We start from the raw sequence: 57671 nt of genomic DNA, 5'->3' as shown, positions 1-57671 counted from the left end.
GGATGCTTTGATCGTCGACGCCGACGCCGATCTGGACGCAGCGGTCGATGCGGCAGTGTGGGGCGGGCTGTCGAATGCCGGGCAGACCTGCCTCGCCGTGGAGCGCATCTATGTGCACGCCGATGTCCACGTCGAGTTCGTAGCGAAGCTGGTCGCGGTCGCGAGCGGAATCACCGCTGGCGGTGCCGATTCGAAGATCGGCCCGATCACGATGCCGAAGCAGATAGAGGTGATCCGCAGGCACATCGAGGACGCGATATCGAGGGGCGCCAAGGCGTTGCTGGGCGGGCTCGAAATGATCGACGGGCAGTTCGTGCAACCAACGATCTTGGTCGATGTTCCGGAGGACTCGTCCGCTGTCACCGAAGAGACGTTCGGTCCCACATTGACCGTCGCGAAGGTGCGCGACATGGACGAGGCGGTCGAGCGCGTCAACGCCAGTGAGTACGGACTCGGTGCCACCGTGTTCGCTCGGCGCAACGGCAGGCAGATCGCCGACCGCATCCGGTCGGGGGGTGCGTCGATCAATGCCTTTGTCGCGCACGCGACCATTCCGACGCTGCCGCTCGGCGGAGTCGGGAGCTCCGGATTCGGCCGCGTGCACGGACCGGACGGACTCAAAGAATTCACCTACGCGAAAGCGACGACACGCCAACGATTTCCGTCGCCGCTCGCACTCACGACCTTCACTCGTAGCGCCACGGTCGACGCCGTCGTCGACCGGCTCGTTTCGGTGCTACACGGAAGGACCCGCTGACTATGGCCATCGATACCGAACATCGGCATATCGCGATTGTCGGGGCCGGGTTTGCCGGAATCGGTCTGGCGATAAAGCTTCGCGAAGCGGGGTTCGACGATCTCGTGATTCTGGAACGTGCCGACGACCTCGGCGGCACGTGGCGAGCGAACACCTATCCCGGCTGCGCGTGCGACGTTCCATCGCACTTGTACAGCTACTCCTTCGCTCCGAATCCGGACTGGTCGCGCACCTACGGCCGGCAAGAAGAGATCCTGGAGTACATCCGTTCAGTGGCGGTAACGCACGATGTGGTGCGCCACATCCGCTACAACGCCGAGATGCTCGATGCCCGGTGGGACGATGCGGAATCACGCTGGCACGTCAGCACGGTGACCGGAGATTTTACTGCGGACTTCGTGATCTCCGCGACCGGGGTTTTCAGTGAGGCGAAGTATCCATCGTTGCTCGGGTTGGAGACGTTCCAGGGCAAGGCATTTCATTCGTTGCATTGGGATCATGGCCACGATCTGACGGGGGAACGGGTCGCGGTGATCGGCACGGGCGCCTCTGCGGTGCAATTCGTGCCGGAGATCCAGCCCAAGGTCGGTGCGCTCACCCTTTTCCAGCGATCGGCGCCGTGGATCGTGCCGCGAATGGACCGCAGGACGCTCGGACTGGAACGGGAACTGCTGCGCCGACTGCCGCTGGCAGGCACGGCAATTCGGGGTGGCTTCTATACGTTGATCGAAGGCTTCGGGTTGATCGGGTTCGTGGACAAACGGTTCCGTCACCCGTACGAGCTGCTCGGCAGGTGGCAGCTTCGCCGTCAGGTCCGCGATCGGCATCTGCGCAAGGTGCTGACTCCGGATTACATGATCGGCTGTAAACGCGCGATCTTCTCCGATGCGTATCTGCCTGCTCTCGATCGAGACAATGTCGAGGTCGTCACCGACGGCATCGCCGAAGTGCGCCCGCACTCGATCGTGACACGGGCCGGCGTCGAGATTCCGGTCGACACCATCATCTACGGCACCGGATTCGAGCCCGTCTCCGAGGCTTTCGGGCGATTCACCGGGCGTGGCGGCGTCACCATCGCCGAGCTGTACGAGCAGCGTCCGCAAAGCTATCTCGGCAGTGCTCTGTCGGGTTTCCCGAACTTCTTCTTCACTTTAGGGCCCTTCGGGGCGGCCGGAAACCAATCGGCGATCTACATGATCGAGTCGCAGATTGCCTACATCGTGGACGCGTTGAAGACAATGCGAGCCGAGGGCGCGCGCCGCGTCGAGGTACGGCCGGAAGCGCAGGAGGCGTTCCTCGACGAGATGCAGGAACGAAGCCGGTCGACGGTGTGGCTCACCGGCGGATGTCATAGCTACTACCAGACACCGGACGGGCACAATGCCGGCCTGTACCCGAACTGGAGTTTCGAATACCGCCGCCGCACAAGCCGATTCGACGCTGCTTCCTATGAGGTGAGTGCCTGATGGACATAGGACAGCTCAACCCGCTCCGCTGGATCGGCGGTTCCTCATACGAGGTGCGTGGCAAGGCGGTGCTGATCACCGGCGCCGGACAGGGAATCGGCCTGGAACTGGCAAAGATCCTCTACGCACGCGGGGCTTCGGTCGCGTTGATCGACATCGACGAAGGCGCCGCCCGCACCGCGGCGCATGCACTCGGAGATCGCGCCTGCGCGATCGTTGCCGACGTCGCAGATCGTGCGTCGATGGACAAGGCGACCGCAGAGGCAGTGGCCAGGTTCGGCCGCGTCGACGTAGTAGTCGCGAACGCGGGCGTGGTTCCGCGTCCGGCGACGTTGCGAACCATGGACGGCAACGATTTCGATCGCGTCATCGGCATCAATCTCACCGGTGTGTTCAATACGGTTCATCCGGCGCTCGACCACGTCGTCGCCGCGAAAGGTCATGTGGTCGTGGTCTCGTCGGCGGCCGCTTTCGCACCCGGTATGGGTGGTTCGCCGTACATGGTCAGCAAGGCGGGCGTCGAGCAACTCGGGCGTGCGCTGCGCGTCGAACTGGCCGCGGTGGGTGCTACGGCAGGCGTCGCCTACTTCGGCGTCGTCGAAACGGCCATGACACACGAGACCCTCGACCGAGACGAGCTGGGCCGCGCACTCGGCGACCTGCTGCCCTGGCCGCTCGATGTGCGAATCACCGCCGCCGAGGCCGCCGAGACCATTGCCGACGGCATCGCTCGGCGCGCCGCGCGGACCATCGCCCCCAGTGGCTGGGAGCCGTACGCCTTATTGCGTGGAGCGGTAAACGTGGTGCTGGACAACCGACTCGCCCGCGATGCCGGAGTGCGGGCACTGGTCCGCGAGGTCGAACAGCGCCACGGTCGGGACAGCCCGGTCTTGCGCGGAGCCAGGAAATAAGGAAGTGGAAATGTATCTCACGCAAGGCCTGCATAGTGCCGTTCAGCAGAACCCGGACGGCGTCATGCTCATCTACGGAGACCGGACCAAGACCTTTCGTGAGGTCGGCGATCGTGTCGCGCGACTGGCCGGTGCGCTGCGCACACTCGGTGTCGCAGCAGGGGATCGCGTGGCGATACTGGGCTTGAACTCCGACCGGTACGGCGAATACCTGCTCGCGGTTCCGTGGGCGAACGCCGTGCTGAACCCGGTGAACATCCGCTGGAGCGTCGCCGAGATCGTCTACTCGCTGGCGGACTCCCAAACCTCGGTACTGCTCATCGACGACGCGTTCGCGCCGATACTTCCGGCCCTGAAACAGGGCTACCCCGCGTTGAAGACAGTGATCCACTACGGTGACGGCCCGACCCCCGACGGTACCCTGTCCTACGAGGAACTCATCTCCACGAACGACCCGATCGAGGACGCCCGCCGCGGCGGCGATGAACTGGCCGGCCTGTACTACACCGGCGGCACCACCGGTTTCCCCAAAGGCGTGATGCTCAGCCACGCGAACCTGATCAGCTCGACGCTCGGTGCCATCGCGAGTGGATACCTGCCCAAGCCAGGTGCACGGTGGCTGCACGCGGCCCCGATGTTCCACCTCGCGGACCTGGCCGGCTGGACGGAGCAGGTCATCCTCGGTGGCACGCACATCATCATTCCATCGTTCGAGCCGGTCGCCGTGCTGACGGCGATCTCGGCCCACAAGGCGACCGACACGCTTCTGGTTCCGGTGATGATCCAGCTCGTTGTCGACCACCCAGCGCGCACCGAGCACGACCTGACCAGCATGGAGCATGTCCTCTACGGTGCCTCGCCCATCTCCGAGGCAGTACTGGAACGCGCGATGAAGGCATTCCCTGGCGCGGGCTTCACCCAGTGCTACGGCATGACCGAGCTCGCGCCGGTGGCGACCCTGCTCGGACCGGAGGACCACGAGAAGGGCATGCTGCGTTCGGCCGGACGCGCCGCACCACACGTGGAGGTCCGCATCGTCGATGATCTCGGCAACGAGGTGCCGCGGGGCACCGTCGGCGAGATCATCGCCAGCGGCGCGAACGTCATGCTCGGCTACTGGAACCGTCCCGACGACACGGCAGCGGCGATCCGCGACGGCTGGATGCATACCGGCGACGGCGGATACATGGACGAGAACGGCTACGTTTTCGTCGTCGACCGGATCAAGGACATGATCGTCAGCGGCGGCGAGAACGTGTACTCCGCCGAGGTGGAGAACGCGATCGCGACACACCCCGCGGTCGCGTCCTGCGCGGTGGTCGGTGTGCCCGACCCGGAATGGGGTGAGCGCGTCCATGCAGTCGTCATCTGCCAACCCGGCACCGAGGTCAGCTTCGACGAGATCCGTGATCACACAAAGACTCTCATCGCCGGTTACAAAGCCCCACGCAGTCTCGAGATCGTCACCGAGTTGCCGATCTCCGGTGCGGGCAAGATCCTCAAGCGCGAACTGCGCAAGAAGTATTGGGGCGAAGATGCCCGCCAAGTGAACTGACCTCGAGCACGCCGTCGACCGGCCCGCCTCAGCGAGACAGCAGCCGATCGGCGGCCGCTCATCCGGATCGGAAGCGGCGAGTGACGAGATCGTCGAGGTCGCGGGCTCGATCGCCCGGCCGTCGATGAGATCGACCACTAGAGTCCGGGAGTGATCATCATATGAGCGAGAATCACGGCCGCACGCCGCTGCGCTACGACCAGACGGGCCTACGAGGAAGGCTCGCCCGGGTCCTCGTCGAGGAGCCCACCGATGAGATCGATTGGCCCGCCGACCTACCGGCCGGGATCGATACTGTTGTGATTGTCGACGACGAACCAAATCCGCATCACACATTGCGGGTGCACCCGCCGGACGACCCGACGCGCATAGCTTTGGTCGTGTTCGACCAGTTGGCGCTCTGCGAGGACTGGAGACAGATGGACCAGCGACGGATCGAGCTCAACCGCCGGCACAGCCGGGAGATGGGTGTGCTGTTCAGTCGGTTCCTCGATGCCCATCCGGATGTCGAATCCGAAGTTGACGGAGCACAGATGACCGCAGCCCAAGAGGCCGTATGGACTGCCTACAGTGCTGAGCTGCTTGCTCGACATCAGGCCGAGCGATCTGCCCTTGCGGCTGAGATCGAAGCCGAGCAGCGACAGCGCGACGGCCGGTAGACGGAGTTTGTTATCGAAGGCTCGATCCCGTCGTATGCGAAGGACAACGCCCGCCCGAACAACGTGTGCGGCCGGTTCCGAGGATCGTCGAACCGAACAGCACACAAGCCGGCCAGCGACGTTGTCGACCTGCGAGGGGCGGAAATGCACTAGCGTGCCGCATACCGCGCGGTTCGAAGCGGCCGAGCGGAGCAGGTCACTTGTGGTCACGACGGCAGGCCCGAGGACATGGGTTCGTGCATCCTCCGCGTTACGGCACTTCGAGGTTCGTCATTTTCGGGTGACCGTGCACGGGTTGTGGGAACCTAGCCTGATGAACGTGCCGACGGAGGCGTCCAAACGATTCGCGGAATCGAATTCCGTTGCACCGGTGGATATCCAGGTAAGTGAATCGGAGGTTCTAGGCGCTGAGGCCGCCATTTTGGCGCGTTTGTGGGGCGCTTTGACCCGTGAGCCCATTCCGGGGATCGGTCGCCGTCATCAGGTTGGTGGGATGATGCGGGTGCGACTCGACGACGGACGGTGGCTTCGCGGGCCGGCGGGGGCGGCTGCACCGCACGCTAAGGGGGTCGCAGGTCTCGCGGTGTTCGTGGGGAGAGAACGTATCGTCCGCGCCTCTGACCTTCTGCGAGGGTTGCGATTACCGGTTCCACTGGACCGAATCGCGCGGTTGGCATCCGAATTGGAGAACAGTGCGGCCAACCTGGCGTCCGCGCGGGCGGTTTCGCGGGCGTCACCGCATTGCGGGGGCGCGCTGTCGTGGGTGTCTGCACGGCGTGCTGCCGATCCCAGGTTCGACGGCTCCGCGTATCTGGAACAGACCGTGGTGGAGGGCCATCCGACTCACCCGTGCTGTCGTAGCCGAAGCGGATTCTCTGCCTCGGAGGTACGTGCGTACGCCCCGGAGCACCGTCCGATCGTCGATCTGGTCGTGGTCGAAGTTCCCGCGCCGCGTTGGCATACGGTGGGTGAGTGGCCCCGCCACCTCCGTGCAGGCGATCGGATTCTGGTGCCCATGCACCCGTGGCAGGTCGCCCGGCTCGATCTCACCGGTTACGGGCTGCGTGCTCGTGCCGTCGGCATGCCCGCACGGCCGCTGATGTCGGTGCGGACGCTCGCGCCAATTGGCGGCGAGCTCCACGTCAAGACGGCGCTCACCGCCCAATTGACCAGTGCTATAAGGAATATTACCGCCGAGAACGTCCACAACGGGCCGACCCTGAGCCGGTGGTTGTCATGCCTGGATCTGCCCGGGATGGCAGTGCTCGCCGAGCCCGCCGCGGGCGCATTGCGATCGGATGCCGGACTCAGTGCGGATATCGCTGTGCTGTTGCGACGGCCGCCGCGCACCGGGCCGGGCGAGCTGGCTATCCCGGTCGGCGCGCTCGCGGCGGTCGATCCGCGCACCGGTATGCCGGTGCTGGCCGAAGCGCTCACCCTCGGATACGCCGACAACCCCACCGCGGCTGCACAATTTGTCACTACGGTGGCAGCCTTGGCCGCTCGTTGCCTCGGGGCGGTGCTCGCCCGCTACGGGATCGCGCTGGAAGCACACGGCCAGAACCTGCTGGTTGTACTTCGGGACGGACGGCCCGTGCGCCTTATCTACCGCGATCTCGGCGGCATCCGGGTCGATACGGCAGTGGCCGCCCGCAGCGGCGTACCCCGGACGCAGGGGTCCGTGCGATCTTCCGATCCGGACGAAACGCGTGCGACGTTGCTGTCAGCGTTCGTCAGCGGCACACTGGCCACACTCATCACAGCTTGCGAGGACTGCGGGTTCGCATCGGATCGGCTGTGGGCCGCAGCGGCCGAGGTTCTGCGCAACACCTGGCCCGCAGGCCCAGAACACCAGGCGCTTTTCGCCGACATGCTCCCGACGAAGGCGACCACAGCCATGCGACTGGCAGCGGACCCGGACGAATTCCTGTGGTGCAGCGTACGAAACCCGCTCGCGGATATATGAGCACTCTTCCATCTCGCGTCGTGCGGGAACTGCGCTCACTCGACCACCCGGTGTGTGCGTATGTCTATGACACCGCACGGCTGCGGCACCGGGTCGCCGAGATCCGTGCCGCCCTGCCTGCCGGTGCAGAGCTGTACTACGCCGTCAAGGCCAACAGCCACCCGGCCGTGCTCGAGTCGCTGGCGCCGGTGACCGACGGCATGGACATCGCTTCCGGGGGTGAAATTCGCAAGGCCGCTGCAGCGGGGGCCCATCGGCTGGTGTTCTCCGGTCCCGGAAAGACCGATGCCGAACTCGCCGCCGCGGTCGCGGCCGGGGCGACGATAAACGTCGAGAGCCGACTCGAACTGCTGCGCCTCGCCGAACGAACGAACCCGAACACCGGGGACCCGGTGCCGATCACGCTGCGCGTCAATCGCGCCGGCCCGCCACCACTCGGTACTCATCACATGACCGGCGCCCCTACGGCTTTCGGGATCGATGAGGAGTTGCTGCCGCAGGTGGTTGCCACCGTGCGGCAACTGCGCGGCATCCGACTCATCGGATTCCATCTGCATGCGGTCAGCAACAACCTCGACGCCGCAGCGCATGCGGAATTCGTCGCCGCGGCGCTGGATTGGTCGAACGTCACTGCCACCCGCCTCGGGATCGATCTGGGGGTGGTGAACGTCGGCGGCGGCATGGGTATCGACTATCCCGGCGGCGCCGACCTGGACCTGTCCGAGTTCGCCGCCCGGGTGCCACCGTTGCCACCCGGTATCCGTGTGCTGTTCGAGCTCGGACGCATGATCGCCGCCGATGCGGGATGGTATGCCGCCGAGGTACTCGACCTCAAACGCACCCACGGTCACTGGTACGCGATACTGCGTGGCGGAACACACCATTTCCGGCTCCCCGCAGCCTGGGGATACAGCCATCCGTTCACTGTGCTTCCGGTCCAGGAGTGGTCGTACCCATTCGCCAGGCCGGGTGTCATCGACGACATCATCACCGTCGCGGGCGAATTGTGCACGCCCAGAGACATTCTGGCTCGCGACGCCTACGTTCGCCGGCTGCGAGTGGGTGACATTCTCGTCTTCCCGCGCGCCGGCGCGTACGCCTGGGAGATCTCGCACCACGACTTCCTCAGCCATGATAAGCCGGACATGATCGTGTTCTAGGATCACGCCGCACCAGACGGCAGGCCAACCCGCAGCCTGCAGGATGGACTCACCATCTCGACCATCCACACATAGCCGATGAGCGTGCAGAACCTGTCTACTAAGTCGTTCGGAGTGGTTGTGGAGTTGGTCAGCCAACGGCTCGGGCGCTCACTGTAGGCCGCCGTCCACGTCGATGACTTGTCCGGTGATCCATCCTGCGTCGTCGGAGGCGAGGAATGCGACGACCGTGGCGATGTCGCGGGGCTGTCCGACACGGCCGAGCGCGGTGACGGAGACCAGTGCCGCACGTTCCGGCGGGGTGAGGTTGCCGGCCAACTGCGCGGTGTCGACGATTCCGGGCGCGATGGCGTTGACCGTGATCCGGCGTGGACCGAATTCGGCTGCTTGACAACGGGCTGCGGCCTCGATGGCGGCCTTGGTTGCGGCGTAGACCGAGCTGGTCGCGGCGATGCGCCTGGCTAGTCCGGAGGAAATGTAGACGATGCGGCCGCCGTCGCTCAGATGTTTCGACGCCGCGACAGTGGTGAGCAGCCCACCGCGGAGATTGATGTCGAGGTGCTCGGCAAGATAGTCCTCGTCGATATCTTCGGTGCGCCGTCGGCGATAGACCCCCGCGTTGTTGACCAGAATGTCGAGCTTGCCTCTGTGTGCCACCGCGCTGTCGACAAGATGTCGGCGCTGCTCGGCTTCCCGCAGATCGGCTTGGACGAGATGCGCGTGGCCGCCGTTGTTTTCGATCGACGCCGCGACCACTTCGGCCTCGGCCCGGAACTGTTCGTTCTGGTAGTTGAGGATTACRGTCGCGCCGTGGGCGGCCAATTCCACCGCGGTAGCCGCCCCGATACCACGCGAGGCGCCGGTCACGACCGCCGTCTTGTCATCGAGTTTCATCGTCGGCCTCCGGGGCGATATTGCGGTTGAACCGGAACATGTTGGTCGGGTCGTATTTCCAGCCGTTGATCACGAGGAACGAAAACTGGGCATCGCGTCCACGAAATGCTGTGGCATCGTCCGGTATTCGGCCGACAGCACCGCCGAGATGCTCCACGAAGACCTGTGTGAAGGGCGCACTGATGCTTCGGCAGTGTGCCAGGATCGCATCGGCGGCGGCGTCGCTGAACTCGGACAAATAATGAGCGCGCAGATGGTATCGGGCGCCGAGCGGAGTACTGGCGTCGTGCACCGCCTGAAGCTCGTCGATTCCCATCTCCCGGACCGAGTCGTGCGTCGGCTGCCCCAGAGCCTCCAAGGGAGTCAGAGCTGCTGCTGCTGTGGCCGCCGGGCCGTTGAAGCACAGGCCGATTCCGACGCTGTGTGTTCCATCCGGGCTGCCGTTGTAGTAGAAGTGTGTGACCAGTTCGTCAGCGGCGCCGGCGGTGATCCGCCGATACACGTCGAGCACATCGCGGGCCTTGGCCGCGGGATAGAGCTTGACTCCGGCGACAACCCGGCTCACCGGGTGCAGGCGCAGCGTCAGCGAGGTGATAGCTCCGAAATTCGCCCCTGCCCCACGCATGGCCCAGAAGAGGTCGGGATTGCTGCCCGCGTCGACGGTTCGCAGCTGCCCGTCGGCGGTGACCACTTCCAACGCCTGGATGTTGTCGCAGGCCGTTCCGAAACTACGCATCAGCCAACCGAGTCCGCCGTGTAGCGCGAACCCGGCGACTCCGACTGTAGCCACGGATGCGCCGGTGGTGGCCAGTCCGTGGCGGGCAGCCGCTGCGACCAGGCTGCCCCAGCGCACCCCTGCTTGGACTCGGGCGAGGCGTCGGATGGGATCGATCTCGATGCCATCCAACGCCAGGGTGGACGCGACCAACGCGCCATCGGGCATGGACCTGGCCGCGATGTCGTGGCCGGCTCCGGCAACGGCGAGCGGAATGTCTTCGCTCGCGGCGTGTTCGACGAGGCGCTGGATATCCGACACGTCGGCGCATCTGGCGATCAGGGCGGGGCGGCGGTCCAGCCCTTTCCATATCTGCCGAGCCTGGTCGTAGCCGGGATGCGCAGGCTCGATGATCTCCCCGCCAAAGGAGGCGGGGAGCTGTGCCGGACGGACTGTCATGGCAACTCCGAAGGTGTGGGGGAGCGGTGGTGCACCACGGCCACCCAGCGGTCGGGCTGATCGCGGCGCCAGAGAGTCGAGCAGTGCTGTGCGCCTTGTCGGTATGTCACCAGCAGCGTGTCATCGGCCGGTCTCAGCACGGAAAAGCCGGCCGGTCGATCAGGGCTGCAGGTCGGCTCGACAGCCTTCTGCCAGCTGTCTCGGGAATGGCAGCCGTCCTCGGTGACCAGAATTCCGTCGGACGCGACGAGCGGATGCAGGGCGCGGATGTCATTGCCGGCGAGCGCGTCCAGCAGCAGTCGCTCCCGATCGACGACCGTGTGGTCTGGAGCCTCGGCGCTGAGATCGGAAGTGACCCGGCGCATAAAGGCCGTCGCTCGCCGCGGAGTCGCCACGGAATTCCACATGGCTTTCGGAGCGTCGAAGTTGTCCAGGTACGCGTCGGCGAGGTCTTGGCTCTTCTCGGCCGCTCGAAGCAGGGCGACGACATGGTCCGGCGGCGGGCCGAGCGCGGATGCCGTCCACTCGGTGACATCCGCGGCCAGATTCCACAATGTCGATTCCCATGCGCGGCAAAAACGCTCGTCGAATACGGGGTCGGCGAGGATGGCTTGCCCGAGTTCCCACGCCGCGGCAGCGGCGAGGTTGCCCCCTTGGCCGGTGACCGGGTCGTTGAGTACCGCTGCGTCGCCGACAGCGACGGCATAGGTGTTCGGGCCCAACCGAGCCCACGGTCTGCGCACGGTGGGGGTGATCGAACCTTGCAGCAGGTCCAGAGGGCGGGTGAGGGCAAACCGACGAAAATCTATGCGGCCCAGTATCTCCGAGTCTATGTCGCGCAGCAGTTCCAGCACGATTCGCGCGCATGCGTCCGGGTCGTCGTAATACCGGTCGCGCAATCGGGACGCCCACGGTCCGTCCGGGACGGCCTCGAAAGTTATGCCCGCTACTCGTCCGGTCACGGAATGGACCGGGGTCTGGAAGATCTCGCCCGCGTCGGGGACGATCTCGAGGTGCATTCCCATCGGCTCGGTGTGCGCCACCCCGTGGAACAACCCGGCGAGCAGAATCCGGCCCGGGTGCTCGGCGGAGCGGGACTCGACGCGGGGGAACAGGGCTTCGACGCTTCCGCCGCCTGCGGCCACCACCATCAGGTCGTGGTCGTCTCCGTACCGGGCGACGGCGTCGGCCACGTCCGTCGTCGCGACGACAGCGCCGCCACGGTCACGGTAGTCGGCCACCAACTGCGGCAGGTAGATCCGGAAGTCGACGAAGCTGGCCTCGTGGGTCAGGTGCCCACAGAACGCAATCGGGGGATCGGTGTGTACCCGTACATGCGCGCAGCTCATGCCGAAGTCGGTGAAGTCCCAGTGGTCGACGCCGAGCGCACGCTCGCGGGCCCTGGTCCGGCCGAACCGGCATACGTTGTTGGGCAACCGGCCGGCGCGGATCTGTTCAGGAGTCTTGTCGGCGTAGAGGGTCGTCCGGATGCCCTGCTGCTGCAAAAACAGCGCCAGATGCAGCGCCGATATCCCTGTGCCGACTATGCCGATGGTACGCGTGGCCTCTCCTTTTCCCGGTGGGCGATGACGAGGCGGGAGTACGCGTCCGCCAGGTTCTGGGTGATCGGACGGTGGTCGAGGTATTCGGTGTCCAGGAAACGTCCGACGGGTTGCACCCCGACCGCGGTTCCGGTGAGGAACACTTCGTCGGCTGCGGAGACGTCTTCCAGCGCCAGGCGGGTCACCCGCGTCGGGATGCCGGCGTGCCCGGCCAGTTCGAGGACGGTCTGCCGCGTGATGCCGTTCAGGAAAGTGTCTGGCACCGGCGTGGCCAGCTCGCCGTCGCGGACGACGAAAATGTTCGAGCCGGTCGCCTCGGCGATCCTGCCATGATGGTCGAGCAGCACCGCGTCGTCGAAACCGTGCTGCTTCGCCTCAACCAGTGCCAGCGATCCGACGAGGTAGTTGGCGGAGGTTTTCGCCCCGACCGGCGCCATGCTCGGGGCAGGCCTGGCCCATCGGGACAGGCCAAGTCGCAGCGGTCGCCGGGGCGCGTGCGCTTGCTGCGGCCAGCGCAGCACCGCGATGGCGAGATGAACGGTGGTTCCGGTCGGATCGATGCCGATCACCTCGTCCCCCCGCCAGGCGACCGGCCGGATATAGGCGTCGGAGTAACCGGCGGCTGTCACGGTCTCGTCGATGGCGGCGGCGATCTGTGCCGCGCTCCACGGCAAGGACATTCCGATCATGGCGGAGGAAGCGCACAACCGATCCACGTGTGCCGCTGCCGCGAACGGCTTGCCGTCGTATGCCCGAATACCTTCGAACACGCAGGCAGCATTGTGCAGGCCGAGGCTCAGCACCGGCAGATTCGCCTGGTCGGGTGGCACGTGCCTGCCGTCCAACCACACCGCGCCGACCCGTCCGGCGGTGACGAGCCCACTCATGCGATCACCTTGCTGTGTTCGTGTTCCGCTATTTCGGCGCGTTTTGGCAGCATCACGTTTCTGCCGCCGTCCCGGCGATCGGCGGCCTTCGCCAGCGCGGCCAGTGCCTTGTCGATCGACGAGCGCGCCGCGACCTGCAGCGCGCCGAAATCCACTGGCCGGGTGTCGTCGACCGGCGCGATGTGGTTGCTGACGACATGGAATCGGTTCGCGCCCAGGTTGAGCTTCGCCAGTTGGGCGCCGCGGCCGAGGTTGAACCGGTGGATGTCGCGGGCCAGCCCCCACCGGTAGATCCGGTACAGCGCAACGGCATACAGGTTCTGAGACCTGGCCACCGCGGTGTGGTCTATGCCTTGCACCAGGACTTCCAACGTCTTCGACTCCGGATAGTGCATCGCAAGCACGGCCTGCACCAGTGCGCCGTCGGATTGTCGGCGGTGCAGGAACACGCACACCCGCTCCCGCAGAGCAGATATCGCGATGTCACGCAGGATGGAGAGGGAGAAATGATTGCGGGAGTGCCCGTACTTCGTAAGATTCAGCTGGTGCAGTCGGTCGAAGGCCACCAGGGTTTCGTCATCGACCTGCGCTCCGGTCGCGACCTCCCACTCGAAATGCTCGTCGGCTCGGCGGACCAGCCGGCTCAGCTCCCGCAACCGTGATCCCCCGAGCAACCGTCGCAAGTCGCGATCGAGGCTGTCGCGCACGACGAACTCGGCCTCCACGAACCAAGGCAACTCCACGAAGCCGCGAGGAGCCGACAGGTCGGCGCCAGCACGCCGCACCACCGGATACAGCAGCCACTGTGCTCCGCCTATCGCGCCTTCGTGCCGGTGCGCATCCAGTTCGGCCGCTGTCGGAGCAGATGAGTGCGGTCGGTAGAAGTAGTCGTCGGCGACGAGCGCCAGGTCTCGGGCTGTCGGGGTTTCCACGCCGAGCGCGTCGACCACGGCACGCCAGTGCATGATCTTTCCCAGCGGCACGATGGGTACGCGGGTCTCATAGAGCCGACAGAATGCCTGCCGCCAGAAGTGCGTCTCGCTGGGCACGGCGTTACCGGGTCGATCGCGTCGGTGTTTCGTGGTGGAAGATCGCTTGCCAGCCACCGTCCCCGAGCCGCCACACGCTGCTGCAGTAGACGACTTCCGGCAGCGGTGCGCCGTTGAACTCGCCCCATTGCCGCAGCCGGTACGTCAGCGCGGTGACCTTCGGCCCCGCGGGCACCACCCGTATCTCATCGGCCTCGAAACCGGCTTCCTGGGCAAGTGCGTCGATACCGTCGATGAGTTCGCGTTGGCTGACCAAGCCCATCGTGGCATCGAATCCGTAACCATCCGGGTGCATCAGCTCAGCCATGACGGCCTTGTCCCTACCGAACACGGCGGCCAGGACTCTGCGCTCGCGCTCTTCGAATAGCGCGTGATCGCTAGACATGGTTTGCGGGTGCGGTCCGCCGCGCGCATTCTGCGATGCGGTCGGACAGCAGGTGCATCATCTTCCAGCCTTTCGTCAGCACCTCTGCCACCTCGGCCGGTGTCCAGTCCCGGCGCTGCGCCAGAGCCCGGTACCCCATCTCGAGATGCTCCGCGTCTGCGCTGTCGTGCAGCTGGAAATAGCGGCTTGCCGAAAACGACGACAGCCCTGCGGCATGGAACACCAATCCGCTGCCCTCGAGCACCAGATGCGACAGGACCGTGCGCTCCACGGTGGACGAGGATGCCATGCGATCCACGAACCAGGACGAGGCGGCGGCGATCACCGGATCCCACTGCGCCGGTCTGTTGTCGCGGATCTCGGCCAGTAGCACGTTGTGCCCGAGCTCCTCGGCGAGATGCTCGTCGGCAAGTGGACGCGCGGAACTGTCGTTCTCCCCGACGACCCGCGCGGCGATCACGCGCTGAAATGCGTCCGACCATCCCTGAAGGTGGTCCAACAGCCCGCTGCGTACCTCGGGCGGTTGCGCATCGATGTCGCCGATCAGCCGGACCAGGGCGTTGTTCCGATATTCGTGCAGGTACCGGTCGTTTTCCGCGCGGATCGCCGCGACGTCGGGACGGTCGTCGACGAAGGCGACGCGCGGGGTGTCCGGATTCTCGTACAGGCCGTCGCCCTCGAACTGGATCGACAAAGCCCAGAAACCTGACGGCGCGGCGCCCACGAATCCATGCTTCGAGCCCGGCGGAACCACGACGATGTCACCGGATCGGATGTCTCGGGTGATGTCGCCGATGGCCCGTCCGTTCCCTTCCGCGACGATGATCATGCTTTTTGTGGGGTGCTCGTGCACCGACAGTTCTTCGCCCGGCAACAGTCGCACCCAGCTCAGCGAGAGCCGAGCCAGCTCGGGCACGAAATCCTTCAGCGTTGGGTTCTGATGAAAGTCTTTGAGCAGGCCTATGTTGTGGACAGCCTCATCCACTACCACCGAAGTGATTTCGGTCAACGAGTCGCGCTCTATCACTTGCATGACATTTCCTCAGTTCCGGTACTGCCGTACCGCATCGAAGTACGGCACGGCACATCGTAAACCGGCTTGCTGCTTTTGTCCTTATTAGCTCGCTGACCTGCTGAAATGCAAGTAGCTGCGGCCGCGGCTCATCGTCATGTCGACGTCCTCCCCGTCCAGTTTCGCGATGGCCCGCCGCGTGGTATTGCCCCAGGAACGTGGTTGCGGGCGCAGCTGGCCGGAGCAACTGCGGCAAGGTGGCGTCGGGGCGGGAATTGCTTGATCGGGCCGAGTCGGGAGAGGGGTCGGGTCGCCGAGGGGGTGCACCTCCAGCGGGCGCAGGTGCGCGCAAAGTTCGGCAAATGGTGCCCGCCGCACGGCAATACGCTGATCGACCGCTACCCGGAGTCGACCAAGGTCTGCGGCAAAGTCATCGCCGGACCGATTCTGCGCGAACGACGCGTACAACCCCGGGCTGCGCCGTACCCTGATTCTCCAGGAGGAAGAGCAGGGTGACCAAGCCGACACCGACCATCGCCGCCCGCCAACGACCAGGCCATCTCCCCCACTTCGGCAAGCACGCCTGGCGAAATACGCAACCCTGGAACTCATTGGCCGACATCGACGACGCGGTCGTCGACGTCCACCCCTGCATGCCGCGTGACGACCGGTTCGGTGCGGGTATCTCGTATTGAGATATCCGCTTACCCTCAGTTATCCAGATGGCGATAGGTGTCAAACTCTCAAATACCTTCTTGTACTTGAAGTTTCGACATTCGTTGCTACACTAAACATCGTGCGCAGTCTTGTTTGAGTTAATCAGCGGCAACGCTTGTTTCGGGTTTGCCCACGGCCATGGGCCCCGGAGTCGGTCAGGCCGCCGGTGCGGGCGCACTATCCGTTGTCAGCAGTTCCAGGGAGTTTGCTATGGGGAACAATCCGCATGTTCTGGTAGTAGGTGGCGGCCCAGCCGGTTCGACCACCGCGGCCCTGCTCGCCCGATCGGGGGTCCAGGTGACCCTCCTGGAACGAGAGAAGTTCCCGCGGTATCACATCGGAGAGTCGCTGCTGGCGTCGTGCTTGTCGACACTGCGCCTGTCCGGTGCCTACGACCGGGTTGCCGCTCACGGTTTTCAGGTGAAACGGGGCGGGTTCTTTCAGTGGCAGGATGATACGTGGCTGTTGGACTGGTCCAAACTCGTGGACGCGGAAGCCTGGTCGTGGCAGGTCGACCGAGCCGCGTTCGACAACATTCTGCTCCGCAACGCGTCCGAACAGGGCGCCGAGGTGATCGAGCAGGCCACCGTCAAGAATGTGCTGTTCGACGGCGATCGTCCGACAGCCGCCGAATGGACCGGGCCAGGTGACGATCGAATCCGAACTACCGAGTTCGATTTCCTCGTCGACGCTTCGGGAAGGGACGGCCTGTTGTCCAAACGGCATTTCGGTATGCGCCGACAGCACCGGGCGTTCCGGAACATCGCGATCTGGTCGTACTGGAAAGGCGCCCACCTGCATCCGGATAGTCCGGAAGGCGCGATCAATGTCGCGTCGACCGCCGAAGGCGGCTGGTTCTGGCACATTCCGCTGTCGGACGGCCGCTTCAGCGTCGGCTATGTTATTTCCGCTCGCCAGGCAGCCGAGAAACTACGTGAGCACGATGCACAGACGTACTACCTCGATGCGATCCGTGACAGTAAGGCAATGAGCGAACTGCTCGATGGAGCACAGCAGGTCGCCGAAGTGCGGGCCGAGCAGGACTACTCTTACACCTCGGATCGGTTCTGCGGTCCGGGCTACGCCATCGTCGGTGACTCGGCGTGCTTCCTCGATCCGTTGTTGTCCACCGGTGTACATTTGGCGACGTACTCGGGGCTGGTCGCCTCGGCGGCGATCGCGACCACCTTACGGGGCGAGATGAGCGAGACCGACGCACTGGCCTTTTACGAGTACACCTATCGACGGGCGTACACGCGATTCCTGTCCTTGGTTTCACGAATGTACGAACAGTACGTCGGTTCCACCGAATATTTCTCGCACGCCAGCAGCCTCACCGCGGTGCACAGTGGTGACTCCCCGCAGGAGTCGTTCACCAGGATTATGGCGGGGCTGACCGATGTGGACGAGTCCTCGGGAGAGCAAGAACGCGCCGGGACCGAGACCATCGTCTCCGAGGCCGAACGTTTCCACCCGGAGTCGGACGGGGTGAATATCAAATACATGGGTGGCCTGGACATGTCCCCGGTGTGGGACCACTGGCGCGACCCGTTGTCGGACACGGTGATGGGCGGTGTGCGAATTACGACCGAACCGGTACTCGGGCTGACCAATCGACCCCGCACCGCCGCGGAGATAGCGGCCGTGGCTCGCCCGGTCATCCCACCGACGGGTGCCGAAGCCGCCACCCATTAGCCCCGGTTTTCGGCGCGGATCTCCTCGGGAGAACAACTGCACGGAGCCGGCGGCTGTGCCGATCACTCAGTCCGTCCCCCCGAACCACCGGTCGATTCCCCGGCCGGTGGTTCGGGGCCTTTCGTGTCACATACCAGCCTGCTCGACGGAGGGGAGCTGCGATGCCGTCGCTTCTGGAAATCACCACTCACCTGTTCCTGCAACTGGCGGTCATTCTGCTGACGTATCGATTGTTCTGGCCGCTGCTGCGGCGATTAGGGCAGGTACAGGTGGTGGCCGTTATGGTCGCCGGATTCCTGCTCGGGCCATCGGTGCTCGGCTGGGCGTGGCCGCAAGCCCAGCAGTGGCTGTTCCCGACCAAGCTCGAGGTGGGCGGTGAGCCCATCATGCATCCGAACCTGACCGCGATATACGTGGTCGGGCAGCTGGGACTGATCCTGTATATGTTCCTGGTCGGCTCGTCGTTCAAGCTGGATATCCTCGGCTCGCATCTGCGGCAGGCCGGTGCGACCTCAGTGGTCGGGGTCGTGGTGCCAATGGTGCTCGGCGCAGGTGTCGGCTGGTGGATGGTAGGCCAGGGCCGGTACTTCACCGACAAGATGGCGAATTGGCAAGGGGCGCTGTTCCTTGCGGCGGCGGTCGCGGTGACCGCGTTCCCGATTCTGGCGTGGATCGTCTACGACTCCGGGCTGCTGAAGACGCGGTTGGGCACCATGTCGCTGGCGTGCGCGGCCGTCGACGACGCGTGCGCGTGGATTCTGCTGGCCGTTGTCGTGGCCACCGCGAAGGACAGCATGGGCGGTGCGTTCCTCGCTGCCGGTGGCGGATCGGCCTACGTACTGTTCATGACGCTGATCGGACGGCGGCTGCTGGCCAGGCTGGCCACGTGGCGGCCACGCAGTGGTGACAACGAACGCACGGGCGGACTCGCGGTCGGGCCGCTGGTCGTTGTGCTGGTGGTCGTGCTGCTGGCCGCGAGTTTCACCGATTTCGTCGGCATCCACTCGGTGCTCGGTGCGTTCATCGCGGGTCTGTGCATGCCGCGCGGTGAGTTGCTGGAGCAGATCCGGGAACGTTTGGACCCGTTGGTCGCCTACCTGCTGCTGCCCGCGTACTTCATCTACACCGGTCTCAACACCCAACTGAGCCTCGTCTTCGATCCCGCAGTGCTCGCGGTGACCGTGCTCGTGCTGCTGGTGTCCTTCGCGAGCAAGTTCGGTGCCGTCGGCCTGGTCGCGCGGTCGCAGGGTATGGGCTGGCGGGAGGCGGGTGCCATGGGCGCACTCGCCAACGCTCGCGGGCTGATGGAGTTGGTGTTGTTGAACATCGGATTGTCCGCCGGATTGATCACCGCCGAGCTGTACACGATTCTCGCGCTCATGACACTGGTCACCACCTTTGTGGCCACGCCGCTGCAGCGCATGTTCGAACGCAGCGCATGGAGGAACGGGATGGTCTTCGGGCCGAATGGGGAGCAGCCCAAGGAAACAGGCACGCCGTCCCGACCCGGCGACAGACCCGGCCGCAGCGACGACTCGACGCAACCCGCCTCGGCCTGAATCGGCGGATTCGGACACGAATGTGTCGGCCCCAGCGGAAACACCATCGCCGGGACAGCCCAGTCGACGATCGCGGTGAACGACCGCCCGGCCGCTACAGCGGTCGCCAGCACTAGTCAACGTCATTGCATTGTTGCTAGCGTGGGTCCCAGCCGCCAGGTTCTGGACGACAGGCCATGGGAGGCTGCAGTTTTCCCACCCGGTCAACGACGAGAGAGCTGATGAATCAAGATGCCGCCATGGTGTTTTCATGGTTCCGGCCCCTCACAATGCTGACCGCCATGGCAGTCGAGGTCTGCGGCACGCCACGTGAAACAGCAACGCGCGCGCACCGCCGCGCTGGCGCACGAGCACGCGGTCTACGAAGAGACTCTTGAGCCGGTTCGCCGGCGCGCTGCCGTCGATGCCGAGGCGATCAGCTTCGCGGTGCCGGTGAACGTGGAGGCCTCGGGTTCTCAGGGAGCGCCGATCGCCGCACTCGACGCACGTGATCGAGGCGCATGACTGCGCTCACTGAAAACTCTCATCGAATTTCTGTTCCATCGTCTGGAGTCACGTCTTTGACCACACCACAGTTTCCGATGTCCGCGCCGCACACCACTGCAACCGGAATCAGCCCCGTGCCGCACGGATCATCCATCGAGACCGATGCCCCCCGAGTTCTGCTGTATACGCCGGAGTTCGTCGCAGACCCGCATCACGCCTACCGCGAGATGCGGCGCAGGTACGGCTCGCTGGTTCCGATCGAGTTGGCACCGGGTGTGCCGGCCACACTCGTGATCAGCCACGCGACTGCGGTGCGAATCCTCAACGACCCCACCCACTTTCCGGCTGATCCACGAATCTGGCAGAAGACCATTCCTGAGGACTGTCCTGTTCGGCCGATGATGGCGTGGTTTCCGGCCGCGCGGTACAACGACGGACGTGTGCACGCTCGCTATCGGCAGGCATCCGTCGCGAGCATCGACGGGATCGATGTGCATGCCCTGCATCCCACAGTGGAGAGAATCGCCGTACCGCTGATCAATACCTTCTGCGAGGCCGGTTCCGCAGACTTGGTAACCCAGTATGCGTTTCCGCTCGTCCTCGAGGTCCTCAACCGGATGGTCGGTTGCCCCGCCGAAATCGGGCAGCGGGTCGCGAGCGGGATGGCCGCGCGCTTCGATACGGTCAAGGCCGCCCAGGGCATGCACATGCTCAAAGAGGCCCTGATGGAGCTGATTCGGCTCAAGCGCGCCCAGCCCGGCGACGACGCCACCTCGCGGCTGGCGCACCATCCGGTCGAGCTCGACGACATGGAAATATTCGCCCAACTGATGAGTTTTTACGGTGCGGGCTTCGAAGCGCAGCGCAATCTGATCACGAATGCACTGCTGCTGATGATCACCGACGACCGGTTCCGGTTCGGCGATGTTCTCGGTAGGAACCTGTCGACCGTCTCCGCGCTCGACGAGGTTTTGTTCAATGACCCGCCCATGGCGAACTTCTGCACAACGTACCCGCGGCAGCCGATAATGATCGACGGTATCTGGCTGCCCGCGGACCAGCCGGTCCTCATCAGTCTCGCCGCTTGCAACAACGACCCTCAGATCCGCGGGGACGATGCCCTCGTCGGGACCAGCGTCGGCAATCGCTCGCATCTGGCGTGGAGCTCCGGGCCGCACTCCTGCCCGGCCAAATCCGTCGCGTACCTGACTGTGCAGTACGCGATCGATCAATTGCTCGATGCCCTCCCCGAAATACAGCTGGCCGTGCCTGCGGACCAGGTGGTCTGGCGACCGGGTCCGTTCCACCGGGCCATGGCGGCATTGCCGGTCGTCTTCCCAGAGACCCCACCGTTGATCGTCGCGTAGGGCGACCGGGCTGTGTCGTGTATCACAGCAATTTCGGGAACTCGCGCGAGCGCGTCCGCGACCTGTTGTCGGCGGTGAATTCACGCTGCCCACAACGAAATCGGGAGCAGAGACAATAATGATGTTCGGTAAAGGTGCTGCGGTCGCGGCAATGGTCATCTCGGCTTTGAGTATCTCGGCGGGAACCGCGGCGGCGGATCCCGTCCAAGACACTCCGGATGTCCATTTCCAGGCCAATGTCGTCGACCGTTCCGTTGTCCTCACCATGGACGCCGGGGCCTTGACTGTCAGCGACAACCATCTGCAGTTTCTCGACCGGCACGGAGCGTCCGTCGCGACCCTGCCGCTGACCTACGTCCGCGGTGGCAACGCGATGCCGATCGCGGCGCAACTCGACGGCGACACCGTCACCCTCACCCCGAGCAACGACCCCGCCGACGCGAGCCCCCTCAGCGGATCGACAGCCCAAGAAATCGACGCGCTGTCCCACCCGAACTTCAACGCAGCCCTCGGCAACTTCAGCATGTCGATGATGGCCGCCGCGACCGTCGGCAGCCTGCTGGGCAGCGCGATCGGAGGCGGCATCGGCTGTGTCGCCGGAGGCGTCGTCGGCGGAGCCACCGGCGGAGTGGTGTCGATCGGCCTGCTCGCTATTCCCGCCGCGATCGGAGGCTGCCTCGTCACCGGCGCGGCGCTCGCCGCCATCGGCGCTGTCGCCGGCACCGTCATTGTCGGCATACCCGCACTGATCGCCGCCGGTGCCCAATTCTGGAACGACACCCACTGAGCACCGGATAGGCATGGAGGTCGTGGTCGGGATATGCCGGACCCTTCCACGACACCCGCGAATACGAATCCGACGGCACGGATGGACCGATACCAGGTCTGGCCGTGTCGGGCGACATGTTCCGGCACCGGAGTTCCGAGCTGTCCTTATTCTATGTTTCCGGGACGATTCGTCGCCGATGTTACCGCTCGGTGCTTCGCATTCGGTACGACCCGGGTTACCGAATGTGCGCGGTTCAGGGTTCGTGGTGGCATATCGTCGTCGGCGAGTATCTGTTGCGTTCGTTTTCTCACCGCGAAGGAGAGGTCTCGACGATGAACAGTTCTTGGATCGTGCGTACCGCGGCGGCGTGCGCCGCCGCGGCCACTGCGGCGACTATGGCGGCCGCTCCGGCATTCGGGCACGTGACCGTCTCAGGGCCGGATGCCTCTCGCGGAGGGTCGGCCGTCCTGGTGTTTCGGGTACCGAACGAATCGGCGACCGGAAGTCCCACTGTCGAAGTTGCGGTGCAGATTCCTGGTGTTGCCGCCGCGGACACGGAGGCGGCGCCGGGCTGGAAAGCGATGGTACGGAAAGACTCCGGCCGAAATGTCACCGACATAACGTGGAAGGCGGATGCCGGCGGCGGCATCGGGCCGAGCCAGTTCGGGCAGTTCTCCGTGCTGGCAAACGGGCTGCCCGATACCGAGAAACTGACGATGCCCGCGATGCAGACTTACGCTGACGGTCTGGTTGTGCGCTGGGACCAGGAGCCCAGCGATAAATCCGAGCCGGAGCGCCCTGCCCCGTCTTTGTCTTTGGCGGCAAAACAATCTGGTGGGATCAACAATCACGGCGACATCCAACCGGCGGCGTCGAGTTCCGGTTCGTCGACCGATACCACCGCTCGCTGGCTCGGCGGCATCGGCATTGTGTTGGGAGGGCTGGGCCTGATCGCCGCACTCGGCCTGCAGGTGGTTCGTCGCAAGTCGTCACCGCGTGGCGCTTCGGGGCGTGGTCGGGCGCCCGGCGTCCAGTGACGAATCCGTGGTCGTGACCGAAACCCGGCGGGGCACTGTCGGCGTGTGAGTGTCATGATGGACGACGCTATGAACAGTGTGCCCGTGCCCCGAAACGCGCGGACGGCACGTGCACTCTTGTTCGCGGGGATCGGAGTGTTCCTTTCGGCGCTGGGGCACGCGGCGACGGCGGGGCACGGTGTGCCGTTGTCGGCTCTGGTTCTGGCGTTCGCCGCAACCGGGTCGGTGGCGTGGGCGCTGGCCGACCGTCAGCGTGGCTTCTTTTTCATCGGCGGTGGGCTGGCGGCGATGCAAGCTGTCCTCCACCTCTGGTTCGGTGTCGCGTCGATAGCGAGTGAACACGGTTCCTCGCATGGGGCTGCGGCCGAATCGCCTGTCGTGCACGGCGGACCGGGCACGATGGTTGCCGCGCATGCTGTGGCAGCGATGGTGTGCGCGGTGTGGTTGTGGCGCGGCGAGGTGGTTCTGTTCGCGCTTCTGGCGGCGCTGTACGCACGGATTTTGGCGCCTCTGCTGCTGGTTCTCATCCATTCGTCGGTCGACAGCAATCCGCAGATCCCGGTGGAGATCGACCATCGCACAGAGATTTCTCGTCCAGGCGTGCTGCGTCATGTGCTGGCGCGGCGTGGGCCGCCGGTACCCGCAGTTCGATTCTGAGAGTTCGCCACCGGAGGCAGACACGCCTGTGCTGCCGTGGCGCGGACGCTGCCTGCCCGACCATCTGTCGGCGTTACCCAGCGCCCCGCATGCCTGTGGCGGATGTCGCCGCTTTTCTTGTCGCTGCTCGCGAGCAAGCCATTACGGCCCCGCGGCAGAGCCGGTAAGGACAGCTGGCTTTCCCGTCCAGCGGTTGTCGGGCTCCACTGCGCCGGCGTGCGCACTGCGCAGGTCCGACTGCCGGTCTATTCGACGCCACCGTCTGTGGTGTCGCGAGCCGAGATTGTGCGAAATGTCTTCTCTATTCCCTTTTCCTCGAACGTTTCGAAGCGCCGGGCGCTTTTCGGTATGTCGGATGCGTCGATGTGGAGGTCACTCATGTCCGACGAACAATTGACCGCGCTGGCATTGTCGGCCGGTGCCGGTAACCGAAATGCGTTGGAAGACTTCATTCGATCGACCCAGCGCGATGTGTGGCGTTTCGTCGCTCACCTCACCGACGTCCAGTCCGCCGACGACCTGACCCAGGAGACGTTCCTGCGGGCACTGGGTAGTCTGCCGCGTTTCGCCGGGAGGTCGACGGCGCGCACTTGGCTGTTGTCGATCGCTCGTCGCGTGGTCGTCGACCGGTTCCGCAACGTGGCCGCACGTCCGAAAAGCACTCACGTGCCCGATTGGTCGCAGACCCTCGACCAGCGTCCCGATCGGCGCGCACCGGACTTCTCCGAGGAGATCGCGCTGAACGACCTGCTGTGCTGTCTGCCGGATGATCGACGCGAGGCGTTCGTCCTGACCCAAGTACTGGGCATGTCCTATGCGGAGGCGGCGCAGACGGTGGGTTGCCCGGTCGGCACGATTCGCTCGCGGGTGGCCCGCGCCCGCGAAACCCTTGTCGCTGTGGTGAAAGGGATCGAGGTATCAGGAGGGGAGGGCGACTATTCCGGGGAACCGATCGAGGTGGCTGTGCGACTACTCCCGGGGACACCGCGCGGCGCGCGCGTGGCGACCCGTAAGGAGGCGGGGTGATGACGGGGCTGGATCTGCGGTTGACGGAGGTGTCGTGCCGGCACGGCCGCGTGGACGTGGTCACCGATGTCGACCTCGACGTGGCCTGCGGTCAGCGAGTCGCTTTGACCGGCACCAACGGGTCCGGCAAGACAACTCTGCTGCGCGCGGTGATCGGTCTGCACACGGCCGTGCACGGCGAGATCGCCATCGGCGGCCGTGCCGGCCGCGCAACGGCGGACTATTCGTGGCGGCGCCGGGTGTGCGCGTGGATTCCGCAGCGACCTGCGGCGGGCCGTTTTCCGCTGCTGGCCGGTGAGCTCCTGGCCAGCAGCGGAGCCACTCGGCACGCGCAAGCGATGGCGACGCGGTTGGGTGTGGGCGGGTTGCTCATGCGACCACTCGACACGCTCTCGGGCGGGCAGCTGCAGCGCATGCATCTCGCCCGCGCGGTCGGGTGCGTTGCGGCCGGCGCAGGCATCGTCCTAGCCGACGAACCCACGGCCGCACTCGATTTCGCGGGCCAGGAGGAAGCCGCCGAGGTGCTCGCGGAGTTACCCGTCACCCTCATCGTGGTTACCCACGACCGGGCGCTGGCACGCCGCTGTGACCGTGTGTTGGAGATGGCCGCGGGGCGGTTGCGGGAGGTGTCGTGAACGGGCCTGCGCAAGTGGCCGATCTGCTCGGGATGGCGTCGGTGCAGCGCGCCGGAATGGCATTGCTGTTGGGCTCGGTCGGGCTGCCGGTGATCGGTGTCGCGATCGTCGGGCTGGACATCATTCCGGTGCGGTTCGCGATGATGCACGTCGCGCTGCTCGGTGCCGCGGTCGGGATGTTGACCGGTGTGGATCCGGCGCTGTGCGGGCTGGTCGCGTGCGCGGTCGCGGGCGCTGCGATCAGCCCACTGGCTCGGACGCCGGAGACCTTGTCCGGCGCGATGGGTTTGCTGATGAGTCTGGCTGTTGCCGGTGCGCTTCTGATGTTGGCAGTAGCGGGAGTGAATGCCTCGGCGGCCTTTTCGCTGCTGTGGGGTTCGATTCTCGCGGTCCGGGTGCAGGACGTGGTCGTGTTGGCTGTGCTGGCGGTGGCGGTGCCCGCGCTGTTCTGGTGGCGGAGGCGGGATCTCGCGCTGCTGTTGCATGATCGCGAACTGGCGTTGGTTTCCGGTGTGGCGGTCGGGCGGCTCACCCTGGTCCTGCTCGTTTTGATCGCGGTAGCGGTGGCCGGAGCGATTCGGCTCACCGGTGCGCTTCTGGTCGATGCGCTCACGCTGCTGCCCGCCTTGGCTGCTCGCCGACTGGGGAACTCGCTGACCTCGATCATCTTCTGGGCCATCGGTATCGGCGTCGCCGTGAATCTCGTCGGATTTCTGCTGGCGCTGGCCTTCGATCTTCCCCCTGGGCCGGTTCTGGTCCTTACCGCGGGGGCAGTCGCCTTCGCGGCTCATCTGATCCCTGAACGGAGAAACATCTCATGGCGCGCTTCCGACCATTGACCGCCGGTATCACGGTGAGGACGAGCGCGGTCGTGGCAGCAAGTGTCCTGCTCGGTGGCTGTTCGAGCGCCACGAGCGAGCACACTCACGACCACGGTCACGCCCATCCGAGGGTCGTGGCCACCACCACCTGGGAGGCCGCGTTCGCCAAAGCCGCGGGCGCCGAAGAGGTGAAAGTCATTGTTCCACCGTCGGTGCACCATGCGCCCGACTACGATCCCAAGCCCTCCGACCTGACCGCGGTGGCGGAAGCGGACTTCGTGCTCTACGCGCCGTTCGAACCGTTCGCGGCCAAGCTCGAGGAAGCCGCGAAATCGAAAGCCGAACTGGTCGAGGTCGATCTCGACAATTCCGCGGAGAAAGTGAAAGCCCAGGTACAGGCGCTCGGCCAGCGCTTCGGCACCAGCGCGGCGGCGCAGACATGGACCGCGACGTTCACCGCCGAGTACGAGAAACTCAGTGGCGACGTCCGGTCGGCATGGCCGGGTGGCACGCAGCCGACGGCTATCGCCCAGGTCTTTTCGACCTGGGCTGCCGACCTGGCCGGTGCGCGGATTCTTGGCACGTACGGCCCCGAAGCGGTCACCCCCGGTCAGTTGGCCGAGCTCGCGGCGAAGAAGCCGCAGTTCGTGCTCGACAATGCGCACATGTCCACCGGAACCGTGCTGCCGGACGCCGGTGTCGAACAGGTGCCGATCGTGAACTATCCCGGCCAGGATGAGGATCTCTTGTCCGTCTACCGGGATGCCGCGACCACGCTGAAGAAGACGCTGTCCGGAGCCTGACAACCAAGGACGGTAGCGGGGCAGCTGTGAAAACAGCTGCCCCGCATCCTCTTCAGCGCACCGCCGCGGTCAGCTTCGCTTGCAGCGCCGCTCGGTCCGGTTTACCCGCTGGTGTCAACGGCAGGGCATCGAGCATCAGGATCGACTCCGGATGTTTGCCCCGCTCCATCCCGTTGGCTGCCAAGTGAGCACACAGCCGCTCGAGGTCGGGCACGCTCCCCGGCCGTGGAACGACACAGGCAGCCAGGCGTTCACCCAGCACGTCGTGCGGGACACCGATACACGCCACATCACGGACATCGGGATGGGTGGCGAGCACCCGTTCCACCTCGGCGGGGCTGATGTTCGCGCCACCGCGGACAACGATCTCCTTGAGCCGCCCGACCACATGCAAGCGGCCCGCGAGGTCGAAGACGCCGAGATCGCCGGTGCGCACCCATCCGTCGCTGGTGCGGTAGCGCGCGTCCAACTGCGGGTCTCCGACGTAGCACAGCGGCGTCATCGGGCCACGAGCGACTATTTCTCCGGTTTGGCCCGGCGCCGCGATCTGGCCGTTGTCGACTCGGTCGATGCGGATCTGCGCGACGTGCGGATCCGGTCGCCCGACCAGAACTCCGGAAGTCGTCGTTTCCGCGGCGATGTCAGCGATATCGGTGTGGCAGTTCACGCCGTCGGCCGAACCGTAGAGGTTCACCACCGAGCATCCGAAAGCTCGCTGTGCCTCCTGGGCGGTGGTGGCGTCGAGTTGCGAACCACCCAGGATCAGTGCCGTCAGCGACGAAGTGTCCGTCTGCGCCGCACCATGCTCGAGCATCATCCGAACCATGGTCGGGACTCCGAGCACGTGGGTGGGACGATGCCTTTCGATGGCTGCCAACGCCTCCAGCGGCGAGAAATGGTCGAGCAGAATCAGCGCGCCCCCATGTCGGGCCAGCGTGACGGCCGTGCCGTTGCTGCCGAATGCCGTGGCGAGCGGCACGAGGAAAAGGCTGCGTGGCGCTCGGCCGTCGGTCAACAACGAGGCCATGAAGTTGCCGCGGCCGCCGGCGAGCGCGTTGTGGGAGTAGGCGACCATTTTCGGCTCCGACTCCGACCCGGAGGAGACCAGAATGCGAGCCGCTGTGTCCGGATCGGGGCGAGCGGGCACGAAGTCCTGTCCTTCGCCACGGAACAGTCCGGCAAACGACACACAGTGATCCGGCACCGGATCGGTGCCGACCGCGGCGACAAAACGCAACATCGGCAACCGGCCGAGCAACTGCGCGAGATCGGCGGCATGGGCGTGTCCGCGGAACTCCGCGGCGGCCAGAACACCGACGGCGTGGGCGCGCCGCAGCAGCGACTCTGCCTCCCGGATGCCACGACCAGCCGGGAACGGCAATGCGACAGCGCCGAGTGCGGCCACAGCGAGGTCCGTGATGACGGCCGCACGACAGTTGGCGAGCTGAACGCCGACGACATCGCCGACACCGACGCCGTGGGCAGCGAGCCCCGCGGCAAGCTGCCGCGCCAGCGTGTCCAGTTGCGCGTAGGACACTTCGCCCTCGCTGTCCGACAACGCCGTCCGGTGCGGGTCCTGACAGCGGCGTGCCCGGAACAGCGAATACAGGTCCAAGTCGGGATAGCTGCCGTCGGCAGCCCAGGATCTGCGCAGCTGGCGGGGGACCAGATCGTGCAACGCGACGCTCATCGGAACCTCCACGGTGACGACACCGCGACGGCGCCGTGCTCGTCACGGGTCATGGCACCCGCGAAGCGGGGATCGGTGGGCAGGGCAGTGAGATCGGTGGTTACCGCGGTGGCGACGATGCCTCGATCACGAAGCATCGCGACGGCGTCGTCGGTGGACAGTGCACGCACCTGTGTGGCGCGCGCGGCAGCGGCGGCGGCATGGTCATCGACCGGTGTGAGTAGTCCGTCGACGGTCGGCAATGGGTGGCGGAACCCGGCGGGGCGGCGCGCGGCGTGACCATCGCGGGCCCGGTCCAGCGCTGGTGCGGTGAGCAGCTGCGCGGCGGCAAGCAGTGAGGATTCGACGCGGACACCCCGGCCGGTGCGCTCGCGTGCCAGCAGTCCCGCGAGAATCGCCTCCGTGCCCAGCATGCCGCCGAGCACATCCAGCAGCGTCATCAGCGACGGCACCGGCGGTTCGTCGACCGGGCGGGCCGCCTCCCCGACCGCGGTCCGGGCCTGCACCATGAAATCGGTGCCCATCGGTGCGTCGGCGAGCCGACCCGCCCAGCCGCTGGTGTAGGCGTACACCAGGCCGGGATTGGCCGCCGACAGCGTATCGGCGTCGAGTCCGAGTTGCTCGGCCTTGCCCGGCGCCCAGTTGTGCAAGAACACGTCGGCGTCGACGGCTAACTCGCACAGCCGTTTTCGGTCTGCGGGGGACTTGATGTCGATTTCCACCGCGTCCTTGCCCCGGTTGAGGGCCAGCCAGCGTGCGGAGATGTCCGAGCAGGTGGGCGGCATGCCTCGCAGTGGATCGCCGCCCGGCGGCTCGATACGCACGACGGTCGCGCCGAGCAACCCTAACAGCTGCGCGGCCAGCGGAGCCTGTACCCGGCGACCGGCTTCCAACACGGTGAATCCGTCCAGCGGGCGTTCGGTACTACATCGTCTGCGTCTCGGTGCGGTCGCGGGATTCTCCGAACCCAGGGTCAACTCCCACGGCAGCGTGGACTCCGCGCCGTGGTGCAGTTCTTCGGCGCGCTCGGTGAGCGTATGCAACCGGCAGACATCAGCGCCGGACGCGGCTGCAGCCGCCCGCACCTGGGCCCACGTGCGGGTCATGGCGGTGTGGTGCAACTCGCCGGGAATCGGGGCACACGCGGTGGCGTAGCGGAACTGAAAGGGTCGCCAGCCTTTTCCTACGGCGGCCATCGGCGCTTGCATGACACGCCAGAAGTCTGCCCACACCGCGACGTCGAGCGCTTCGAGCTCGAATCGAATGCCGTCGGAGGTAGTGAACGGTGGGCCACCGGGCCCGAGCGGGCTGGCTTCGTCGTCGTCCGCGCATGCTGCGGCGAGATACTGCGAGATGCTCAACAGCGCCACGCGATCGAGCGAGACATCCACCGAGGCAACCGAACTGCCCCGGATACGGCCGATGAGCGCGGCCAGCACGCCCTGAGCGGCGAGCACACCGGCGGCGGTCGAGACATAGTCGACGGCCAATCCACGCGGTGTCGCGTCGCGGCGTCCATGCACGAGCATCAGCCCCGCTGCCGCCTGCGTGGTCGCCTCGTCACACACCTCGCTGTCGGTGCCGCTCCAAGACAGGTGAGTCTCCACCGTCGCGCCGTGGGCGTCGGTGCGGGTTACCACGCCGCGGTCACCCTCGGAAGGTCCAGCGCCGAGCAACTGCAGATGCTGCGTCGCAATCGAGACCGGTCCTGGTGGGCCGCCGGTGCGAAACCGCACCCCTTCTAATGGTTTCGCCGTCAGTTGAGTGCCGGAAGTCCGCGTAGTGCCGAGTGTCATGGCTCCCCTTTTCGAGCAGAGTGACCGCCGCGGGAACTCAGTGGCGATCGCCTCCGACCACTCCCGCGGACAACAGCAGTCGGAGCGCGGGGACCTCGAGTTCCCGGCAGACCAGGAGAAGCCATGGGCTCGTTCGCATCTCGCACCCGCATGTCGGCCGCTGCCGCAGGCTCCGCGTCACTACGGGAGCGGGTGGAATCGTTTGTGGTTGAACGAGTGATACCTGAGGAACCATGCCTCGACGCAGGAGGGGCCGCCGCCGCGGCCGCACGGTCCGAGTTGGCCGAGGCCGCACGGGCGGCAGGGCTGTGGGCAATGCCGCTGCCGGTCGAGCTGGGCGGTCAAGGACTGCCTTTCGCCGAGTATGTGTGCTTGGCCGAAGCGGAAGGTGCCAGCGATTACGGCCCCACGGCGCTCGGCTCGGCGGCACTGTTGGATGTCCGGATGCTGCAGCGTCATGCCGGCGATCGGATCCGGGAGACTTACCTCGAGCGGCTGGTCTCCGGCGAACTACATGCCGCCTACGCGATGACCGAACCCGACACGCCGGGCACCGACCCGACCATGACGACGACTCGAGCGACTTCTGCTCCGGACGGGACGTGGACGTTGTCCGGCCGCAAGTGGTTCGTCAGCGGAGCCCGGGACGCCGACCTCATCACTGTTCTGGCCCGAACCGACGGAGCCGCGCCGGACCGAGACGGGCTCTCGTTGCTGCTGGTGCCCACCGATACTCCCGGCTTCCGACTCATTCGTGAGTTGCCGGTTCTCGGTGTCGGCGGCCAGTGGGAAATCGCTATGGACGAGGTCCGACTGCCGCAAGATTATCTCATCGGCGAGCGCGGTCGAGCGTTGCCGATCGCGAGGCAGCGACTACAGCTCGGCCGGACGCTGCGCTGCCTGCGCTGGCTCGGGCAGGCGCAGCGCGCCTACGAACTGATGTGCGCGCGAGCCCGGACGCGGACACGGTCATCGGGAACGCTGGCCGAACGGCAGCTGGTTCAGCAGCATGTTTTCGAGTCGCTACTGGCCATCCGAACCACCCGACCCCTTGTGCACAAGGCGGCCGCACTCATCGACGTCGGCCATGACGCCAGGGTGGAATCGGGTTTGGCCAAGGTGGCCGCGGCTCGGACTCTGCAGCAGGTGGCCGATTCCGCTGTGCAGGTGTACGGGGCTGCCGGGCTGGGTCCGGACACCGCGCTGCCCAGGCTGCTGCGGATGGGGCGGATGGCGCGCTTGCTCGATGGTCCGGACGAACTGCACATCGAGTCGGTGGCGAGGTCGGTGTTGCGCTGAGATCGCCTCAGGCGTCGAAAGGACTCACCAGCCCGGTCTGTATGGCCACAGCCAAGGCGAAGAAGAAATTGCCCCAGATCAGTTCGTGTGTGGTCGCCAGCCCGCGGTCGTAGTCGTAGCAGCCACCCACTAACCTGCCTGTTGGTCCGGGATCGCCGGGACCGCTCAGATACCTCATGGCAAGTAGCCGGATAATCTTGATGGCCCTCGTCCGCAATGCCGAGGCGTGTCGCGGAACTTGTTGCACTGCAGCGAGTTTGAACAAAGACACCGCCTCGATCGCCGCGGCTGAGGTGTCCGGGGGCGCATCGGCGTTGTCCTCGGCAGGCGGCACCAACGGCTGATCGGCTTCGGTCAGTGCCGCTGCGTCGAGCAGGTACCCGGGATCCAGATGCCAGGACGCATCGGCCAATGCGAGCAGGAGCCAGGCTCGACCGCGGCTCCACCCTCGCCGCGGTTGTGCGCAGGGAACCCAGGCGCCATCGGACCGAGCCCACGCCGGAGTGCCGACTTCTGCCGCGCGCCACCGGGTGAGGTGTGTGTTCAGATGCCTCTGGGCGGCAGGAGGACTTGCCGCCTCCCTGTCCGTGGCCAGTAGTGGCACGATGCCGGGAAGTCCGTCCACGCGGGCAACGAGGCGCAGGCCACCGAACGCTGAACCCCATGGCAGCACTCCGAGGTCGTGATCGAAGTCTGCCAGGCACTGCCGTGCGGCCGCCTCGCGAAGCGCTGCCGCGGCGTTGTCGCTACCCGGTCCCGCCGCCAATGCCGTTCCGTACCAAAGGATCAGACCTCGGGTGGAGGTGTCCGTATCTACCCAGGAAGCCAGTCGTGCTGTTGTTTCCGCGGCAGCCGACCGATCTGTGCACTCGCCGCTACGTAAAGCGCGCAGCCACAGCAAACCGGCCCAGAAGCCGCCGGTCCAGGAGCCCCGAGACGTGGTCACCCATTCGCCCGACGTGCTGTCGGCATACAGCGGAAATCGTGCACCGACAGCGGCGTGGGTACCTGATGCGCGCTCCAGGACCGCATCCAGCGCCGCGTGCGCCCAATCCTTCACGCCGCTGGACCGCCATGGGTCTCGCGCGGTCGCACGGACCGGCTGTGCGTCGCTGGTGTCGGGCGATGGCGAAGCCCGCTCGCACCATCGAAGCCGCGGATTCGGCGCATCGCCGTCATGCCGGCGACCGATCTCGGGAGGTCCGATCGCGGAGTGTCCACAGCGCCGCGACCGTGCCGGCGACGCCGAATTCCGCTGCCACGAACAGCCAGCCGCCGCGGTATCCGATCGACGGCACCGCGGCGCCGAAAAGTGGTGGCCCTGCGGCGAATCCAGCGAAGAATCCGGCCGAGACCAGCGCCGAGTCTCGTCCGGCGCGACCAGGGGCGGAGCGCTGGATCACCAGCACCATGGACACGGCGTTGCCCGCCATCCCGAAAATTCCCACCGCAATCACCGCGACCCACACCAATCCGTCGACCAGTGGGGCGAGAGCCAGCAGGAGAGCGGCCACCGCGGACCCGGCCGCCAACCCTGCGGGCAGTACCACTGCCGTACCTGGGTTACCAGCGACACGGGCCCAGCCGATGCGCCCCGCGATGCCCGCTACACCGAGCACGGCGACAAGTGTTCCCGCGGCTGCGGCGCCGAGCCCGAGCCTTCGTTCTCCGAACAGCGCGAGATAGGTGTTGATCGACGCCATAGCCGCGCCGAGGAACAGTGAGTACAGCGCCAGCCAGCGCACGGCGCTGTCGGAACCTCGTTGCTCCTGCCCGTCGCCGACGCCCGAGCCGCCTTGTCGCGGCGGGTCGGCGGGCAGCGTGCGCCACACCCACAGTGCGACCAGCAGTGCGATGCCCGCAGCCACCCACACTGCCGGACGCCAGCCCGCTGAAGCCGCCAACGCGGTCAGCGGCAATCCGGCTGCGATGGCACCGAGTTGAACACCGGACTGCTTCGCGCCGGTTACCCCTGCCCGGTCGGTCGGCGAGATCACCGCCACGATCGCTTTGTTCGTAGCGGGATTGGCCAACGCCTGCGGAATGCCACCCAGTGCCACAGCCAACAGCAGAACCGCATATCCGGGCGCTGCGGCAATCAGCCCGAGAGCGACCGCGACAACCTGCAGCAACGCGATCAGGCATCGTCGTGGACCCAGCAGATCCACCACCCGACCGGCCAGCGGCGACAGCAGCGCCGCTGTCCCGAATCCCATCGTTGTCGTCAATCCCAATCTCGTAGTCGACATCCCGAGATCCGGCACGATCCGCGGGCCGAGGGCACCGAGCACGAACAACTGCAGCATCGAGAAAGCCATGGCCGCTGTCAGCACCCCGGTCACCGATACTGCTGTCAGCCGGTCCATCGGAACCGTGGGATGTGTCTGCACTGCCGTCCTCCCAACCACGCCGCCCCGCAGCGGCCCTGAGTTCACTAGTCGCGTGGCAGGCCGGTTCAGTTCCGCTTCGGCACGAGCACGGCCCCGTCGATCGCTCGTCCTGATTCCGGTGCGAGTGGGAACTTCTCGCTCGCTCGATCCGACAAATGCGCGGGAGCTGTTTTCCCTTTGGAGAGCAAGACTTTCTTTTGGAGGTTGAGTGAAGCGACGGTGTATGTGAAACGCTGGGACGTCGGCTTAGTTCGGGTGGTCGCGGCGGTGGTGTCGTTCGTGCTCGTCGTGGCGGCGGTGCTCGCGATGGGTGAGCTTCCCTATCGCGCGGCCGGCACCGCCTATCCCGGGCTCGCGGATGCGCTGGGCTATGTGCTGTTGCGGACGGTGGCAGCGCTCGCAGGTGCGATGACGCTCGGTGCACTCGTCTACGCGGTGTGCTGCACGCAGGTCACCGAACACGGGCGGATGACCGTCGACGGTTACGCCGGTCTGCGACTCGCCGAGCGCGCGGGCCTGGTTTGGCTGGTATCCGCGCTGGTGTTGATTCCGGTGACGGCGGCGAATGTGGGCGGGCTGACCGTTTCCGCTCTGGTCCGCACAGGTGCGCTCGGGGCACTGATCGAGGCGAGCGAGAAACCTGAGGCGTGGATCGTCGTCGCGGCGCTGGCCGCCGTGGTGACCCTCGGCGCGCGGCTGACGTTGTCTTGGACCGGGGCCGCCGTGCTGACAATGCTCGCGGCTGTGGCCGTGCTGCCGCCCGCGATGGTCGGCAATGCGGGCGAAGGGCCGAACCACGACTACGGCACCGGCGCGATGATCCTCTTCCAGGTCGCCGTCTCGGTACTGCCGGGGTTGACCTGGTGCGTGGCGGAGCACGTGCGGCGCGACGGATCGCACGCGCTCGTCGCGGTCCGGCGCGCAGCCGTCATCGGGGCGCTGTGCCTGGGGACCGCAGTGCTCAGCGGGTTGGTGCTCACGATGGTGCTATTGCCGTGGTCCCATGTGTGCACCACCGGGTACGGCAGGCTCGGTCTGTGCGCGGCGGCGGCGCTCGTCTCGACCGGATGCACGCTGTGGTCGGCGTACCGAACGCGCGTGCCACAAGCGCGGTCGGCTTTCGTAATCGCCTGTGGGGGAGCGTTTTCCGCGGTAGCACTCAGCGCGCTGGTGGTGATGGCCGTGCAGCCCGCGCCCGCGTTCGTCGACCGGTCGTTCACAGCGCAGGAGGTGTTTCTCGGCTTCGACCTGCCTGATCGGCCCACCTTGTGGCGACTGATGACGCTGTGGCGCTTCGACCTCGTGCTCGGCACGGCGGCGCTCGCCGGAATCGTGGTGTATACCCTCGGCATGCTGCGGCTGCGTCGGCGTGGCGACCACTGGTCACGATGGCGAACCGCATCCTGGCTGGGCGGTTGCCTGGCTCTGCTGACCGCGACCTCCTCGGGCATCGGCACCTACGGCTTCGCGATGTTCAGCATGCACATGATCACGCACATGGCGCTCAACATGTTCGTTCCGGTGCTGCTCGTGCTCGGCGCCCCGGTGACGCTGCTGCTGCGAGCCGTCCCGGCGGCCGGACGCGGAGCGATGCATGGGCCGCGCGAATGGGTGCTCGCGCTGTTGCATGCCAAGCCGGCCGCCGTGCTGGCCTATCCGGGCACCGCGATCGCACTGTTCGTGATCTCGCTGTACGGACTGTATTTCGGCCCGCTGTTCGAGAACCTGATCCGTTACCACTGGGGGCACGTGCTGATGAACGTGCACTTCCTGATCGTCGGCTACCTGTTCTACTGGGGCATCATCGGCATCGATCCAGGCCCGCGCAGACTGCCGCACCTGGGGCGGCTGGGCATGTTGTTCGCGGTAATGCCGTTCCACGCGTTCTTCGGCGTCGCCGTGATGTCGATGAATACTGTTGTCGGCCAGCGTTTCTACCGCAATCTCCAGTTGCCGTGGTCGATCGACCTGCTGGCCGACCAGCGCGTCGGCGGTGGCATCGCCTGGGTTTCCGGTGAGATCCCGATCCTGCTGGTGGTGGGCGCTCTGCTCACGCAGTGGGTGGCCCAGGATCGGCGCACCGCGACGCGCGCCGACCGCAAAGACGACGAGTACGGCGACTCCGACCTCGCCGCCTACAACGCGATGCTCGATCAGCTGGCTCGTACCCGGCGCTGACCCGATACGAACCACGCTGCAGCACAGCGGTTTCAGCAGCCCAGACGAACCCGGCGCAGACGCAGGCTGTTGGAGACCACGAAGAATGACGAGAACGCCATCGCAGCGCCCGCGATCAGGGGATTCAGCAGGCCGAGCGCCGCCACCGGGATAGCGACGACGTTGTAGCCGAACGCCCACACCAGGTTTCCCTTGATGGTGCGCAGCGTCGCGTGCGCCAGCTCGATCGCGTCGGTAGCCGCGCCGAGGTCCTCGCGCACCAGGATGACATCGGCGGCGGCGATCGCGACGTCGGTGCCCGCGCCGATCGCCATGCCCAGGTCGGCCGTGGCCAACGCCGCGCCGTCGTTGATGCCGTCGCCGACCATGACGACCCGATGCCCCTGTTCTTGCATTCGTGCGATCAGCTCGACCTTGCCCTCGGGCAACAATTCCGCGACGACTTCGTCGATGCCGATCTCGTCGGCGACCGACTGTGCGGCGTATGCGTTGTCGCCGGTGAACATGAGCACGCGCAGGCCGAGCCGATGCAACCGGGCTACCGCGGCGGCCGCGGTGTCCTTCACGGTGTCGGCCACCGCGACCACCGCGACCGCGACACCGTCCACTGACACCAGCACGACCGTGCGGCCCGCTCGTTCCTGCTGGCGGACCGCCCGCGCCAGCGCCGGCGGCACGTCCACCCGCTGCTGCTGGAACAGCCGTAGCCTACCCACCTGAACTCGTAGGCCTTCCACGGTGCCGCGCGCGCCCAATCCCGGTAGCGCCTCGAAGGATTCGACCGGCGGCAGCGTGTCGAGCAGCTGCCGCGCGTGCCGGGTGATCGCCGCCGCGACCGCGTGCTCGGAGGCCGATTCCACCGCACCGGCCAGGCGCAGCGCCTCCGGGCCGCTCCGTGTGCCCTCGACGGCTACCGCGACGACACTCATCGCCCCGTTGGTGACCGTGCCGGTCTTGTCCAGCACCACGGTGTCGACATCCCGGGTGGCCTCCAGCGCTTGGTGACCCTTGATGAAGATGCCCAGCTGCGCACCGCGTCCCGATGCCACCAGCAGAGCGGTCGGGATGGCCAGGCCCAGCGCGCACGGACAGGCGACGACCAGCACCGCCAGCGCCGCCGCGGCCGCACGGTCGCCCCCGTTTCCGGCTATCCACCAGGCGCTGAAGGTCATGCCCGCCACCAGGAACACGAACGGCACGAACACCGACGACACCCGGTCGGCGACGCGCTGCATGCGCGCCTTGCCGGTCTGCGCCTGCTCGACCAGCCGGATCATGCCGGAGAGCCTGGTGTCCGCCCCCACCGCGGCGGCCTCGACGATCAGCCGTCCGGTCAGTGCGGTGGTGCCGCCGATCACCGCCATACCCGGTATGACGTCGACCGGAAGAGATTCGCCGGTCATGGCCGAGGCGTCGACGCTGGATTCGCCCGCTGTCACGAGTCCGTCGGTGGCGATGGTCTCCCCGGGCCGCACCATGAATCGCTGCCCCTCCACGAGTTCCCCGATGGGAACCCGCATCTCGCGATCGTCGCGAGTCAGCACGGTGACCTCGCGCGCGCCGAGTGCGGCCAGTGCCCGCAACGCGCTGCCCGCCGACCGCTTCGCCTTCGCCTCGAAATATCGGCCCGCCAGCACGAACGCGGTGACGCCCGCGGCGACCTCGAGATAGATGGCGTCACTGGCCCAGATCGCCGCCCAGACACCGTTCGGCGCGGGTCCGGTCCGGGTCGGGTGCAGGTACATCGTGTCCAGCGACCACAGTGTGGCGGTGAGCACGCCCACCGAGACGAGGGTGTCCATGCTCGCCGCACCGACCCTGGCGCCCGCGAGCGCGCGGCGGTGCAACGGCGCCGCGGACCACAGCACCACCGGAAGAGCCAGCACGGTGAGAATCAACTGCCAGCCGGGAATCCTCGTGGACGGCAGGGTAGCGAACATCACCGACAGGTCGGCCAGCGGGAAGAACGCCATCAGCGTGACGACCAAGCGCCGCAACAGATCTCTGACTTCGACGTCCTCGGCGGTGGAGCGGATCGCCTCGGCGTGGTCGGTCATGGGCGACGCTCCGTAGCCCGCCGCGTCGACCTCCGCGCACAGCCGCTCGGCGCTGACGTCCTCGGCCGCGTCGATCGTCGCCACGCCGGTCGCGTAGTTCACCGACGCGGTGACGCCATCGACCTTGTTGAGCCTGCGCTCCACCCGGGTCGCGCAGGCGGCGCAGCTCATTCCGGTGACCGCGAGCGAGATCCGGGTGGGCGCTTCGGTTGTCGAGGCGAGCTCGGTGGTCATGCGAGTCCATTCACTATGCTGCGGGATCCTGGGTCGAGCGGAGATGGCTGATGCGCTTGCCCAACCGGGCACCCGCAGGCAGGACGAGTTCGGTGGACGCGCGATCGCCGACCGGCGGAGAAACCTCAGGTCGGCGGGTGCGGTGAACCACCGCGACCAACGCGAGCGCGACGACCAACACACCGTGCGACGCGACGCGCGACAGCGGCACCACGCCGGAATGCAGATCGGCGACAACGAACGCGCTCAGCGCGGCGACGAGCACCGACAGTACGGGCAGCACGCCGACGGCGGCATGCGGCCGGACCGCGCAGTAGAGCAGTCCGATCCCGACGGCCAGATTCCACGCCGTGCTCTCGTTGACCAGGTGGCGAGTCGCCTCGGCAGCGTGGTGGCTCATCCCGAAGTCGAGGCCGGCGAGCTGCGCCAGCGCCAACCCGACCTGGAGAACGCCGAGCAACCCGAGCAGCAGACGCGTCAGCCCGGCATGCGAGCTGGGCGCGAGCGCGCGCAACGACGACGCGACCGTGCGCCGCGGCCGTTGCAGCTCGGCGGCGGCGAAGATCGCGTCGGTGCGGTCGGGCGCATGCGATCGGCTGTTACGCACCAGTTTCGATATCTCCACGGCGGCGACGTACCAGGAGCAACACTCCGGGCACTGCGCCAGGTGCTCGTCCACCCGAACTGTGGGAACGGTTTCGCGCTCGCCGTCGATCCGGGCCGACAGCGCCGTCCGGCACACTTTGCACTCCACGTGCAGATTGTCGTCCATTCCGACATGGAAGTTCCCCGAGGGCGTCGGCGTTCGATCGGAAAACCTGCTCGGCTGCCTCAGGCTACGGTCGCGGTTTCGTGTTCCATCACTTCGATCGCCGCTCGTTCACCCGAGCGAATGGCTCCATCGATCCAACCGCACATGGCGGCGGAGCTCTCGGTTCCGGCCCAGTGGATTCGGCCGCAAGGTTTGCGCAGGGCATGGCCGAACTGGGTAAGCACACCGGTTGGTGCGTGACTGAGCATCCCGCCACCGGAGTAGCGCTCGGCACTCCAGTTCTGCTCGATGTAGTCGACGGGGGAGCCGGCCTTGCCGCCGAAACGCTCGACGAGCTCACCGAGTATCGCCTTCCTGCGCTCGGCCTCATCGAGTTGTCCGATCTCCCGCGCGATCGGCCCCTCGGTGATGACACACATGACTCCGGGGCGCGCGGTGTCCGTGCAGGCATCGATCGTGATGGTGGCTGGCGATCCCGGCTTGGCAGACTGTCCCGACAATCCGTCGCGACGCCAGAACGGCTCGTCGTATACGACGGAAATCTTGAAGATCGAGCCGCTCGGCATCCGCTGATGCAGGAACGACCGATCGACCGGCAGCATCGGCTCGTACCGAATCTGGCTGGCGATCGCCAGGGGAACCGCCACGATCACCCGGCGTGCGCGCACGGTCATCTCGTCGGAGCGTACCGTCACCCCGGCTGCGTCCTGCTCGATGTGCCGGACAGGCTGCGCCAGGTGGATCGAGTCGCCGATCTGGGCTGCCATCGGTCGGTAGATGGCACCCATGCCCCCGACCGGTCGCGCATCCTGGGCCGCGTCCTTGACGCCCAGGACGAAGCCCGGCCCGCCTCCCGACGCCATCTGATACAGCACGAAGAGCAATGACACCTCGGAAGCGGCTGAGGTGTAACAACCTGCGATGGCGGTGTCGAGGAGATCACAGGCGGGCTTGGACAGGACATTGCTGTCCAGCCAATGCGCCAGGGTGATCTTGTCCCACTTGTCGGCGTCTTTCGCCGCCCACGGAGCTTCGAGGGGAATCGACTTGCACATCTGTCCCAGCTCGAGAAACACCGCACCGAGGTTCATCGCCGCCCATGGGCTCATTGTCCACGGGATCGTGCCCGTGTAGCGGTGCTGCTTCCCGTCGACCACCATCATGGCCTCACCGTCGGTGTACTGCTTGTAATTCGGCACCCCGAACTCATTCATCAATGCATAAATCCGGTCCTGCCCCGGCCCTATCCAGGCGCCACCGCGATCGATCCAGGACCCGTCCTCGCGCATTTCGGTGAACGTGCGCCCGCCGAGCCGGTCGCGAGCTTCCAGCATCGCCACCGATCGGCCCGCCTGTTTCAGCCGCAGCGCGGCAGTCAGTCCCGCGAATCCCCCACCGACCACACAGTAATCGACGTCTGTCATGGAGTGCCGCCCTCGTGTTGAAGTTCTGCGCAAGGCCGCCGGGCGGCCGGGCGCACTGCTGACCGCACCCCGGCAGAACGGGTGCGAAATCGCCTTCAATCAGGCCTGGTCACACAGCCAGCAAGTCTATAGCAAACTCTGAGGTTCGGTCCGCGGATCAGGGCGAGGCATCGGTTCGGCGAAAGGCGGAGTCAGCGTGGGTGTTCGGACCAGAATCCGCAGTTGTGCCTGGCGTCGAAGTCCTGGGACATGGTGCTGCCGGTTGCTCGCATGGTCAGTACCGGCCCGTCGGGGCTTTGCCCGGTCGTTTCCGGCCAGGCCGACCATGGGGGTGAGTCGGGGCCGTTCGGGTTCCCGGTGTGGGCGAAGGTGGTCCACCATCGTTGCATTTGCCGGGAGAAGGCATCGGATGGTCCGGTCCATGGGATCGGTACGCTCATCATGCTGCTGAACAGGTAGGGCAGTTCGGCGGCGTGGAAGGCGCCGGGCAGCAAGGGGATGGTTTCGCCGAGTGGTGCTTGGTCGAATTCGTACTGCCAGACGGGATGTCCGGTGTCGCGGGCGGCGCGGCTGGTGAACCGTTGGGGGCATGCGAAGAAGCCGTCGGTGATGACTGCGGATTGAGCGGCCGTAGGTGAGGGATATCGGTCGAGTGGGTATCGGTCGAGTACTCGGTCGGCGTAGGCGCCGAAGTATCGGCGGACGTAGCGTTCGTAGCTTGCGGCATCCGGGATGTGACCGAGGGCGTAGTCGGATCCGGCGATGAACAGTGCGCCTTCGTTGCTGTTGCTTCCGACGATGAGGGGCGTTTTTCGGTCGGCTCCTCGGGCGAGTGCGATGTCGAGTGTCTGGGTGACGACGACGCCGTCGATGCTGGGTGACCACGTCTGTGGTAATCCGTCGACTTGGGCTATCGGTGACTCCGACAGCTTCGCGGCGGGCAGTGCACGCAGGCATGCCAATTGCGTCGCGGGATCGCCGCATCCGACGCTTTCGGCGTAGTGCTGTGAGCGTGCGAAGGCATCGTCGCGGTTGCTGGGCGCGAAGGGCGATTGTGCGCAGGATCCGCTTTCGATGATGGCTTTGTCGAAAAGACCATCGGAGGCGGGTGCGGCGAAGTGTGTGCAGACGCTTCCGGCGCCGGCCGATTCACCGAAGATCGTGACGTTGGATGGATCGCCACCGAACGCGCGGGCGTTGTCGTGCACCCAGCGTAGGGCGGCTTGTTGATCTTGAATGCCGACTGTTCCGGTGGCGCCACCGGACTCCGCGGCCAGTCCGGGTAGGGAAATGAATCCGAATGGTCCGAGACGGTAGTTGGGGATGGCCACGATGACATCGCCTTCGGCGACCATCCGTGCGGGCGCGTCGTATTGGCTGTTGGAGCCGCTGACGTAGCCGCCGCCGTAGAAGAACACCATGACCGGCAGGTTCCTGTCGCGCGGGCCCTCGGGTACGTATAGGTCGATGGACAGGCAGTCTTCGCTGGTGGAGCTGATCGGTGGGGTGCCGGGCAGGAACCCGGTCTGTGGACACTCCGGTCCGTGACTGACGGCTTGCCGGACGCCGGGCCACGGTGGTACGGGCTGTGCTGGGTGGAATCGCGCTTCGCCACCGGTGGGTGCGGCGAACGGGATTCCCAAGTATTTGGTGATTCCGTCGGCGGCGAAGCCGGAGATCTCGCCGCCGGTCACGACCACGTCGGGTGGGGTTGCCGCGACCGCGGGCGCCGGACCACTCCCGAACGAGAGGCTGGTTGCTGCTGCCACGTAGATAGCGGATCGCATGATCGAATGAATCATTGCTGCCCAATACCTTCGATGTTGTCGCTGCGGTCGGCGGCGATCGGTTTCCGGCGTCGAAGCGCCGCGGTAGCGGGCGTTGATCGGCCGGGGTGCGCCGCTCGGTGGCCACCGCACACGCACGTCAACACCGTGGATTATCGGCTCAAACGTCTGGGTCGACGCACCGGTCTCGACCCGTCTGAACCCAATGGGCAGTGGTATTGCGACCCGCCCTCATCGGCCCGCGGTTATCAGCAGCCCATGCTCGAAGTACGGCCTGACGGTCAGCGTATCGACCAGCCAGACCAGCGACATCGCATTCACCGCATCTCGGACAAACGTTACAGCGTTCGGTGGCGCGTCAACGTACACAGCGCGGAGAAGGCAAGGACGGCATGGCGAAGACGACCTTTCAACCGACGTCCGTGCGATAGCGGCTCGGGGGCATGTGTCCTGCGAGACCGGCCGTGCAGAGAGATTCGAACCGGCGCCATGCCGCCGCGGGCAGGGTGGGGTCGGTCCGGTCGATGACCGAGCCGAGTAGTCCGATCAGGCCCCAGGACAGGAAGGTTATGGTGTCGGCCAACTCGTCGGCGGGCAGGCCCAGCCGGCGGTCCAGGTGCTCGTGCAGGATGCCCGCGACAGTCTGCTGGTAGCCCCGCAACACAACAGCGCTGCTCTTCGGGCCGATCAAGGGCTGGTAGACATCGGGATAGGCGGCGGCCAAGCCGATCATGACCCGCACGGGCGCCCAGGGGGCGTCCCGGTCGGTGCGCGTCCGCGCGATCTCGCGGCGCAGGAACTCGGTGCAGCTGACGATCAGCAGGTCGTCCTTGTCGCGGTAGTGGGCGTAGAAGGTGGAGCGGCCGACGTCGGCGCGGTCGATGATGTCGCTGACGGTCACGCGCTCGTACCCGCGCTCCATCATCAGCTCGATCAGGGCCCGGTGCAGCGCGTCCCGGGTCCGGCGCACCCTGCGGTCGGTGGTCGTGGCCATAGTGGTCTCTCGTCGCGTGGACAGTTTCGCGGATCCGTCCGGAAACGAACGGATCCCGCCCATCTGATTCTGGTCGTCGCCACGCACGCGGCAGACGATGAACGCATGTCCCGTAATGAACAAGTGCTCACCCCCATGTTCGTCGACGACGCCGACACCGGCATCGTTATCGCCGGCCTGCGGCGCTACAACCTGTTCACCGCTGGGTTCTTCCTCGGGCGCCACGCCCGGCTCATCGCCGAACTCGCACGCGTCAGCGGCGCCGGCGCGGGTGATGATGTGCTCGACATCGGTTGCGGCCCAGGCAAACTCGTCCGCGCACTCGGCGCCCTCGTCGGCCGAGAGGGCACCGCGGTCGGCATCGACCCCTCTGCTTCGGCCGTCGACTACAACCGGCGGCGCGACCCCTCCCCGAATCACCGGTACCAGCAGGCCACAGCACAGGGTCTGACGGCGCCCGACACCTGGTTCGACGTCGTCACCTGCACCTTCGTGATGCACCACATACCAGAACAGCACCGCACCGCCGCCATCGAGGAGATGTGGAGGGTGCTGCGTCCGGGCGGACGTCTACTGCTCGCCGACGCCGACCCGTCCGACCGGATGCGATCGGCACTGACCCGGATCAGGCGACTCACTCGCCGAGGCAAGGAACGGGTCGATCCTTTCGCCGACATCGATATCCGCCGCTACGCCGAGACGGTGCGCGCGGTCGGGTTCGACGAGCTGGAGTTCGCGCGCAGCAGGTACTCGACAGGAATTCTTCTTGCGGTGAAGCCCGCGGACTCGGCCCTCTGAACGACCGGTCATCTCGCAAGGACGTCCCGTGCGCGGGCGCTTTCGGCCCGCCTCCTCATCCGTCCTGCCCTGGTCGTGCCACCGGTCCCGAACATCCGACCGAACGGGACCGTGCATCGCTGCTCGACGTACAGCCGAAGGTGGCGCTACCACAAGGTCCGCGATGACTGTCTGGTTCGGTCGGACAAACCGATGTGCTGCGCCTACCCGGCGACACCCGTGGGAAACCGGCCGGTGAAAACTGCGACGGTAACGAGATCGGCCGCCAGCGGTTCGTGGTCGGGGCCGCGTCGGGGATGCGGCCGATGAGCCTCCAGATGAATCGGCCGTCAGCTCGGCCGAGATCGGAGTCCTTACACGGCGACGAGCCACCCAATCGCGTCCGGGCACCCCGAGGGCCGAGAGCTGGCAGCTGATCCGGGATGTTCCACCACGAACCCGGCGATCCGATTGGTATCTGGTGTTTCACGCACCGAGCGCGCTGGCCAGGTGCGGCCAGGAATCGTGTAGGTCGGTTTCGAACTGTCCCCAGGTGTGCGAGCCCTCCGGGCGGTTGACATGGATTGCCGGCAGCCCGAGTTCGGTGAGCCTGCTTGCGAAGGCGCCGGTGCACGAGCTTGCGATCGCTTCGATCGGTGGGAAGGGTAGTCCGCCTTGGTCGATCGCGCCCGGAGTGCCGGAAGCGGCCGAAAGGTAGATGGTTTTCCCGGCGAGTGCGGTCGCGTTGGCGAACGCGTCGTGCGCCTGCCAGATCGCTGCGCCCGGCTCACCCCACATGTTCGCCGGGTTGGCTCCGCCGCGTATCACCTGGGCGCTGACCATGGCCATACCGACGGGGTCCGACGCCCAGGGACATCCGCTGTAGGCGGCCACGGCGCTGTATACGTCGGGCGCCTGGATGGCGAGATCGACCGCGGAGGCCGCGCTCATCGACACTCCTGCGATGGCGTTGCGTCGGGTGGTGCCGAGTTGCGTGTCGAGGACTGCCGGGAGTTCCTGCGTGAGGTAGGTTTGCCATCGATTGCGGCCGACGGCCGGGTCGTCGGCGAGCCAGTCGGTATACAGGCTGTAGGCGCCCCCGATCGGCATCACCACGTTGACATGCTTGTCGGCGAAGAACTCCCGGACGTCCGTGTCGTCCCACCAGGAGATACCGTCCACACCGCCACCGATTCCGGTGAGCAGATACAGCGTGGGTGCCCGGCCACCGCCAGCGGCCCGAATCACCCTGTTGGGCACCACACGATCCATCGAGGGCGAGTAGACATCCATCCGCGATACGGAGCCACCCAGGGGCGTCTCCTCGACCACATGCGCTCCCGTTGGGGCGGCCGCGGCGGGGCCGACAGACAGTCCGGATACCGCAACAGAGGCCATGAGCACGCTGACGAACGTGGCCAAATACCTTGAAGCACTCACGATTCCGTTGTACTACGCAAAGACCACCTGCACGCGGAGTTCGAAAAATCCTGCGGCGGAGCCGGGCCCGGAATGCCTCTGGGGGAGTACAAGACTGGGCTTTCGGGCACCCCCGCCGCGCCTTCGCCGGAGCGCTCCGGCCGCCCCGGAGTGCGACGCCGATGCATAGCACCTGCCGCGGAATCCGTGCCCACAGTAGTGTCGCGGGTGAGCTGTTGAAGGGACGTTGGAGACGTCGACATAGACATTGTGCCGCCGTCGAGTGCGGTGATGGTAAGCCCGCAGGGATGCTGGGAGTCCGCGGGCTACCGGCCGAAGCAACGTCCCCGAGCCCGCAGTCTGCCATGCCCGATGTGTCGTCAATTCACGGCGGCGAACATTTCCTCTGCCCGACGGGTGTCCATATATTCACGCACTCGGTGGATCAGGCCGTCCTCCAGTTCGAAGATGAAGCAATAGTTGTTGTCGTAATGGTTGCCGTTCATCAAGGTCGCCCGCATCCGCTCCTCTACGACGACCCGCGCGCCCTCGGCGGTGACTGCGGTGAAATCGACCTTCCGGTCTGCTACGAACACGGCAGGGAACTCGATGGTCAGAAAGCGAACAATGCGGTCCCGCCCGACCAGGTGATTGGTGCCGTCGAGTGCGCGGGCGGTGGGGTTGTCAGGCGGTGCGAGCCATTCGGCGTCGGGGGTGAAGACAGCGGCGATGCGGGCGGGATCCTGCGTGGCGAACTCGCGCCAGGCCTGCAGAACCAGGTCTTTGCTTGTCTGTGTGTCCATTCGGCCGATCCTGGATTGTCCGCGGTCGCTGATCACGCCACATTCGGACAGGTTCGCGTTGTGTCCGGATATGTCTGGTCGGCGTGCAGTCCGGCGGGCAGACTCTTGGGATGGAAGCGTTCCAGGGCGTCATCACGACCGGGATCTATTGCCTGCCGCCCTGTCCTGGACGTCCGCGGCCGGAGAACGTTGTGTCCTTCGTGGCGGCGGCGGCCGCCGAGGCGGCGGGTTTTCGCGCGTGTCATCGCTGCAGGCCCTACCGAGGCGACCGCCGACCCGCGACCACATCCGAATTGGTCTGTCACGCCATCGATCTCATTGCCCGCGGTGTGCTGGACGACGGCGGTGCGGCCCATCTGGCGGCACGAGTCGCGGTGTCGGAGCGACACTTACGCAGGCTCTTCGATGAACAAGTCGGGGCGACACCGGATCAGATCGCCCGCTCCCGGCGCGCGCATTTCGCCAGACGGCTCCTGGACGATACCGATCTCTCGGTCACCGATATCGCCTTTGCGGCCGGGTTCGGCAGCCTTCGCCAGTTCAACCGGGTGATGGTGGAGACGTTCCGTTCCGCACCACACGAACTGCGCAAACGGCGGCGGTGCGGGGATCGCCTCGTCGCCGATGGGGGTCTCGCGCTGCGCGTGCCCCTGATCGAGCCCGAGCATCTCGACCGTCGGCTCGCACAGCTCGCCCGCGACACGATCCTCGGTATCGAGAACGCCACGACCAAACACTACCGGCGAACCGTATCGATGGATGGCGACCCAGGCGTGATCGAGATCAGCCCGGATACAACCGATTCCGTGCGGCTGATTGCTCACCTGCCCCGCCTCGAAGGTCTTATCCACCTGGTGGACCGGGTGCATCGCCTCCTTTGCGGCGATACCTGGGACCCGTTCGAGGCCGGTGTCCGAAACATCGTGGCGGACAACGTCGGCACCGCCGCCGCGCCTGGTGTCCTCGCCGAAATCATCGCGCGGCACGGCGCACCGATCTATGGGCTACGGCAATTCGGCCTCACCCACCTGTTCCCGACGCCGACGGCACTCGCGACCGCCGAACTCAGCGGCACGAACGTCGGCGACGAAGGCGCACAGGCCATTCGCGCGTTCAGTCTCGATTCGGACCGGCTCACCCAAGCTGTCCCCGAACTAGCCTCGGTCAGCCGACCCGGGGCGCCCTCGTCGCCATCGGCGACCGCGCCGGCTACGGCCGCGGCCTGGTCACCCAGCATTTCGGCACACGCGGCGCGATGAGGCAGCGCCTCGTCGGCAGGGTTGCCGAACGGTTCCGAGACGACGTCATCGTGTAGGTATGTGGCGTGCTGTGCAACGGAATGCTCAGAAGGTGTCCGGCTCGCAAGCCTGTAACAACTCGTCCAAGCACCACGGCGGCATGGTCTCCGACACCGCTAGCGACGTCGTCATGGTGATCGGTGTCGCCGTAGCGCGGAACGCCACGCGCGAAGTCGCCAGACGGTGCGCGTGTGCTTCGTACACGACGGTCCAGGTGTCGGCGCTTCCGCCGACCATGGCCAACGTGTCCTGCATCGTGGTGAAGGGTGACCCGAGTACCGGCTCGAAACCGGCCGAGCGACAAGCCGCGACCATCAGATCGTGCAGCGGCGCGTTTCGGGTGCGGTCGGCCAGGCGCAACGGCATCCCGGCCAGCTCGGCGAGGTCGACCGTCGGCGCGTCGGACAGCGGATGATCGATCGGGAGCGCGACGGCGATCCGGTCTTGCCACACGGGGATCAGGCGCAGTTCCGGACTCTCGGTGACGCCGCGCACGAATGTGGCGTCCAGGGTATGCGTGCGGACCTGGTCCAGCCTGGTTCGGGTGGGTGCGGATATCAGTTCCACCTGCACCGACGGGTCGAGCCGCTCCAGCGATGCGAGGATGCGGTCCAGATGCTCGCCGAGGCCGTCGCTGGTACCGAGGCGGACCAGGGTGGATCGGGCGTTGGACAGGTCCGCGATCGTGGCACGCGCGCGACTCTCGGCGGCGAGCACGGCTCGCGCTTCGGGCAGAAAAAGGTGACCGGCCGCGGTGAGCCGGACCCTGCGCGGGGAGCGATCGAACAACTCGACCCCGAGCTCCCGCTCCAGCTTGCGGATCTGCTGGCTCACGGCCGCCTGCACGATGTGCAGCCGCTCGGCGGCCCGCCCGAAGTGCAGTTCCTCGGCGACGGTGACGAAGTACCGCAGTTGGCGCAATTCCACCGCACCAGTCTCCCCTGGCACCGTAGGGGCCCGAGCGAGGCCCGGCGATCATGATTCCTGATCGCTGCGAATACGAACTGCTCCTTGGTCGCTTCTGCGATTTCGGATGAACTGAAACCCGTCCGAGAAGTGCGAATCGAAGGAGATGGCAATGCCGATCGTGACCGTTCAACAGGGACCGCGCACCGTCGAATTGAAGCGGGAACTGGTCCGCCAGATCACCGAGGCGTTCGTCAGCGCCTACGCGATCCCGGCGGAGACCGTGCAGGTCTGGATCCACGAGGTGCCCACCGACAGTTGGGGCGCGTCGGGGGTGCTGACCGTGGACAAGTGAGCTGCCCAGCGCGTCCGGTCGAATGACCGACAGGGCGAGTGCTCGCACTCGCCCTTCGCGCTGTCAGGCAACTCCGTCGGTGCAGACCACGGCCCGCGTGGACGATTCGGCGGCACCGCCGCCGCGTCGCGTGAACCGAAGCGCTCCGGCCGCCCACAGCGCGACGCCGATGTACAGCATCTGCTCCGGAATCCGCGCCCACAGTGGTGTCGCGGGTGCGCCGTTGAACGGGACGTCGGACACGGCGACGTAGATGTTGGCGGGCAGCATCACGAGGAACAGCGCGACAAGCCCGAGCCCGGCCGGTCGGCGGGTGTTCGCGCGGAACAGGCCGACCGCGCCAAGCAGTTCCAGCGCGCCGGTCAGGTAGATCATCAGGCTGGGAAACGGCACGAACGGCGGCACCATCGGAATGAAGTCCGTATGGGTCGGTGCGGGAGAGTCGGCGAAGGCCTCGGGAAGGAAATGCGTTGTGCCGGTCATGATCAACATCACGCCGAGGGCGTAGGCAGCGCAGGTGGACCACGCGCCGAATCGGTGTGCGCCGAGCACGCCCGACGCGCGCAGGACGAGCAGGGTGGTCAGCAGAACGATCAGGGTTTCCATCATGACTCCAGGGAGATGGGCCGGTCGGACACCGGCCGCGGTGTGCGGGTGAATCGGACGAGCAGGTAGAGCAGGACGCCGATCGGCGCGAACAGGATCGTGAGCACCAGCAGCGGGCTGGTCAGCAACGGCGGAAGACCGCGGGCGCGGCTGTCGAGAAAGACCCAGCGCCCGAGAAACAGGTCGAAGGCGACGAAATGCGCCCACGCAGCCGCAGCGCCTGTTCCTTCGCCGAGAACCGATTGCAGCCCAGCCAGATTCGGGTCGATCAACGCGCCGGCGAACGCGCCGAACTGCGGCACGATCAGCGCCGTGTAGATCACCAGTGGGGGCACGCAGATGAGCGGTGATGCGACAACGGCACTCGTCTGTCGCCACTTCGGCGCCAGGATCATCAGCGCCCAGAACGGCGCCGCGAACCAGAAGGTGATGTCGAAGAGCAGGTTCGTCATCGGGACGCACCTACTGAGACATGTTGCAAGCAACCATGTTTCGAACGTAGGGTCCGGGACCCCGAGATTGTTGCGGCAACGCCGATTGCGCCGAAAGCGAGCAGCGTCGCCGCGTCAGGGTGGGCCACCGACTGCCCGCGCAGCGCCTGCCAGGTCAGCACGGCGAGCAGGGCGCCGTAGGTCGCCGAGGCAATCACGACAAGCGTTCGCCTGGTCTCCATCGATCGCAATGCCGGAATCCGCCGCGCTCCCAGCTCGAGGACGATCAGCACCAGGGGTATCGCTTGTAACGCGTGCATTCCTATGAAGTGCGGAATGCGCAGATCGCCGCCGACGGTGCTCCAACCGAGGATCGGCAAGCCGGGTCCGCCATCGGCCGGGCCGACGGTGTGTGCCCCGCTGATCGAGCCGCCCGTCGCCCGCTGTACAGGCGTTTCCCGCACCATCAGAATCCCCGGTGCGGCGCCGGCCAGCGACAGCACGGTGCCGTATCGGATCGCCGTATCGCGGGCGCGATCCCTCGTCGGGTTGGCGAACAACACCACGGACACGACCAGTGTCGCGAGCCAGACTCCCACGATCGTGGAGCCCATGGTCTCCCACAGTGCGGCGTTCAACGGCGTCGTGAAATTGAAATGGCTGGTGGTCCCGCGCACGATCTGGGTGACGATGACGACCAGCTCCAGCGCGAGCCCGAGCGCCGCGACCGTCCCCGCCCACCACGCGATTCGGCGCCAGCGGGTGAGCTGGGCGATCAGCCACGACCACGTGACGGCGTAGATCAGCACAGACAGGGCGAATTTCACGGATTTGGCCCAGACCGGCAGTCCGGTGAGGGTGCGGTCGTCGATGACCATGGCCGCGATCGATGCGACGGTGAGGATTGCCATCGCGACGGCGAGCAGCATCAGCGGGCGATGCCAATGCGATGCGGGGGAGGGCAGAGTCATACTGTCCAACTTTCGGGAACGGTAACTATCGATAGTTGTACTATCTACTCTGATTATGGATAGCTGTACTTCTCACTGTCAATACGTGGACCGAGACCGAGGAGTCCGATGCGGATCGCCGAACTCAGCCGCGCCAGCGGTGTCCCTGCCGCGACGATCAAGTACTACGTGCGCGAGGGCCTGCTGCCTTCCGGTGTGCGAACCCACCACAACCAGGCCGAATACAGCGACGACCACATCAGCCGCCTGCGGCTGATCCGGGCGCTGGTGGATATCGGCGGCCTGTCCGTCGGAGCGGCCAAAGAGCTGCTCGCCGTGCTCGACAGCGGCAGCCTGTCCGCGCGGGACTCGCTCGGCCATGTGCAGTACGCGCTGGGCGGGCGCAGATCGCCGGTTGGCGACGAGCAACGGGAGGCCGCCGCGGGGGAGGTCGCGGCGCTGCTCGACCGCCGCGGCTGGCACATCGACGAGGAGAGCCCCGCCCGCGGCACCCTCGTCGACGTCTGCGCCGCGCTGCGGCTGCTCGGCCACGCCGACGTGGTGGCCGCGATGGATGACTACGCCACCGCCAGCGAAGCCATCGCCGCCACCGACCTCGACCTGGTCCGCAATGAACCCGACCTGGAGCGGATGACCGAAACCGCCATCGTCGGAACCATCCTCGGCGACACCCTCCTCTCGGCCCTACGCCGCCTGGCCCAGGAGCACCTTTCCGCCACCCTCCTGCCCCCGCGGGAAGGGATCTGACGTCCCACGCGAACCGGCGAGGTTTAGCCGGGCCCACCTGCGGCATGACCGAGGTAGGAGACCATCTGAAGCACGAAAGGAGTTGCTCATGCCCGATCAGCTGAATGATGTGCGGGTCCTGATCATCACCTCGAATACGGGGGTGGAACGGGACGAATTGGTGGTGTCGCGCGACGAACTCCGCAAACGGGGCGCGCAGGTCACGCATGCCGCGCCGAAGCGGGAACAGGTGCAGACGTTTCACCGTGACGTGGACAAAGATGCTGTCGTGCAACCTGATTCGTCGCTCGACGAGGTTTCGGGAAACGATTTCGACGTGCTGGTGGTGCCTGGCGGCACGGTGAACGCCGACAAACTGCGGGTCACCGAGCGAGCCGTCGAACTGGCCAAGGAGTTCGCGAACGCGGGCAAGCCGATCGCCGCGATCTGCCACGGCCCCTGGCTGCTCGTCGACGCCGGTCTGCTGCCAGGAAAGACACTGACCTCGTACTTCTCGCTGCGCACCGACATCACCAACGCCGGGGGAGCGTGGGTCGACGAACCGAGCGTGCAGTCACCGGAGGACGGGTGGACCCTGATCACGTCGCGTAACCCGGGCGATCTCGCCGACTTCGTCGGTGCCATCACCCAGGAGCTGGTCCCCGCCTCCTGATGCGGCAGCCGGGGTAGGGTGCGGCGGTCGCACGGGTTCGGGTCGAAGCCGTCGGCGGATCTCGTAGCCGACGCTGGTGAACGTGGCGGCGAACAGCCTGCCCGCGGACCGCTTGCCCCGGGCAAGCTGATCGACAACCTACGAACGCAACTGGCCGAGTAGCACCGCAACGACCTCGGACAGTGGTGGCAAGTAGCCGCCACGCCGGGGCGGATGCAGCCAATACCGGTGTTCGCGGGTTAGTCGCCCATACCCGGTAGGCAGGATGACATTCGCACGGTGGGGGCCGATGTCGATGCCGTATCTGTCCATCACAGTTCGGACTTCCGCGCACGGCGTGCGGTCGTAGCGGACGAGGAAAGTACACCGAACCGGCTTCTCCCGTGCCAACACCGGCCCCGCCAAGCCTCGAATCTTCAGACCCGAAAGCATCTGTTCCCCGATCTCGCCGGGGGTGTTGATCACGGACATACCTCCCAGCAGCGGCAGGATGACGAACCGTGGCGCAGTGCAGTGTGTTCCAGCCAGTCCGCACGCCTCGTAGTGTGCGGCCCATTGCTCGGCCGTCACTGGCATGGTCGTCACCGCGGCCATCGCTCGGCACGCTCGTTCGGAACCATCCGGCGCGAATCAACTAGCGTGTTCCGTGCTCGCTGTCGAACTCGGCAGATGTCGGTTGTGCACTCGAGGTGAACCTGCATCGCGAGATGTGCCAGTTCAACCGTGAACTCTCCTGGATCGACAGCGCACAGGCCCGGCGAGTGGAGCTGGTGCGAGTGCGGTGCTTCCGGCCGTGCCCTCTCCCGTTCGATGCGGTCGATCACGGCCCGAACCGTGCGGCGCTGTCCGCTGCTGTGGTTTCCGAACGCCGGCATTCTCAATCCCCCTCTGTTACCCGGTGACATGGTGATCGGAAGCTTGTCCCGCGGTGCGGTCCAGCCGCGTCGCCCGTGGTGTCTCATGTGCAGCTGCGGAGGCGCTCGTTGTATCTTTTATGTCTCATTGATGCGTTAGGATCGGGCAATCCGTCGAGGGCAAGGCAGCCATGGGAACTGTTCTCAAAGCTCTTCTCCAGCAGCGCCACTTGCAGACCGTCTCTTCGTTCAACCATCAGTACGACCAGCTCGCCCGTAAGACGGAGCCGGAGCTGATCGGAGCAGGCCCGAAAAAGGCCCAGTTCTATCGGTGGTTGTCCGGCGACATCACGGGGCTGCCGTATCCACATCACTGTCGAATCCTCGAGGCGATGTTTCCTGGCTGGTCGACCGACGAGCTATTCGAAGAATATTCGGAGTCGATAGATCTCGACCGTGCCTCTCGTGCTGCACGCCCAGCTTCCATGACCGCGCGAGGGACAGCCGACCTGGAATCGGTCTTTCCCACCCGTACCGATTTCCTCCAGTCGATGTCGCCGAGTGCACTGTTTCACGGAGCGGCCCGGGTCGACATGGCGGGATTGTCGTTGAATTTGCTGTGCCAGCAGCTCTCGGATACAGCAGTCATCGATCTGCTCGAAGCCGGAACTACGATGCGGTGCTTGTTCCTGGATCCGCGCGGGCACAATATCCGCGATCGCGAAGTCGAGGAAGGCCACGAAGCTGGTGTGCTGTCGAGCTTGACAGAGCTGAACATGCAGTCGCTCAGAAGGATATGTCGGAAGGTCGGTCCGGATGTAGATTGCCGCCTTCAGATCCGAACCTACGATGAGCCCATCCGATTCAACATCACGGTCGTCGACTCGAATCTCTGCATCGTGCAGCCGTACATGCCCAGAGCGAGAGGGGTCGAGTCGCCGACCTTCGTCGCTCGAAAATCGCTCGGACCAGGCATTTTCGATACATTCTCGGCTCTGTTCGAGTCGATGTGGAGCGGAGCGCGTGAGGTGGCGGCACGATGACCCACAAGGTGGGCGATCTTCTCGGGCTTGCGCGGGCGGCGGTCGCCAAGGGATGCGAGCTGCTGAGTACCGTTGGCCCTGGGGAGATACGGGCCAAGGGGGACCGCGATTTCGTCACCGACTTGGATCGGCGGATTCAGGATGTGATGCGGGATTTCCTGGCTGAAGCAGTCGACGGCATCGGTTTCATGGGAGAGGAGTCCGAGGATGCCGACATCGGTCCGACCGAGGACTATGTGTGGGCACTGGATCCGATCGACGGCACATCGAATTTTATTCACGGGCTTCCACTGTGCGCGATTTCCCTTGCGCTCGTTCATCGCGGGCAACCAATTGTCGGGGTGATCGGTGCACCCTTTCTGAATCTCGAGTATCAGGCTGCGGCCGGTCGGGGTGCCTTTGCCAATGATCGCCGGATCTGCGTCAGTGACACCGCAATCCTCGGAAGGGCCATCGTTTCCCTCGGAGATTACGCGGTCGGATCCGGAGCCGCGCAGAAGAACGAGCGGCGGTTCGCGGTGACGGCTGCGCTGGCCGAGAAAGTCGAACGGATCCGCATGTTCGGCTCCGCGGCGATCGACCTCGCCTGGGTGGCGGAAGGAAGGACGGACGCGTGCGTGATCCTGTCGAACAAGCCGTGGGACACCGCTGCCGGTGTCCTCATCGCGCGTGAGAGCGGCGCGGTCGTCAGCGACTCGACGGGTAACCCACACAGCTTCCGTTCCCGCGATACCATCGCCACCACACCGCGCATTGCCGAGTCGCTCTTCGCGGCGGTTGACCGCTGAATCCGCAGCGGTGCTATGGCCGCCGGCACGCGAAAAGGCCGCCTTCCGCATGATTCGCGGAAGGCGGCCTTCTCGTGGTGGTTAGAGCCAGAGTTCAGGAGGCTCGTCGAAGTCGAGACCTGCCTGCCGGGCCTTGAGTACCATCTTCTTGTCCCATTCCCGATGTGCGCGAAGCGCCTGGCGGAGTTCACCGATCTGCCCGGCCATCTGCTGGCTTTGGGCGATGGCTGTATCGGACAAGGTCTTCGCCGCGTCGGCCTTCGTTTTCGTCGTATTCGCATCGACCGACTTGCGATTCGCCAGCGTGGTGACCACCGCCGACATCACCGAGCTGCTGGCGACGAGCACGAGAATCGAGAACAACGGCGATGTAGTGACATTCATAGCGCCCCCTCTCGCTGAAGTTCACCGAGTCGCCTGAAGTCGTGCCAGACCTGCTGTCGCTTCCACCGGAGCGCGACACCGAGATCGATGATCCGAGCTACCGAAGATGACGCACAGCAGCACTTCGAAGGTGTTGCGGCGCATCGCTCCCCGGTGGCGGTTCATGGCTCACTGATTCAGCAGATCTGCCGCCCGGTCGCCGAGCTGGTCGACGAGTCCCTGATTGCGGATCATGAACACCGCTACCGTGGTGGCTCCGGCGGCACCTGCGGTCAGCCAGCCTGCCAGGGATTCCGGCAGCAGGTTGCCGAGACCGAGCAGCGCGGTAGCCAGGGCGGCCCCAGAGCCGAGCGCGGCGGCGGTGGCTTTGTTGTATGCGCCGAGATTGCGCAGGAACTTGCCCATTTCCTTCTCCTTCTCTCAACCCTGCGGGTCGTGCAGGAATGTGTCGATGCCGGCACACCGAGACCGTTGCCAGGGCCTGGCGCGGTGTCCAGTAGCTGCGGCGTACTCGAAATCTTGGAATGCCTTGGAATGTGCCCGACACCATCGCCTTGGTCACGATCGATGTGGATCGACGCATTTGCGCGGCTGGATGATCACCGATGACGGCGGTGTCGTGATTCGGCCCAGCGGGAGTGCGAGACCCGGAAAAGATGATGTCGTCGCCGTTGGTGACGGGCATAGCGTTGAATTCCATCGAATACTCCGTTCGGGCTGCCGGGTTTTGTCGACCGCAATATTTGTCGCCCCGAGCGCATGATCGAATCGGATGCCGGAACCCCGGCCTGACCGTGGGAACGGAGGGGTAGGCCCTGTGGTGGCCGAACCGCCGCCCTGAGCATGGATCGAGCAGTCTGCTCAGGGCGGCGATCGGTGTCATCCGCTGGCCGGGCGTCGGAGGCCCGGACGTTCGGTCAGATGCCAGGTCCAGCGACGTAGGTGAAGGCACCCGTCGCGGTGACGGTGCCTCCGGCGGTGCTGACCACGATGTCGACGGCACCGGCGGCTCCCGGCGGGGTGACCGCGACGAGCTGCGTGTCGGAGTTGACGGTGAACGACGCCAGAACACCGCCGAACGTCACCGAATCAGTGGTCGTCAGTGCAGTGCCCGGGATGATCACCGAAGTGCCGCCGGCAGTCGGACCGGAAGCGGGGACCGGGATGCCGATAGTGGGCAACGCGACGTAGGTGTAGAAGACCCCACTACTGGTGCCACCCGGAGTGGTGACGGTGGCCTGCACCACCCCGGTCCCGGCCGGTGCGACCGCGGTGATTTGCGTATCGGAGTTGACGGTGAACGACGTCGCCGGTGTAGCTCCGAAAGTGACCGCGGTGGCCCCGGTGAGACCGGTGCCGGTGAGAGTGACCGTCGTACCCCCCGCCACTGGACCTGCGACCGGACTGAGGGAAATCAGAGCAGGCAGCGCGACGTAGGTGTACAACTGGCCGTTACTGACGCCGCCTGCGGTCGTGACGGTGACCAGTACCGCGCCGGTCCCAGCCGGTGCGACGGCGGTGATCTGTGTGGCGGAGTTGACGGTGAACGAGGTCGCCGGTGTGGCTCCGAAGTTGACCGCGGTGGCTCCAGTGAGGCCGGTGCCGGTGATAGTGACACTGGTCCCGCCCGCGATGGGCCCCAGTGTGGGACTCAGGGAGCTCAGGGAGGGTACCGGGACGTAGGTGTAGGCGACACCACCAGTCGTGCCACCCGGAGTGGTGACGGTGACCAGCACCGTTCCGGTTCCGGCCGGTGCGACGGCGGTGATTTGCGTATTGGAGTTGACAGTGAAGGAGGTCGCCGGTGTGGCTCCGAAGTTGACCGCGGTGGCTCCGGTGAAGCCGGTGCCGGTAAGGGTGACGGTGGTGCCTCCGGTTACCGGACCTGCGATCGGACTGATGGAGGTCAGCGAAGGTACCGCGACGTAGGTGTAGGCGACACCACCAGTCGTGCCACCCGGAGTCGTGACGGTGACCAGCACCGTTCCGGTTCCGGCCGGTGCGACC

The 57671-nt window shown here is 66.0% G+C and carries 54 protein-coding genes (1 of these 54 running past the window's edge); 28 read left to right on the top strand and 26 right to left on the bottom strand.

Annotation, left to right across the window (positions count from 1 at the left end):
* The 7 genes from AB4Z47_RS25925 to AB4Z47_RS25895 form a co-directional block, all read left to right on the top strand.
* A protein-coding gene (locus AB4Z47_RS25925; protein WP_441954458.1) for an aldehyde dehydrogenase family protein crosses the window boundary here: on the top strand, positions 1-757 show its 3' portion. 743 nt of this gene lie to the left of the window's left edge; 757 of the gene's 1500 nt are visible here — the last part of the coding sequence; its start codon lies off the left edge, out of view; its stop codon occupies positions 755-757.
* A 2-nt stretch (positions 758-759) separates the two neighbouring features.
* Positions 760-2223 carry a flavin-containing monooxygenase gene (locus AB4Z47_RS25920; protein WP_441954456.1) on the top strand — a complete coding sequence of 488 codons (1464 nt, stop codon included), beginning with the start codon at positions 760-762 and terminating at the stop codon, positions 2221-2223.
* On the top strand, positions 2223-3134 hold the full coding sequence (locus tag AB4Z47_RS25915) for a short-chain dehydrogenase/reductase (RefSeq protein ID WP_441954454.1): 912 nt from the start codon (positions 2223-2225) through the stop codon (positions 3132-3134). Before AB4Z47_RS25920 ends, AB4Z47_RS25915 begins: the two co-directional genes overlap by 1 nt.
* 10 nt (positions 3135-3144) lie before the next feature.
* Positions 3145-4689 carry an acyl-CoA synthetase gene (locus tag AB4Z47_RS25910; RefSeq protein WP_441954452.1) on the top strand — a complete coding sequence of 515 codons (1545 nt, stop codon included), beginning with the start codon at positions 3145-3147 and terminating at the stop codon, positions 4687-4689.
* 161 nt (positions 4690-4850) lie between these two features.
* Positions 4851-5348 (top strand): DUF7161 family protein, encoded by a 498-nt coding sequence (locus tag AB4Z47_RS25905; protein WP_441954450.1) that lies wholly within the window; start codon positions 4851-4853, stop codon positions 5346-5348.
* Between the two features lie 763 nt (positions 5349-6111).
* The gene (locus AB4Z47_RS25900; RefSeq protein ID WP_441954448.1) at positions 6112-7314 is read left to right on the top strand and encodes an IucA/IucC family protein; all 1203 of its coding nucleotides are present in this window, start codon (positions 6112-6114) and stop codon (positions 7312-7314) included.
* Positions 7311-8474, top strand: a complete 1164-nt coding sequence (locus tag AB4Z47_RS25895; RefSeq protein WP_441954446.1) for an alanine racemase — start codon at positions 7311-7313, stop codon at positions 8472-8474. The genes AB4Z47_RS25900 and AB4Z47_RS25895 overlap by 4 nt, the downstream gene beginning before the upstream one ends.
* 150 nt (positions 8475-8624) lie before the next feature.
* On the opposite strand, the gene AB4Z47_RS25890 is transcribed toward AB4Z47_RS25895, so the two are convergent.
* From AB4Z47_RS25890 to AB4Z47_RS25860, 7 genes are read right to left on the bottom strand one after another with little or no spacing between them, the layout of a single operon-like run.
* The gene (locus AB4Z47_RS25890) at positions 8625-9368 is read right to left on the bottom strand and encodes an SDR family NAD(P)-dependent oxidoreductase (RefSeq protein WP_441954444.1); all 744 of its coding nucleotides are present in this window, start codon (positions 9366-9368) and stop codon (positions 8625-8627) included.
* Complete coding sequence (locus tag AB4Z47_RS25885) at positions 9355-10542, bottom strand: FAD-binding oxidoreductase (RefSeq protein ID WP_441954442.1); 1188 nt, start codon at positions 10540-10542, stop codon at positions 9355-9357. Before AB4Z47_RS25885 ends, AB4Z47_RS25890 begins: the two co-directional genes overlap by 14 nt.
* Complete coding sequence (locus tag AB4Z47_RS25880; protein WP_441954440.1) at positions 10539-12047, bottom strand: styrene monooxygenase/indole monooxygenase family protein; 1509 nt, start codon at positions 12045-12047, stop codon at positions 10539-10541. Before AB4Z47_RS25880 ends, AB4Z47_RS25885 begins: the two co-directional genes overlap by 4 nt.
* Before the next feature lie 38 nt (positions 12048-12085).
* Complete coding sequence (locus AB4Z47_RS25875) at positions 12086-12991, bottom strand: aminotransferase class IV (RefSeq protein ID WP_441954438.1); 906 nt, start codon at positions 12989-12991, stop codon at positions 12086-12088.
* Positions 12988-14040: a hypothetical protein gene (locus AB4Z47_RS25870; RefSeq protein WP_441954436.1), complete on the bottom strand. Its 1053-nt coding sequence runs from the start codon at positions 14038-14040 to the stop codon at positions 12988-12990. The genes AB4Z47_RS25875 and AB4Z47_RS25870 overlap by 4 nt, the downstream gene beginning before the upstream one ends.
* Before the next feature lie 4 nt (positions 14041-14044).
* Entirely contained in the window at positions 14045-14425 is a 381-nt protein-coding gene (locus tag AB4Z47_RS25865) for a DUF4440 domain-containing protein (RefSeq protein ID WP_441954434.1), read from the bottom strand.
* On the bottom strand, positions 14418-15458 hold the full coding sequence (locus tag AB4Z47_RS25860) for a cupin domain-containing protein (RefSeq protein WP_441954432.1): 1041 nt from the start codon (positions 15456-15458) through the stop codon (positions 14418-14420). Before AB4Z47_RS25860 ends, AB4Z47_RS25865 begins: the two co-directional genes overlap by 8 nt.
* 491 nt (positions 15459-15949) lie before the next feature.
* On the opposite strand from AB4Z47_RS25860, the gene AB4Z47_RS25855 reads away from it, so the two are divergent.
* The 12 genes from AB4Z47_RS25855 (at position 15950) to AB4Z47_RS25800 (ending at position 27009) form a co-directional block, all read left to right on the top strand.
* Positions 15950-16132, top strand: a complete 183-nt coding sequence (locus tag AB4Z47_RS25855; protein WP_441954430.1) for a hypothetical protein — start codon at positions 15950-15952, stop codon at positions 16130-16132.
* Positions 16133-16364: 232 nt separating this feature from the next.
* Positions 16365-17849, top strand: coding sequence for a flavin-dependent monooxygenase QhpG (qhpG, locus tag AB4Z47_RS25850; protein WP_441954428.1), 1485 nt, complete (start codon positions 16365-16367; stop codon positions 17847-17849).
* A 161-nt stretch (positions 17850-18010) separates the two neighbouring features.
* Positions 18011-19408, top strand: a complete 1398-nt coding sequence (locus AB4Z47_RS25845; protein ID WP_441954426.1) for a cation:proton antiporter — start codon at positions 18011-18013, stop codon at positions 19406-19408.
* 309 nt (positions 19409-19717) lie between these two features.
* The gene (locus tag AB4Z47_RS25840) at positions 19718-19912 is read left to right on the top strand and encodes a hypothetical protein (protein ID WP_441954424.1); all 195 of its coding nucleotides are present in this window, start codon (positions 19718-19720) and stop codon (positions 19910-19912) included.
* A gap of 77 nt (positions 19913-19989) precedes the next feature.
* Positions 19990-21261, top strand: a complete 1272-nt coding sequence (locus tag AB4Z47_RS25835) for a cytochrome P450 (protein ID WP_441954474.1) — start codon at positions 19990-19992, stop codon at positions 21259-21261.
* A 118-nt stretch (positions 21262-21379) separates the two neighbouring features.
* Positions 21380-22048: a hypothetical protein gene (locus AB4Z47_RS25830; RefSeq protein WP_441954422.1), complete on the top strand. Its 669-nt coding sequence runs from the start codon at positions 21380-21382 to the stop codon at positions 22046-22048.
* A gap of 314 nt (positions 22049-22362) precedes the next feature.
* Positions 22363-23067, top strand: coding sequence for a YcnI family copper-binding membrane protein (locus AB4Z47_RS25825; protein WP_441954420.1), 705 nt, complete (start codon positions 22363-22365; stop codon positions 23065-23067).
* Between the two features lie 45 nt (positions 23068-23112).
* Positions 23113-23724, top strand: coding sequence for a hypothetical protein (locus AB4Z47_RS25820; protein WP_441954418.1), 612 nt, complete (start codon positions 23113-23115; stop codon positions 23722-23724).
* 378 nt (positions 23725-24102) lie between these two features.
* Positions 24103-24750, top strand: a complete 648-nt coding sequence (gene sigC, locus AB4Z47_RS25815) for an RNA polymerase sigma factor SigC (protein ID WP_441954416.1) — start codon at positions 24103-24105, stop codon at positions 24748-24750.
* Positions 24750-25385 carry an ATP-binding cassette domain-containing protein gene (locus AB4Z47_RS25810; RefSeq protein ID WP_441954414.1) on the top strand — a complete coding sequence of 212 codons (636 nt, stop codon included), beginning with the start codon at positions 24750-24752 and terminating at the stop codon, positions 25383-25385. Before sigC ends, AB4Z47_RS25810 begins: the two co-directional genes overlap by 1 nt.
* Positions 25382-26224, top strand: coding sequence for a metal ABC transporter permease (locus AB4Z47_RS25805; RefSeq protein ID WP_441954412.1), 843 nt, complete (start codon positions 25382-25384; stop codon positions 26222-26224). Before AB4Z47_RS25810 ends, AB4Z47_RS25805 begins: the two co-directional genes overlap by 4 nt.
* A 32-nt stretch (positions 26225-26256) precedes the next feature.
* Positions 26257-27009 carry a metal ABC transporter solute-binding protein, Zn/Mn family gene (locus AB4Z47_RS25800; RefSeq protein WP_441954410.1) on the top strand — a complete coding sequence of 251 codons (753 nt, stop codon included), beginning with the start codon at positions 26257-26259 and terminating at the stop codon, positions 27007-27009.
* Between the two features lie 52 nt (positions 27010-27061).
* On the opposite strand, the gene AB4Z47_RS25795 is transcribed toward AB4Z47_RS25800, so the two are convergent.
* Positions 27062-28699 (bottom strand): class I adenylate-forming enzyme family protein, encoded by a 1638-nt coding sequence (locus tag AB4Z47_RS25795; RefSeq protein ID WP_441954408.1) that lies wholly within the window; start codon positions 28697-28699, stop codon positions 27062-27064.
* A complete protein-coding gene (locus tag AB4Z47_RS25790; RefSeq protein ID WP_441954406.1) occupies positions 28696-30435 on the bottom strand; it encodes a CoA transferase in 1740 nt (579 codons plus the stop codon). The genes AB4Z47_RS25795 and AB4Z47_RS25790 overlap by 4 nt, the downstream gene beginning before the upstream one ends.
* Positions 30436-30618: 183 nt before the next feature.
* Between AB4Z47_RS25790 and AB4Z47_RS25785 the strand changes: the two genes are divergently transcribed.
* On the top strand, positions 30619-31794 hold the full coding sequence (locus AB4Z47_RS25785) for an acyl-CoA dehydrogenase family protein (protein WP_441954404.1): 1176 nt from the start codon (positions 30619-30621) through the stop codon (positions 31792-31794).
* 7 nt (positions 31795-31801) lie between these two features.
* Here the strand turns inward: AB4Z47_RS25785 and AB4Z47_RS25780 are convergent, their stop codons facing one another.
* Complete coding sequence (locus tag AB4Z47_RS25780; RefSeq protein ID WP_441954402.1) at positions 31802-32854, bottom strand: hypothetical protein; 1053 nt, start codon at positions 32852-32854, stop codon at positions 31802-31804.
* Between the two features lie 115 nt (positions 32855-32969).
* A complete protein-coding gene (locus tag AB4Z47_RS25775; RefSeq protein ID WP_441954400.1) occupies positions 32970-34184 on the bottom strand; it encodes an MFS transporter in 1215 nt (404 codons plus the stop codon).
* 204 nt (positions 34185-34388) lie between these two features.
* On the opposite strand from AB4Z47_RS25775, the gene AB4Z47_RS25770 reads away from it, so the two are divergent.
* Complete coding sequence (locus AB4Z47_RS25770; protein ID WP_441954398.1) at positions 34389-36362, top strand: cytochrome c oxidase assembly protein; 1974 nt, start codon at positions 34389-34391, stop codon at positions 36360-36362.
* Positions 36363-36394: 32 nt separating this feature from the next.
* Here AB4Z47_RS25770 and AB4Z47_RS25765 read toward each other — a convergent pair whose 3' ends face one another.
* The 5 genes from AB4Z47_RS25765 to AB4Z47_RS25745 form a co-directional block, all read right to left on the bottom strand.
* Positions 36395-38653, bottom strand: coding sequence for a heavy metal translocating P-type ATPase (locus tag AB4Z47_RS25765; RefSeq protein WP_441954396.1), 2259 nt, complete (start codon positions 38651-38653; stop codon positions 36395-36397).
* A 13-nt stretch (positions 38654-38666) separates the two neighbouring features.
* Positions 38667-39425, bottom strand: coding sequence for a zf-HC2 domain-containing protein (locus tag AB4Z47_RS25760; protein ID WP_441954394.1), 759 nt, complete (start codon positions 39423-39425; stop codon positions 38667-38669).
* 59 nt (positions 39426-39484) lie between these two features.
* On the bottom strand, positions 39485-40849 hold the full coding sequence (locus tag AB4Z47_RS25755) for a flavin monoamine oxidase family protein (RefSeq protein WP_441954392.1): 1365 nt from the start codon (positions 40847-40849) through the stop codon (positions 39485-39487).
* Positions 40850-41040: 191 nt separating this feature from the next.
* On the bottom strand, positions 41041-42618 hold the full coding sequence (locus tag AB4Z47_RS25750) for a carboxylesterase/lipase family protein (RefSeq protein WP_441954390.1): 1578 nt from the start codon (positions 42616-42618) through the stop codon (positions 41041-41043).
* Between the two features lie 427 nt (positions 42619-43045).
* Positions 43046-43717, bottom strand: coding sequence for a TetR/AcrR family transcriptional regulator (locus tag AB4Z47_RS25745; RefSeq protein ID WP_441954388.1), 672 nt, complete (start codon positions 43715-43717; stop codon positions 43046-43048).
* Between the two features lie 18 nt (positions 43718-43735).
* Here AB4Z47_RS25745 and AB4Z47_RS25740 point away from each other — a divergent pair, with 18 nt between their 5' ends.
* Positions 43736-44428: a class I SAM-dependent methyltransferase gene (locus tag AB4Z47_RS25740; protein WP_441954386.1), complete on the top strand. Its 693-nt coding sequence runs from the start codon at positions 43736-43738 to the stop codon at positions 44426-44428.
* A gap of 465 nt (positions 44429-44893) precedes the next feature.
* On the opposite strand, the gene AB4Z47_RS25735 is transcribed toward AB4Z47_RS25740, so the two are convergent.
* On the bottom strand, positions 44894-45805 hold the full coding sequence (locus tag AB4Z47_RS25735) for an alpha/beta hydrolase (protein WP_441954472.1): 912 nt from the start codon (positions 45803-45805) through the stop codon (positions 44894-44896).
* 401 nt (positions 45806-46206) lie between these two features.
* Complete coding sequence (locus tag AB4Z47_RS25730) at positions 46207-46629, bottom strand: nuclear transport factor 2 family protein (protein ID WP_441954384.1); 423 nt, start codon at positions 46627-46629, stop codon at positions 46207-46209.
* 110 nt (positions 46630-46739) lie between these two features.
* On the opposite strand from AB4Z47_RS25730, the gene AB4Z47_RS25725 reads away from it, so the two are divergent.
* A complete protein-coding gene (locus AB4Z47_RS25725) occupies positions 46740-47888 on the top strand; it encodes a helix-turn-helix domain-containing protein (RefSeq protein ID WP_441954382.1) in 1149 nt (382 codons plus the stop codon).
* An 84-nt stretch (positions 47889-47972) separates the two neighbouring features.
* On the opposite strand, the gene AB4Z47_RS25720 is transcribed toward AB4Z47_RS25725, so the two are convergent.
* On the bottom strand, positions 47973-48854 hold the full coding sequence (locus AB4Z47_RS25720; protein ID WP_441954380.1) for a LysR family transcriptional regulator: 882 nt from the start codon (positions 48852-48854) through the stop codon (positions 47973-47975).
* 151 nt (positions 48855-49005) lie between these two features.
* On the opposite strand from AB4Z47_RS25720, the gene dmpI reads away from it, so the two are divergent.
* Complete coding sequence (dmpI, locus tag AB4Z47_RS25715) at positions 49006-49188, top strand: 4-oxalocrotonate tautomerase DmpI (protein WP_441954378.1); 183 nt, start codon at positions 49006-49008, stop codon at positions 49186-49188.
* Between the two features lie 63 nt (positions 49189-49251).
* Here the strand turns inward: dmpI and AB4Z47_RS25710 are convergent, their stop codons facing one another.
* The 3 genes from AB4Z47_RS25710 to AB4Z47_RS25700 are packed head-to-tail and all read right to left on the bottom strand — an operon-like array spanning position 49252 to position 51196.
* The gene (locus AB4Z47_RS25710) at positions 49252-49797 is read right to left on the bottom strand and encodes a DoxX family protein (RefSeq protein WP_441954376.1); all 546 of its coding nucleotides are present in this window, start codon (positions 49795-49797) and stop codon (positions 49252-49254) included.
* Positions 49794-50246 (bottom strand): ABA4-like family protein, encoded by a 453-nt coding sequence (locus AB4Z47_RS25705; protein WP_441954374.1) that lies wholly within the window; start codon positions 50244-50246, stop codon positions 49794-49796. The genes AB4Z47_RS25710 and AB4Z47_RS25705 overlap by 4 nt, the downstream gene beginning before the upstream one ends.
* Positions 50243-51196, bottom strand: coding sequence for a hypothetical protein (locus tag AB4Z47_RS25700; protein ID WP_441954372.1), 954 nt, complete (start codon positions 51194-51196; stop codon positions 50243-50245). Before AB4Z47_RS25700 ends, AB4Z47_RS25705 begins: the two co-directional genes overlap by 4 nt.
* 108 nt (positions 51197-51304) lie before the next feature.
* Between AB4Z47_RS25700 and AB4Z47_RS25695 the strand changes: the two genes are divergently transcribed.
* A complete protein-coding gene (locus AB4Z47_RS25695; protein WP_441954370.1) occupies positions 51305-51943 on the top strand; it encodes a MerR family transcriptional regulator in 639 nt (212 codons plus the stop codon).
* A gap of 88 nt (positions 51944-52031) precedes the next feature.
* The gene (locus tag AB4Z47_RS25690; RefSeq protein WP_441954368.1) at positions 52032-52595 is read left to right on the top strand and encodes a type 1 glutamine amidotransferase domain-containing protein; all 564 of its coding nucleotides are present in this window, start codon (positions 52032-52034) and stop codon (positions 52593-52595) included.
* Positions 52596-52733: 138 nt separating this feature from the next.
* On the opposite strand, the gene AB4Z47_RS25685 is transcribed toward AB4Z47_RS25690, so the two are convergent.
* A complete protein-coding gene (locus AB4Z47_RS25685) occupies positions 52734-53189 on the bottom strand; it encodes a hypothetical protein (RefSeq protein WP_441954366.1) in 456 nt (151 codons plus the stop codon).
* Between the two features lie 451 nt (positions 53190-53640).
* Here AB4Z47_RS25685 and AB4Z47_RS25680 point away from each other — a divergent pair, with 451 nt between their 5' ends.
* The gene (locus AB4Z47_RS25680; RefSeq protein ID WP_441954364.1) at positions 53641-54492 is read left to right on the top strand and encodes a DUF5919 domain-containing protein; all 852 of its coding nucleotides are present in this window, start codon (positions 53641-53643) and stop codon (positions 54490-54492) included.
* Positions 54489-55280: an inositol monophosphatase family protein gene (locus AB4Z47_RS25675; protein WP_441954362.1), complete on the top strand. Its 792-nt coding sequence runs from the start codon at positions 54489-54491 to the stop codon at positions 55278-55280. Before AB4Z47_RS25680 ends, AB4Z47_RS25675 begins: the two co-directional genes overlap by 4 nt.
* An 81-nt stretch (positions 55281-55361) precedes the next feature.
* On the opposite strand, the gene AB4Z47_RS25670 is transcribed toward AB4Z47_RS25675, so the two are convergent.
* From AB4Z47_RS25670 to AB4Z47_RS25660, 3 genes are all read right to left on the bottom strand, one after another.
* Positions 55362-55664 carry a hypothetical protein gene (locus AB4Z47_RS25670; protein ID WP_441954360.1) on the bottom strand — a complete coding sequence of 101 codons (303 nt, stop codon included), beginning with the start codon at positions 55662-55664 and terminating at the stop codon, positions 55362-55364.
* Positions 55665-55832: 168 nt separating this feature from the next.
* Complete coding sequence (locus tag AB4Z47_RS25665; protein ID WP_441954358.1) at positions 55833-56069, bottom strand: hypothetical protein; 237 nt, start codon at positions 56067-56069, stop codon at positions 55833-55835.
* A gap of 512 nt (positions 56070-56581) precedes the next feature.
* A partial coding sequence (locus AB4Z47_RS25660) for an IPT/TIG domain-containing protein (RefSeq protein ID WP_441954356.1) occupies positions 56582-57671 on the bottom strand: 1090 nt, incomplete at its 5' end.

Source organism: Nocardia sp. 2TAF39, assembly GCF_052114905.1.
GTDB lineage: Bacteria > Actinomycetota > Actinomycetes > Mycobacteriales > Mycobacteriaceae > Nocardia.
The sequence above is the reverse complement of the archived record's forward strand: the minus strand, read 5'-3'. Positions and strand labels throughout refer to the sequence as shown.

What these genes read in the sequence shown, in the direction of transcription:
- sigC (WP_441954416.1), top strand. Translation starts at nt 24,103, where the DNA reads ATGTCCGACGAACAATTGACCGCGCTGGCATTGTCGGCCGGTGCCGGT.
- AB4Z47_RS25915 (WP_441954454.1), top strand. Translation starts at nt 2,223, where the DNA reads ATGGACATAGGACAGCTCAACCCGCTCCGCTGGATCGGCGGTTCCTCA.
- AB4Z47_RS25920 (WP_441954456.1), top strand. Translation starts at nt 760, where the DNA reads ATGGCCATCGATACCGAACATCGGCATATCGCGATTGTCGGGGCCGGG.
- qhpG (WP_441954428.1), top strand. Translation starts at nt 16,365, where the DNA reads ATGGGGAACAATCCGCATGTTCTGGTAGTAGGTGGCGGCCCAGCCGGT.
- dmpI (WP_441954378.1), top strand. Translation starts at nt 49,006, where the DNA reads ATGCCGATCGTGACCGTTCAACAGGGACCGCGCACCGTCGAATTGAAG.
- AB4Z47_RS25875 (WP_441954438.1), bottom strand. Translation starts at nt 12,991, where the DNA reads ATGAGTGGGCTCGTCACCGCCGGACGGGTCGGCGCGGTGTGGTTGGAC.
- AB4Z47_RS25845 (WP_441954426.1), top strand. Translation starts at nt 18,011, where the DNA reads ATGCCGTCGCTTCTGGAAATCACCACTCACCTGTTCCTGCAACTGGCG.
- AB4Z47_RS25905 (WP_441954450.1), top strand. Translation starts at nt 4,851, where the DNA reads ATGAGCGAGAATCACGGCCGCACGCCGCTGCGCTACGACCAGACGGGC.
- AB4Z47_RS25785 (WP_441954404.1), top strand. Translation starts at nt 30,619, where the DNA reads ATGGGCTCGTTCGCATCTCGCACCCGCATGTCGGCCGCTGCCGCAGGC.
- AB4Z47_RS25710 (WP_441954376.1), bottom strand. Translation starts at nt 49,797, where the DNA reads ATGATGGAAACCCTGATCGTTCTGCTGACCACCCTGCTCGTCCTGCGC.
- AB4Z47_RS25725 (WP_441954382.1), top strand. Translation starts at nt 46,740, where the DNA reads ATGGAAGCGTTCCAGGGCGTCATCACGACCGGGATCTATTGCCTGCCG.
- AB4Z47_RS25690 (WP_441954368.1), top strand. Translation starts at nt 52,032, where the DNA reads ATGCCCGATCAGCTGAATGATGTGCGGGTCCTGATCATCACCTCGAAT.
- AB4Z47_RS25730 (WP_441954384.1), bottom strand. Translation starts at nt 46,629, where the DNA reads ATGGACACACAGACAAGCAAAGACCTGGTTCTGCAGGCCTGGCGCGAG.
- AB4Z47_RS25885 (WP_441954442.1), bottom strand. Translation starts at nt 10,542, where the DNA reads ATGACAGTCCGTCCGGCACAGCTCCCCGCCTCCTTTGGCGGGGAGATC.
- AB4Z47_RS25835 (WP_441954474.1), top strand. Translation starts at nt 19,990, where the DNA reads ATGTCCGCGCCGCACACCACTGCAACCGGAATCAGCCCCGTGCCGCAC.
- AB4Z47_RS25830 (WP_441954422.1), top strand. Translation starts at nt 21,380, where the DNA reads ATGATGTTCGGTAAAGGTGCTGCGGTCGCGGCAATGGTCATCTCGGCT.
- AB4Z47_RS25705 (WP_441954374.1), bottom strand. Translation starts at nt 50,246, where the DNA reads ATGACGAACCTGCTCTTCGACATCACCTTCTGGTTCGCGGCGCCGTTC.
- AB4Z47_RS25755 (WP_441954392.1), bottom strand. Translation starts at nt 40,849, where the DNA reads ATGACAGACGTCGATTACTGTGTGGTCGGTGGGGGATTCGCGGGACTG.
- AB4Z47_RS25735 (WP_441954472.1), bottom strand. Translation starts at nt 45,805, where the DNA reads ATGGCCTCTGTTGCGGTATCCGGACTGTCTGTCGGCCCCGCCGCGGCC.
- AB4Z47_RS25765 (WP_441954396.1), bottom strand. Translation starts at nt 38,653, where the DNA reads ATGACCACCGAGCTCGCCTCGACAACCGAAGCGCCCACCCGGATCTCG.
- AB4Z47_RS25860 (WP_441954432.1), bottom strand. Translation starts at nt 15,458, where the DNA reads ATGCAAGTGATAGAGCGCGACTCGTTGACCGAAATCACTTCGGTGGTA.
- AB4Z47_RS25740 (WP_441954386.1), top strand. Translation starts at nt 43,736, where the DNA reads ATGTCCCGTAATGAACAAGTGCTCACCCCCATGTTCGTCGACGACGCC.
- AB4Z47_RS25700 (WP_441954372.1), bottom strand. Translation starts at nt 51,196, where the DNA reads ATGACTCTGCCCTCCCCCGCATCGCATTGGCATCGCCCGCTGATGCTG.
- AB4Z47_RS25680 (WP_441954364.1), top strand. Translation starts at nt 53,641, where the DNA reads ATGGGAACTGTTCTCAAAGCTCTTCTCCAGCAGCGCCACTTGCAGACC.
- AB4Z47_RS25895 (WP_441954446.1), top strand. Translation starts at nt 7,311, where the DNA reads ATGAGCACTCTTCCATCTCGCGTCGTGCGGGAACTGCGCTCACTCGAC.
- AB4Z47_RS25865 (WP_441954434.1), bottom strand. Translation starts at nt 14,425, where the DNA reads ATGTCTAGCGATCACGCGCTATTCGAAGAGCGCGAGCGCAGAGTCCTG.
- AB4Z47_RS25665 (WP_441954358.1), bottom strand. Translation starts at nt 56,069, where the DNA reads ATGGGCAAGTTCCTGCGCAATCTCGGCGCATACAACAAAGCCACCGCC.
- AB4Z47_RS25670 (WP_441954360.1), bottom strand. Translation starts at nt 55,664, where the DNA reads ATGAATGTCACTACATCGCCGTTGTTCTCGATTCTCGTGCTCGTCGCC.
- AB4Z47_RS25810 (WP_441954414.1), top strand. Translation starts at nt 24,750, where the DNA reads ATGACGGGGCTGGATCTGCGGTTGACGGAGGTGTCGTGCCGGCACGGC.
- AB4Z47_RS25760 (WP_441954394.1), bottom strand. Translation starts at nt 39,425, where the DNA reads ATGGACGACAATCTGCACGTGGAGTGCAAAGTGTGCCGGACGGCGCTG.
- AB4Z47_RS25695 (WP_441954370.1), top strand. Translation starts at nt 51,305, where the DNA reads ATGCGGATCGCCGAACTCAGCCGCGCCAGCGGTGTCCCTGCCGCGACG.
- AB4Z47_RS25675 (WP_441954362.1), top strand. Translation starts at nt 54,489, where the DNA reads ATGACCCACAAGGTGGGCGATCTTCTCGGGCTTGCGCGGGCGGCGGTC.
- AB4Z47_RS25825 (WP_441954420.1), top strand. Translation starts at nt 22,363, where the DNA reads ATGAACAGTTCTTGGATCGTGCGTACCGCGGCGGCGTGCGCCGCCGCG.
- AB4Z47_RS25795 (WP_441954408.1), bottom strand. Translation starts at nt 28,699, where the DNA reads ATGAGCGTCGCGTTGCACGATCTGGTCCCCCGCCAGCTGCGCAGATCC.
- AB4Z47_RS25910 (WP_441954452.1), top strand. Translation starts at nt 3,145, where the DNA reads ATGTATCTCACGCAAGGCCTGCATAGTGCCGTTCAGCAGAACCCGGAC.
- AB4Z47_RS25685 (WP_441954366.1), bottom strand. Translation starts at nt 53,189, where the DNA reads ATGGCCGCGGTGACGACCATGCCAGTGACGGCCGAGCAATGGGCCGCA.